The sequence below is a fragment of the Pseudochrobactrum asaccharolyticum genome, from assembly GCF_003314995.1.
Classification (GTDB): domain Bacteria; phylum Pseudomonadota; class Alphaproteobacteria; order Rhizobiales; family Rhizobiaceae; genus Pseudochrobactrum; species Pseudochrobactrum asaccharolyticum.
Map to the genome: position 1 here is coordinate 1 of NZ_QNRH01000003.1, position 57327 is coordinate 57327.

The window sequence follows — 57327 nt, forward strand, 5'->3', positions numbered from 1 at the left end:
GACTTACTCCGTAAGTCACGAAGATTCCCCATGACCAACATCACCTCTTACGGCCAAAAACATCAAAATAGGGCTGGACTGTCAGGATATGTTGCGGAACTTGGCGCTGCCTTCCTTTGCAGCCAGTTAGGCGTTGCACTTGATCCACGCGCGGATCACGCAGCTTATATTGATCACTGGCTGAAAATCCTGAAGGCCGATAGCAAGGCAATATTCCAAGCATCAAGCTTGGCAACCAAGGCCGTTGAATACCTCAAGGGGCTACAAATGTAGCCCTTAGAATAAGCTTTAATTCGCATTGCAGTGGAAACAGATTTCTTTCTGAATGATGCGTTCAGAAAGGGTTCATCTGAATAATTCTAGATTAATATTACTGCTTAGAATTAGTTTATACATCAATTGCAGTTCCATGTGATTGTTGAGGCAAATTGATTTATTGCAGCAAAAAATCAAAATGGGAGGAAACATCATGAATATGAAGATAATTATGGGAGCGGCAGGTCTTCTTGCATTAACCGCTACAAATGCTTTCGCTCTATGCCAGAGCAATATTAATGGCGGCACAACTATGAATGAAGGGGACTGTTATATGCATTCAGCAGGTGTCGCTGTTGGTTGCCATGGTGGGGTCCTGAATCCAGTCGGGGGAACAACCAATAAATGCAAAGCTTGGATCAAGGTTGAGCGATTGCCTAATACCAATCAGAGTGGAAAAACTGCTGACCCGATCAAGGCAGGCAAAGGCTCTGCGCTATCATCATCAATAGGAATTGATGGTAAGCCTATACAGAAAAAGGCGGTTAAAAATTAAGTGATAGTTTCAGTTTATGTAAATGAAACAGCCCCGCAATTACGCGAGGCTGTTTCGTGTTAGAAACCAGATTTTCAACGTCTCGTCAGTTGTGTGGCTGTAAGCGGTAGCTTTCAAGCCAAGCCTGAAATGCCACGCGATCAATATAGACCCGATTGGAAATCTTAATAATCGCACTGGCAAGCCCATTCGTCTTCGCATTGAAGATATACCAACGGAGCGATTGCTCGGTTAGGAAGGGTGCTTCTTTGACAAGCTGTTTGACGGTTCTTAGATCCTCGTAATTTACCAACACGGTTTGTTCCTGATAGAATTTCTCCTTAAGGGTGACAAACTGGGTTTATTGTAGGTCAAATAGCTGAAAGGGCAAGAATGATAGGCTTTTAGGGTTTTGATCTATCAATCAAAACATTTTGTCATTCAGCTTTTCTGCTAAGCCTCTTTTGTGATCCCCCGACAAGTGGGCATAACGCTTTACCATTTGTAGCGTTTTATGGCCGAGCATATCGGCTATCTCTAAAAGGCCAGCACCTTGCATGGCTAGGTAACTCGCAGTGCTATGCCGTAAATCGTGGAAACGAAAGTCACGAACACCAGAAGTGGCGAGTGCATTTTCCCATGATGTGCGAATATCAATGGCAGCGCGTAAATCGCGGCGGGGAAAGAGCCAGCGACTATCCGCATTTGGCGCATATTGATCGTAGCTTTCATTGACCCATTGTATTTGCTCTGTGAGCAGTTCGTGTAAATGGCCGACGATGGGAACTGAACGCGTTTCACCGTTTTTGGTGTCACGCAAAATGGCAAGGCCGCGCGCCATATCAAGATCGCGCAATGTTAAGCCCAAAATTTCACTACGCCTTGCACCAGTTGAAAGGGCAAAAATAACGATTGGATAGAGTTGCAGGTTTGGGCTGTTTCGGCAGGCTTCAAATAACACCTTGCGTTCACTATCTTCAAGATAGCGATCACGCTGATCACGGATGCCTGTTATTTTGTTAACACCATCAAGTGGATTGCTTCCAATCCACCCCCATTGTTGCGCATACTTAAACAAAACCGCCAATGTATCGCGATAATGTTTTAAGGTTTTTCTGGATTTTGGTTTGATGGCGACCTGTTCATCGGCATTCTTTATAAATTTAGGATTAGAGCGGCCATCGGGTGTGGCTGCCAATTTATTCATTTGGTCTGAAATTAACTCAGGGGTGACAAATGATAAAGCGTGAGCACCTAGTTCCCGCTGCCAATATCCTAAATACGTCTGGGCGGCGCGCTGTGTCGTTTTTGCGAGGTTGGGCAGGACTTCTTCCTCATAGCGGGTAATAACGTCTGAAAGTGTTTTACGTTTCGCTGTGCGGACGATATTTTTAATTTCTCCGTTGCGAATTGCCGTTTCAGTCTTTGCTGCCCATATTTTGGCGTCTGTTAAACGCTGGAATGTTTTCTTTTGGCGAGGAAAACCCGCAATACGAATATCAACTAAATAAACGGTGCCGCTTTTGCGCGTTCGTTTTTCTATTGTAGCCATACCACCTCCGCGATGCCCCCGCGTTTCATTAGGATTCGATGACCTGAAGTTGTAAAAAATACTAAACAGGGGCACTTTAGGGGCATATAGACACATGGAATGGTCGCATATGTCAATAGAAGGCAACAAGTGATTGTTTTATAACTATCTGAAAATATTGATTTTTATATTGATGTTTATTGGCTGTAATTGAATTCCGTCAGGCTCATAACCTGAAGGGTAAGGAGGAAATGCAAACGATTAAGTATCGTTTGCCCGACGAACGGTTCAAAGTCTGCCCCGTAACCAAAAAAACGACACTAAGATGAGATCATTTCTTCTTGCGATTTCAGGAGATTATGGCCGAATGTGGGGTAGATGCTGAACATGCTACATTGTACAGGTGGGTGGTTCGCTGCTCGTTACAGATTACTGCTCAAGCCTAATGACGTAAAAGCAATCGTCAGTTCTTGGCGTGTTGTCGGGGGTTAAATAAAGGCACAAAGGCTCGGCTTTATCTGACAGTTGAGTGTAACTGTCAGGCTCTTGATCACATGATATCTAAGCGCAGAAATATCAGTGCTGTAAGATGTTTCTTTTAGAAAGCAAAGGCAAGTAATGATGTCCCGAACAAAACAGTCATAGGTTTCTTATTATGTTTTTGTACCATTCATTAATCTGCTCTCTCACCTGTTCAGGTGTAAGGCTGTAACGTTCTTGTATCTTCTTTTCTAAGGCGTGCTTTTCTCCGGCTATTTCGTCTATTTCTTCAGTAGTTAAATTGCCCCACTGTTCACGGATATTAACTTTATAACGCCGCCAGTCCGCTTTGATTTCATTCCAGTCCATTCTTCTCTCCCAAGCTGTTTTGCAAAAAGTGCTGAACAAGACATATGGCTGCTCCCGAAACTTTAATCGGGCATGCTTTGTTTAGTGTTTGTATTTGAATCCATGATGTTTTCACTTTCAGAAATATGGCTTCCATAAATTTCTGCACCAAGCCAAACCAAAGCAACAATAATCAGGCTTGAGATTAAGACGATGAGAACAGGCCGACCTTTTTTACCCTGACGGGCTTTTTGCGGTGGAATTTCTTTCACTGCACACTCCTTTCGTTCGTTCCTTTGATGAGTTAACTAACGTGAGGAGGGTTCTGTTCCCAAAAAAGATAACTGGAAACTACTATTATGAAGCATTCTGCTGCATATAATTGTTAAAGCAGCTTAAGTTGGCCGCATAACCCGAGTATGAAAATTGCGAAGAGTTAAGCCTAGGCACATCGCAATTCGTCAAGATAATTCGCGCACCAATGATTGATATCATTTTCGTGCAAGTGCTTGATCATAGAAGAATAACGATATTGTCGTTCGTTCAGCGGCATGTTCAATGCATGACGAATAGCCTGCGAAACGGACTCTTTGTCGTAAGGGTTGACCAGCAGAGCGCCGTCCAGTTCGCGTGATGCGCCTGCAAATCGAGAAAGCACTAATACACCAGGGTCGTTTTTATCTTGTGCTGCAACATATTCTTTCGCAACCAAATTCATACCATCCCGAAGCGGTGTTACTAATCCGACCTTTGCGTGACGATAGAGGCCTGCGAGAATATTGCGATTTAATGAGCGGGTAATGTAACGGATAGGCGTCCAATCTACAGAAGCAAGTGCGCCATTGACGCGACCCGCATGTTCAGCCACCATACTTTGCATTTCAGCATATTCCGGCACTTCTGAACGTGATTTTGGTGTCACCTGCAGAAAAGTTACTTTGCTCTTATACTCCGGATTGTTCTGTACGAAATGCTCAAATGCTTCTATTCGGTTCGTGATGCCCTTTGAATAATCAAGGCGGTCGACCCCGATAATGAGGTCTCGTCCTGTCATGCTTTCGCGCATACGCCGGACGAGGGCACTCTTTTCTGACCGTTGGGCAGTGTCGGTGAATTTATCTGTTTCAATACCAATCCCGAATTTTCCGGTTTTAAACTCATGACTGCCGGTTTTGAACCGGTTTTCGCCTAAGGGAATAGCAATATTTTCCCGCGAGATGCAGCCAGTGAAGTTTTCAAGGTCATAATCTGTTTGAAAGCCAATCAAATCGTAGGACACTAACCCACGCATAATGGTTTCATGAACAGGGAGTGTGAAGACGATATCTGCCGAAGGCCAAGGGATATGGAGGAAAAAACCGATCCGGTTTTTAACACCTAAACGGCGTAGTTCCGCAGCCAGAGGGATGAGATGGTAGTCGTGAACCCAAATGATATCATCAGGCTGAATAAGTGATTGTAACTGTTCAGCAAAAAGACGATTAACGCGGAAATAACCAGCCATATCTTTTCGCTCATAATCAATGAGATCCAGCCGGTAATGACACAGAGGCCATAGCATACGGTTAGCGAAACCGGCATAATACTCATCAACATCGGTGCTGGCTAAATCCAACAGCGCATATTCAATATTATCGTGTTTTTGAATGTTTAGATGAGGTTGCTGTAGGTTGTCGGATATTACCTTCCCGGACCACCCCATCCAGAGGCCGCCCTTTTCCTCCAGTGCAGCTTGCAGAGCAACAGCAAGACCTCCGGCCGGCACATTCCCATGTTTATCCGGCAAAGGAACCCGGTTGGATATGATAATTAGTTTTCCCATTTTAATGGCCCTGACTGTTTATACTTTATTTGTAGGATGATTTATGGCGGGGTCGGGAACTCTCAAGGTTCCTTGTGCTGCAATGACTTCGGTGAGCCAGTTTCTGAGCGCGGAAGGCGACGATATAAGGCTCATTGCGCAACTTTGTTGGAGTGAGGCGCCGATTTTCGCAGATGCGCCTGAATATTTGTGCGCTGCAGCAAACATAGCTTCATCGGTTAAATCATCACCAAAAGCGATTGGTATGCGAGACTGGAAAGCCGGTTTAGCCATGAAGTGATCTAAAGCTGAACCCTTGTCAGAACCGGCAGGCCGTAATTCAGCAACCATTTTTCCATGTTGCACAGTCCAGTTGTCGCCTGTTATTGAAGCTGCTTTATTGATTATATCCTTGGTCGTTTTCTGCAGACGGGGATTGCTTCGATAATGCAACGCCAGAGCGACTTCTTTATCTTCCAGTTTTATATCCGGATAATCAGTAAGCGTATCTTCGATATAGCGTTTCGCCGCGCGAAAACGATCGTCTATTTTAAGCGCTCTTATACTCCCGTCGCTGTTACGAATTTGAGCGCCATGCAGGCCTGCAATTTCAAAGCTATGGGAGGGAAATATTGTATCAACAAAGCTGACCGGACGTCCCGTTATGAGTGCTAACGCGCCGTCCAGATGCCAGTGCAAGTGAGATAGAATGTCATATAATTGTTGCGGAAGTTGTATTTTATCCGGTGCTGAGGCGATATCCAGCAGCGTTCCGTCTAAGTCAAAGAAAAATGCATGTTTTGATAGTGAGCCTTTATCATTTTTCAAATGGCTTAACTCAGGGATTAAACCTTGATTGTATTCAATGTTTTCCCTTGTCAGGGTGGTACTCATTGTCTGTGTTACCTTACTAAAAAAGAAACAGCGGCCAATTTTATAAATAGATCAGTTTTTGCTCATCCAAAGGACGATGGAGCAGCTTGGCAGTGTCCCAAGGAGCCGTCATCCAGACATCCAGCTCATCTGTGTTAGTCAGTATAACCGGTAGCGAAACGGGAGTGTCTTGATCTCTGAGAGAAGATGCCTCTGTCGTAAGAAAAGCAAACAAACTATGGCTTTTCTCACCCTCTTGCGGGTCGCGGGTGCCAATCCATTCTGTCCATATGCCGGCAAAGAAAAGCAGGTTTCCGGTCGTGTGTAGTGACAGCCATCGGGCATTATTGCCGGATAAAGGGGCGGGTTTATGTGTTTGTATGCCAAAGGCTATGGCCGGTATCAGGCAGCGATGGGCAACGGTCTGCCATTCCTGCCAGTGAGCTGCGTTACTATGCCGGATGTGTGTGATCCCTTTATCATTTTTATGTTTTACGGCTTTGTCGGGAGAGGGCATGCCCCAGCGACTAATTCCGAGTTCAGGACCGTCTAAATTATTACGCAAAACAGGGGCAGGAAAATCCGGATAAATAACTTCGTTAAAGGATCTTCCGTCTGTCAGATCAATATAAAAGCCTACAGACTTTTTTAAATCTGCAGGAATGAACCGGGTAGCATAAATATCAGACATAACTCCTCCTCTCAGAGATGTTTGATGATATGTTGCGATGCAGGAGAAAAAGCTTCGGCATAAATGAAAAAGCTCCCTGACGGGAGCTTTTGCGAGTTACCACGTCTGTCGGTTGTACCAATCATCAATATCTTTTTTGACGCGGTCTTTCTCAATGCCATATCGTTCCTGAATTTTCCCTTCAAGCTGATCACGGCGACCGTTCACTTGATCCAGATCATCGTCTGTGAGTTTACCCCACTGCTCTTTGACCTTTCCTTTGAACTGTTTCCAATTACCTTCAACTCTGTTCCAATCCATGGGATTTCTCCTTCGTTTATGGTTCTTGTACAGTTAGCTAACGATACAAAATCAAAATAGTTCAAAAATAATTTGAAACATTTCTCTGATCTTTTACCGTGGACTTTTCTGCGTGCCCTTGTCGGTTGACTGAAAGAAGTCAGAACAATTCGCGGAACAAAGGGCTTTCTCTGCCATTCCTTTAAGGAGCGGTGATCGTGTCAACCGAACGTGATGGCAGCGGAAAACACTATGATTTTTTCGGTTTCTCATAGTGGCCAACGAAATGGCAGACGAGTTTCTACCCCATTCGGTCACTGCTCACTCCACCACACCATAGATACTTTTGGGAGAAAGCCGTGACACAGTTCTTTGATAAATTACAACAAGCAAATGATACTGCTGAAAGACAACGAAAGCTGCAGAAAGAAAACCCGGATTCTGCAAATGATCGGTCATATGCCTCACAAACAGGAGCGCGAGATTATCCTGTTCCGCCATTTCCGAAGCAACATATTCCCAAACCCGGTGAGGAGACCGCCCTCACACCGGCACCAATGTATGATGCGCCTTACTATAAAGGCTCAGAGAAACTGAAAGATAAGGTTGCACTGATTACCGGTGGGGATTCTGGTATCGGCAGAGCTGTTGCAGTTCTCTACGCCCGTGAAGGGGCTTCCGTAATTGTGCTCTATCTTGAAGAAGAAAATGATGCTGCTTACACGCAAAAACTGGTTGAGCAGGAAGGGCGCAAATGTCTGCTTATCAAAGGAGATGTTCGTGATCTGCAATTTTGCAAGGACGCAATCGAGCAGGCTATGACAAGTTTTGGGCAGCTGGATATTCTCGTTAATAATGCCGCGTTTCAGCTCCATACGGATCATTTCAGAGATCTGTCTGCAGAGCATTTCGATGAGACCATCAAAACCAACCTTTATGGCTACTTCAATATGACAATGGCTGTTCTGCCTCATCTGAAAAAAGGCGCATCTATTATCAATACCGGATCTGTAACCGGTTTAAGAGGTAGCAAAAATCTGGTTGATTACTCAATGACAAAGGGCGGGATCCATGCTTATACGCGGGCTTTAGCCGGTAACCTGTTGCCTGAGGGCATTAGGGTAAATGCTGTGGCACCAGGGCCTGTCTGGACGCCGCTCAATCCTGCAGATCAGGCAGCTTCGGATGTTGCACATTTTGGGTCCGACACGCCGATGAAACGGCCTGCGCAACCAGAAGAACTTGCCCCTGCTTATGTATTTTTGGCCTCTGAGCAAACCGCAAGTTATATCACGGGTGAAATTCTCCCCGTTATTGGCGGCTACTGAATATGAATATCAATGGTCACAAGCCGCATATGCAGCCGGAAATTATCAATTTTTCGGCTGTGTTTGTAGTGAATGTGGCGCTTCTTGTGGTGATGGGTTTTGCGAAGTGGGGCTGTTATTCATCCAAACCAGAAACAAAATCAGCAAGATTACTAAAATCAGATAAGCACTTTTCATATCCTTCACTCCTTGGGTTGAGTTGCGCTCACTGCATTCGGTTAGCGCATGCAAACGTATAGCTGTAAACGCAGCCGGAGCGGACGGAACAATTGCTTATTAAACACGCCGTATCCGGCAAGCCGTATAATTTTCTAACTAATGGAAGTCAGAATGGTTCCGTAAGCTGTTTTAATGCTCTCCGGAGTGCGCTTTATGGGCAGCATGTTCTTCAATTTTTTCTTTCAACTTCTGTAGTTTTTCTAAAGGCATATGCTCAATGCCTATGAAATCTTTATCTGCATTTTTCACAACATCGATGAGTTCATCTATTTTTGTGTGTAGCGCGCAGGAATCTCTGTTCTGAGAGTTTTGAATAATAAACACCATCAAAAATGTAATAATAGTTGTGCTGGTATTAATAACCAATTGCCAAGTATCTGAAAATTGGAATATAGGACCTGATAAAGCCCATATAATAATAAATAAAAATGCTATTATAAATGCTGAGTAATGGCCTGTTATTTCAGAAAATTTTTCGCTTAATTTTGAAAAATAGGTTCCCATGATTTTCTCCCTTTAGATACACAATGTTTTAAATTCGTAATTGTTCGTTACCTCGGAAAATATTTGGAACAATCCAATTTTCCCTCCGTTAGTTAAGTACCAACAGGAGGAAATATGATGAAAACGAAACTCTTAATTTTGATCTCTGCGGGTATGTTTGCAACGGCAGGTGCCTATGCACAAACAACCCCACCAGCCCAAAATCCACCGGAAACCACTGGCGAAACACCGATGGTTGCGCCGCCGGCTGCTCCAAGCCCACAGGCACCGGTAGAGGGTGAAAATAGTTTTACTGAATCTCAGACGAAAGAGCGAATTGAAGCTGCAGGCTATGCTGATGTTCAGGCTTTGAACCTTGGTTCTGATGGAATTTGGCAAGCCAAAGCTAAAAAAGATGGTGCCGATGTGAAGGTCCGCATGGACTACCAGGGCAACATTACCAGTGAACTGCAGTAATTGAAAAAGGAGATGACAATGAAAAATGTAACAGGACTTTTTGATAATTACTCTACGGCAAAACAGGTGGTCACAGATTTAGAGGCTATTGGAATTCCGTCCGACGACATCAGTATTGTTACACATGATGCTAATCGGGAAACGGATGCTGCGGGCGGTGCAACTGCCGGTGCGGGCATCGGTGCTATGATTGGTGGTGCAGGCGGCTTGCTTGCAGGTTTGGGTATTCTTGCTATTCCGGGCGTTGGTCCGGTTGTTGCAGCTGGCTGGCTGGCGGCAACTGCTGCCGGTGCGGCTGGTGGTGCTGTTGTCGGTGCCGCGACGGGTGGCTTGATCGGCGCACTGATGAATGAAGGCGTATCTGAAGAAGATGCTCATCTTTATGCCGAAGGTGTGCGCCGCGGCGGAACATTGGTCAGCGCGAAAGTCCCAGACAATAAACATGCACAAGCGCAGCAGATTCTGACACGTGCAAGTATGGTCAATGTTGATGACCGGCGTCGCCGTTATACTGATGAAGGCTGGCAGCGATTTGATCCGGACGCAAAACCCTACAGTGTAGATGAGATTGAAAGCGAACGGTTACGCTATCGCTAAATAAAATACCCAATTAAAGGCAGATTATTCTGCCTTTAATTTTGCATGATTTAGAGACTAATGCAGGGAGTTATGCTTTGAAAACTTTAGCGGATATTTTTAAGCACAGTTTGAAGGAAATGTACTACGCGGAGAATATGCTGGTGCCGGCTTTGCGAAGGATTGCGGATGCTGCAACAAATGATCAGTTAAAGGTTGTGATAGAGGAACATATTGAGGAAACCACCGAGCATATTGAGCTGCTGAGGCGTATTTTCCCTTTAATAGGAACCATCGCAGATGGTGAGAAGTGCTTGGCGATCGAAGGATTGATCGAGCAAGCAGACGTTCTGTTCAAAGATGCAAGTGAAGTCGCTTTGAATGCTGGTTTGTTAGCCGCATGCCAATCAATTGAGCATTATGAAATTTCCCGTTACGGAACTTTGCGCGAATGGGCGCGGATACTCGGTTATGAAGAAGCGCATTCTGTGCTTACTAGAATTTTAGACGAGGAAAGAGCGGCAAACAGTAAACTAACAAACTTAGCAATCCGAACGATCAATATGCTTTGACGTGCTTTATGCTGATTGAGTGCCACCGATATCTGGCGTCTCATGTGTCAAAAAGCTATGTGCTCTGATCATTTTGTCAGATATTTTTCAGCCTGTATAATGTTGCCGGCCATATATTTGGGATCTGTATTCCCTTGTTCAAACATACTGATTATTGCGCGTGCAAGCTGTTCTTTATTCGTGTCTGTTGTCGGGCAACGACCTAATATTCTGCAAACTTCATCATATGTTGATTGCAGAATGGTGACTTGCCCGGGCGTAAATGTTCCGCTGTACTTATTGCCTGAAAATGCCATGATTTTACCTCGCTGACTTGAAATTTATTCTGTCAGTCTGGCCATGCAAACCGGATAAGTCATATCAAGTTTTATATCTGGTCAATACTATTCTTTGATTTAATTATTTGATTTTTCTTTATTTTTCCCGCGTGTTTCAGCAGCTTTTTTCGCAGAGGCAGAGCGTTGCTCGGGTGTTCTGGAGGCACTTGCCTGTCCGCCCTTTTCACCGCCTTTATGCGCAGCGGGATTTCCGGTCTTTTTACCGTATCCTGAGCCGCCTGGCTTGTTTCCACCACCATCGTCTTTATTCACCGTTGCCCAGGCGAGTGCTTCCGCTTCTTTTTCAGGGACGCCGCGTTTTTCGTAGCTCTCAGCAATATGCTCAGCTTTGCGTTTTTGTTTGTCCGTATATTTTGATTTATCTCCTTGGGACATAGCACTCTCCGTTGATGTGTAATTAAAGCAGGAAGTTTCTATTCATGCGATTTTCATGATCTTTAACCTTCCGCTTTGAATTTTAGTGCTTCTTTTAGAAGAACTTCTCTGTCACGGCCGTATTTCTTGATAAGTTCCAATGCTTGTAATGGAGAAATGTCTGAATTTTCGGCCAGGAATTTGACGTCTTCATCTTCCGTAAGTGGCTCAGTACTATTGTCTTTTGTCATGTCGGATCCGTTTCTAAATTTCTGAGATTGCCTGCCTGTAAAATGAGTTCTGATAATGAAAAAAGACTGCCCGCATATTTTGCAGGCAGTCGATTTCTGTTTCCTGAAACTATGGTGTTGTATTTGTTTGAGGAGCAGCCGGGGGTGTTGATGCAGGCATTTCAGGATTGGCTTCTTTCGCTGCTGCTGCTGGATCAGCGACACCTTCCGAGAAAAGTGATGACCGGTCAAAAGAAGGGGCAGCGCTCAACTCGTCTTTGGTTGCTTTGATAACGAGCCATTTCTTCCCATCACTACGCATTGCGAGTTGCAGCTGATCAGGGCTAACCGCCACATCTTTTTCACCAACCCCCAGAAAACCACCGACGCCAATAACCGCGGCATCAATCTGGCCATCTGGGCTTGTAATGAGATCATTTAGTTTGCCAACGGATTTAGCGTCGTTTGCATCGCTCTCATAAACACTTTGCCCAATAAAGGATGATACCAGCAGCTGCCCGGGTTTTGCTTCTAAAAAACCGACCTTATTGGTTTCCGTTGCAGTGTCTGATGACTGGCTTCCGAACATATTTTCGGTTTTAACGGAAGTCTGTGGTTGTTGTTCCATGGGCGCACTTGGTGCGGTAGTGGTGTCGCTTGTCTGAGCATAGGCCGCACTACCAATAAATAAGGCACACGACGTTGCCAGAAGTGTAGCTTTCAACATAACTATCTCCTTTGCACGTATGTTACATATTGCTAACATTCTTGCGCCGGAATGGTTCCTTAAAAATATGTCAGCTAAAGCGCAGTCGGAAGGGATATTGTCAGTCTCATGCCCGCTTTTAATGGAGCTGTTTTAAGAAAAGAAGCTTCTCGTTTTTCAATGGTCGCTGCAGCCATTTGGATATTTTCCAAGCTGTGGTGTCCATATATTGAACTTCTCTGTGCTGGCAGGATTCTCAGTGTTGCTTTTAGATGTACAGGCTCAATACAGGCCGGATTTTATAAGGCGTCTTTAGTGGATGAAGGCGATCTCAAAGCGCCTTCATCCTAGATGGCAGTATATTATTTCGTCGTATATCCGCCATTTACAAGGATCGTCTGGCCGGTCATCCACCAGCCCTCCGTCACTAAAAAGCGAATGTAGGGTACAATATCCTCAATATCGGTCAAACCTGTTTTGGAGAAGCTTGACAGGGCTGCCGCTGTTTTGTGGTAGGCTTGAGCGGCTTCGGTTTCTTGACCATAAAAGAAGGGAGTATCCATTGGTCCCGGGCCGATTGCTGTCACAGAAATACCCCGTTCACCGAATTCTTTTGAGGCTGCGCGGGTAAAATGCTCGACTGGTGCCTTCGTTCCTGCATAGCTCGAGTAGAAAGGTGTGAATGCACCGAGTAACGAGGTTACAAGCGTTACGATTGCTCCGTTTTCATTCAAATGTTTGCCGGCTTCTTTCAGAAAAAAGAAGGCGGACTTGGCATTTACCGCACTCATTTCATCATAGTCAGCTTCAGAAATATCTAGAATTGGTTTCTTGAGCACTTTGCCAACAGTATTAATGGCGAAATCTGGTTTGCCTATAGCAGCAACCACATTGTTAAATAACTGCTCTACCGCTCCGGCGGTTGTGAGATCCGCTTGAAAGGCGACGGCCTCGGCGCCGGCAGATTTAATCGCCGCGACCGTTGCGTCTGCTTCGGCCTTTGAGGCGGCGCTATTATAATGGATGGCGATCGCCTTTGCGCCTTGATTGGCGAAGTCGCGGGCAATTAATCCGCCCAGGTTCTTCCCGCCGCCGGCGATGATTACTGTTTTACCGGTGATTGTACGACTTGTCATAGATCGGGTGTCCTTTGAAAGCGTTTACAGCGTTGTAGCGTTCTGCTTTCAAATAATTTATCGTCTGGAACCCGCCTATAAAGAGTGTTATTTTGCCATCATATGTCAGAAATCACGAACAATAGGTTGAACTAAGCTTGGACCGTATCGATCTGTTCCGCATATTTACCCGTGTAGTCGATGCGGCAAGTTTCACTCGTGCTGCCGATCTGCTGGGCTTGCCACGTTCTTCTGTGTCGGCTGCAATTGCTGAGTTGGAGGGCAGGGTTGGTGCCCGTCTTCTGTATCGCACAACAAGAAGGGTTTCTCCTACACACGACGGGCTTGCTTTTTACGATCGTTGTCTGCGTATCATCGCTGATGTTGAGGAGACTGAGGGTATCTTCCGGCAGAATGTCAGGCCGACAGGATCTCTGCGGGTCGATGTGCCGGGGCGGATTGGACGCCTGATTGTTTCGCCGGCTTTGCCGTGTTTTTTTGAAGAATATCCGGGTATTGATGTGACACTTGGTGTGACGGATCGTGCCGTGGATCTTATTGGTGAGGGCGTTGATTGTGTGCTGCGCGTCGGGCCTTTGTCCGATTCCGGTTTAATCGCACGTAATGTTGGCAAGCTGCCCCTTATTAATGTTGCTGGTTCTGGCTATCTGTCCCGACATGGTACCCCGAATACTGTGGAGGACTTAAAAGAGCACTGGGCAGTGAATTATGCTTCGCCATCCACTGGACGGGTTGAGCAGTGGGAGTGGATGGACGGCGATGTCTTACGTAATCTGCCGATGCGTAGTCGTGTAACGGTTAATGGAGCTGAAGCATATATTGCGTGTTGTCTTGCAGATCTCGGCCTTATTCAGATACCGGCTTATGATGTTCGCGATCATATCAGGGCAGGTGAGCTGATTGAAGTTTTGCCGAACCATCGTGCGGAACCGCTGCCAATGACACTACTTTATTCACATCGCCGGCATCTCCCGCGTCGTGTTCAAGTTTTTGCAGATTGGCTGATAGCACTGCTTGAGCGTGAAATACTATAGAGGGTGTTGTTGCGTTAAGTGTGAATGGTGAGCCTGATGCGGGCTTCTGCCTTTTCAGACGATACAAGCTGCAATTCTCAATACCTCGAACGCTGCGGAAGATCGGTAACCTTGTATGGTTCGCTCCCGTTTACGAAACGCCAGGGGGCTATTCTCAGTTCTGTTATTGAGGCGTTTGTGAGGCCAATGTACGAGGCGGAAGTGAATAGCCCCTAGATTTGTAGACACCTTGTGACTTAAAAAACAGGCAGGGAGCTTACGATGGCTAAAGCTAATTTCACCGACAAATTCAAACTTGATGCTATTCAACAAATTACTGAGCGGGGCTATTCAGGGATAGCGATGCTGTCGCGGCGGCATCCAAGTGGTTGACGAAGAACATATCGCCCCACGCTTTTTCCTATCGTACCAGCAGTCTCATACCAGCTCATGGCGGTGAAAGCGGGTTTGGGGGGGGGCGTGCTTCCGCCTTGCTATCTTGGCGATCAGGAATTCGATATCGAGCGAATTCTGAAGACGCTTAATGAGCTGACCAGAGAATTGTGGCTAATTACACATAAGGATTTGCGTAACACGTCACGCGTGCGGGCTTTCTTTCTGATCGTGTCGGCGGTGGGTTGCTGGCACAGCGGTCGCTCTGCTGAAAGAAAAACTCAACTGTATCGCCATTACTATTAATGGCATAGTAGAGATAAAACTATTTGCCTTTGACCTTCATATAGGTCTCGTCCGGGTTCCATTTGCTAGCGACCGATCTGCTTTTTCTGATCTGGTTAGAACTATGGTGGTGGCTAATACATATGTATAAAATGCGTATGTAGGTCAGATAGAATTGAAGATAGATGCAGTAATTTTGGTGTAAGCCGCTGTTGATACTAAAGGCTACAAATCAAGATTACGCAGCCAGTTTTCGAAACTGATCTGTTTATTGTCCGAGGTCGTTGCCACTGTATTTTCTGAAGGGAAACACGCTAAGCTTTTGCGCACTTTGCTTGGGCTTATGCCGAATTCACTGGTGAAGGCGCGGGTGAAATTTGCTGCAACTTCAAATCCGGCTGTTTGAGCAATGTCGAGTACCCTGTCCTGATTGGCAGGATCTTGCAGCTTTTCATATGCGGCTTGCAAACGCTGTTTACGGATATAATTCAAGACGCCTCCACGACCCTCAAAAAGCTGATAAAGACGGGTACGGGACATTCCCACAGACCGGCAGATTTTATCTGCTGTCAGCTGCGGATCGTGCAGATTATGATGAATGTAGTGATGCACCCGTTCCATCGTGCCAAAGGCGGAGTGTTCTGTATGCTCGGGGTCTGAGCGGAGGCAGGGTTCAAGACCGTTTGCAATCATATTTCTGATGGTTTGCACAATACCAGGTAAGTCATTCAGCGTCAGAGACGATAAATGTGCTTCTACTTGCCCCAGATAACTGGCCAGTAATTCTGCGAGTGTTCCCGAAAGAATGCAATTATTGACTGATTTAAAGAGGCCTGCTTCGCTGGAAAACAGGCTATAGGGCATATAAAGTAATATGATCTCAGACTGGGTACAGCGCCCCCTGTATGGATGACCGAGTGTGCGGAAGGCAACGCGCCCGTAACCGGTTTTAATGACTTTGCCGTCAACCTCTGTCCATGCCTCACCACTGCGGCGAAGTCCCAGATACCAATGATCAATCGGACTATAGCGCAATTGAGCTGTTGTACGGGCATAGCTATAAGCGTCGCTCTGTTGCCGGACAAGTAACATTCGGCCTAAATGCCATACTGTATGTGACACGATGAAACCGTCTTCAAGGGTAACATTGTCGGGCAGCTGCACATCAATAATCGGCTGCATATAGGCACGCCAGGCTTTAAATTGTTCTGCTGGCGGCAGGCCTTGGGTGGAAAAATGTAAAGATGGCACGGGTGGTGCTGCAGAGGGAAGGGCAACCGGTTTCGTGATGCCGTCACCATTGCGCGGATAACGGCGGCGCTCAATCTGCGGCCATGTTGCTTCTGCGGACAGTGAGCCGTTGGTTTCTGTCGGAGTGTCAGACTGCTTATGCATCCGGTTTCTCCTGTTCACTGTCGATCAGGCAGTGAGAACCTGTGAAGTCTTTTCACAGGATGATCAGCTATTATTTTATCATATTATATAAGAAATGCACAAAATGATAATTTTCAGGATGCTGTGATAACGACATCCCAATGTTGCACCGTTATATAGTATATAAAATTATTACTCTTAAAATACAGTTTATAACTTGAGTAATTTGATTAAATTTTTCTGAATTTATGAATATCTGATTTTCACATAAGCAAACATAGAACATTATCTTGACGGAGATGAAGATGGGTGAGGTTAATTCTCTCGTCTGCAGTCTGTCCGAGAGAGCATCTGCACGGATGTTGTATGCTGTTCATCGGGATATATTGCAGAGAAAAATTATCGTTACAGGCGGAGCCGGTTTCCTCGGTTCGCACCTCTGTGAACGTCTGCTCCGCTCAGGGCATCGGGTTGTCTGTATTGATAACTTCTCGACCGGAAATATGCAGAATATTCTGCATCTGCTGAGCTTTGATACGTTTCGTGTTATCTCGCATGACATTGTCACGCCATTCGATCTGGAAGCGGATGAGATCTATAATCTGGCCTGTCCGGCATCACCGCCGCATTATCAGGCTGATCCGGTTCACACCACGCTAACGAGCGTTTTGGGCGCACATGGTCTGCTGACACTGGCCAGAAAATACAACGCCCGTATTTTTCAGGCCTCTACATCGGAGGTCTATGGCGACCCGTATGTCCATCCTCAGGTCGAAACCTATTGGGGGAATGTTAATCCGTTTGGCCCGCGCTCTTGTTATGACGAGGGTAAGCGTTGTGCGGAAACCTTATTTTTTGATTTTCATAAGGCCTATGGCACAGAAATCAAAATCGTTCGTATTTTCAATACTTATGGTCCGCGTATGCGACCGGATGACGGACGGGTGGTTTCCAACTTCATTGTGCAGGCGTTGAAGGGTGAAGACATCACGATTTACGGGGATGGTACGCAGACCCGCTCTTTTTGCTATGTAGATGATCTGATTGACGGTTTTGTCCGTATGATGGCTGCAGATACATCCGTGACAGGGCCGGTTAATCTGGGTAATCCGGCGGAATTTATGATCGGTGATCTGGCAAAAACGGTGATAGAACTGACTGGCTCGCGCTCCCGTATTGTTCATCACCCGCTTCCCATTGATGATCCGCGTCAGCGTCGCCCTGATATTGCGCTTGCAAAACACGAGCTGGATTGGCAGCCACAGGTTCAGTTGACCGAAGGTTTGAGGAAGACGATTGCTTATTTTGAAAGCCGCCTCAGTCTTTCTGCTCCCGAATTACGGGAGATGGTCAAATGACAGCAAAGCGCATTTTGATTACAGGCGGAGCCGGATATATCGGCAGTCATACAGCAAAGCTTCTGAAGGCGCGGGGTATTGAGCCGGTTGTCTATGATAATCTGTCAACAGGACATCGGTCTTCTGTGCGCTATGGGCCACTCGTTCAGGCGGATATTCTGGACACGATGTTACTGACGGAAACAATCCTGCGTTATATGCCGGTTGCGGTTATTCATTTTGCTGCTTCCGCCTATGTCGGGGAATCCGTTGAAGATCCGGCAAAATATTATCGTAACAATGTTTGCGGGACTTTATCCTTACTGGATGCTTGTCGTGAGACGGGGCTGGATAAAGTCATATTCTCTTCGAGTTGTGCCACCTATGGAGTGCCGGTCACGCTTCCGGTTGCGGAAACTGCGATCCAATTACCTGTCAGCCCCTATGGTCAGACCAAGCTGACTGCCGAGCATATGCTGGCAGATTATGCTGTTGCCTATGGCCTGCATTATGTGGCTCTGCGTTATTTTAATGCGGCCGGAGCGGATCCGGAGGGAGAGCTGGGAGAATGGCATGATCCGGAGACCCATCTCATTCCCCGTGCGCTGCTGGCAGCTGCAGGAAAAATCAGAGAGCTTGAGATTTTCGGAGATGATTACGATACGCAAGACGGTACTTGTGTGCGGGACTATATCCACGTCACCGACCTCGCACAGGCGCATGTGCTGGCTTATGACTATCTTGCCGGAGGTGGTGATAATCTTGCCGTCAATCTCGGAACAGGGCATGGCTCATCTGTTCTTGAGATACTGAGTGTCATTGACAAAGTAACCGGTCATAAAGTGCCTGTTATTATTCGTCCACGCCGCGCAGGCGATCCGCCGGCTCTTTATGCCGATCCCGCTCTTGCACGCCATATGCTTGATTTTGAGCCGCATTATTCGGATATGGCTACGATTGTCCGTACCGCGGCGCCTTTCTTCGGACTGGAGGCACGATTATGAACCCTCCTGTCAGAAACGGAAAAAAATCTTTCATACTCAATGGTGAGCCGCTGCTGGTATCCGTTTTTCAGGGATATATGCGGGTAGAATACATTATCGGCGTTATTCTCTGGCTGGCTGCTTTTATCTATTTCTGGGTTTGGTGGCTGCAACCGGCACATCATGTCAGTGTTTTCGGCAGTATCATAGCAACCTCTGTTCTGGCATGGCTCACATTACTGCCGGCCTATTTTCTGGGGATGTTTTACTATGCAGTAAGGCCTGTCGGGGCTTTGCGCATACCGGAGAACAGCCGGATTGCGATGGTTGTCACGAAAGCACCGTCAGAGCCGTTTTCCATTGTCGCTGAAACTTTGCTGGCGATGCTTGCGCAGACACAGGCGCATGATACTTGGCTTGCGGATGAGGACCCATCACCAGAAACACTGGCATGGTGCCGCACGCACGGGGTTTTCGTGTCGACACGCAAAGGCCGCGCTGATTATCACCGGCAGACATGGCCACGCCGTACGCGTTGTAAAGAAGGCAATCTCGCATTTTTCTATGATCATTACGGTTATGCGCGCTATGATTTTGTTGCGCAGCTTGATGCCGATCATGTGCCTGAACCGGATTATCTCTGGCAGATGTTACGACCATTCGCCGATCCGGCTGTGGGTTATGTTTCCGCACCCAGTATCTGCGACCGCAATGCTGCGGAAAGCTGGTCGGCACGGGGCAGGCTCTATGCCGAAGCCAATGTTCACGGCTCTTTGCAGGCAGGCTATAGCGGTGGCTTTGCACCAATGTGTATCGGTTCCCATTACGCTGTGCGCACGATAGCGCTCAGGGAAATTGGCGGGCTTGGGCCCGAACTGGCTGAAGATCATTCCACAACGCTGATGATGAATGCTTTTGGCTGGCGCGGTGTTCACGCGATTGATGCCATTGCACATGGTGATGGCCCCCGCACTTTCGGCGATCTGATTACGCAGGAATTTCAATGGGCACGCAGCATTGTAATGATCCTGCTGCAGTATTCTCCGGATCTGATCCCGCGTCTGCCAGCACGACTGCGTTTTCAGTTTTTGTTTTCGCAACTCTGGTATCCGCTGTTTTCTCTGCTTACAGCAACACTTTTTGCGATGCCGGTTATTGCACTTATTCGCGGCGAGAATTTCGTGGCTGTTACATATCCTGATTTTCTCTCGCATTTTGTGCCGCTGTCGCTGATCCTGCTGGTCTTCGCCTATCGCTGGCGGGCAACCGGAACATTCCGGCCTGAGAATGGTAAAATTTTGAGCTGGGAAAGCGCGCTCTTTTTGCTCGCCCGCTGGCCTTGGGCACTGGCCGGATCGGTTGCGGCATTGCGTGACTGGATGACCGGATCTTTCGTGGATTTCCGCGTGACCCCGAAGGGTACATCCGAGGTTGATCCGCTGCCGTTCAGAGTTCTGGTTCCCTATGCCTTTGTTGCGCTCGGTTCCGTATTAGCGGTGTTTCTTGTGCCGGATGCCGGAGAAAGCCGTGGCTTCTACCTGTTCGCCATTCTCAACAGCGTGACCTATGCGGTGCTGCTGATTGTGGTGCTGGTGCGGCACAGTATGGAAAACAAAGTGCGTATGACCACGCGCTATTACCGTCCGGCGGTGTTGGCGACCGTTTTGTCTCTCATCCTTCTGCCCGGAATTGCGACTTTTGAACGGGGAGGTGAAAGCCTCGAAGTGCTTGCCTGGGGGGCAAAACATGTCCGGCTTTTTGATGAGCGCTATTCGGCAGCCGGTGCCGGTGTCGGCGGACAATCGCTGCGCATAACCACATTCAGACCGCATTGGCGCTCCGGCGCATCAACAAACATATCGGAAGATTAGAGCGTATTCCGAAAAGTGGGAACCGGTTTTCGGATAAGATATGCGCAAAAACAAAGAGATAGAGCATTTCATCGGATTTAATAAAAACTGAAATGCTCTAGGAAATTATAACAGGGAGGCGCCTCAGGGCGTTGCAGATCATGAAAATCACGATGATAGGAACCGGATATGTCGGCCTCGTCAGCGGCACCTGTTTTGCACATTGGGGCAATGACGTTATCTGTGTCGATAAGAACGCTGCAAAAATAGCCGGACTTAATCAGGGCATCCTGCCGATCTATGAACCGGAACTGGACGGGCTGGTCAGTAAATATCATCAGGCGGGACGTTTGTCTTTCACCTGTGATCTGGCCGCAGCAGTCAAAGATGCGGATATTGTGTTTATCGCTGTCGGCACACCGGCGCGTGCAGGACACGGCGATGCGGACCTGTCATTCGTCTATATGGCAGCTAAAGAGATTGCGCCGCATCTTGCCGAGGGAGCTGTGGTTGTCGTTAAGTCGACTGTGCCGGTCGGCACCGGTGATGCTGTTGATAAGATTATCGGCTCGGTGCGCCGCCGCGGCAGTTATTCGGTTGCTTCCAATCCGGAATTCCTGCGTGAAGGCGCAGCTATTCCGGATTTTCTGAAGCCGGATCGCGTGGTGATCGGTGTTGAGGATATGCATGCACAGACCGTGCTGATGCAGCTTTATCGCGATGTCTTTGCACCGCATGATGTACCGGTTGTGGTTACCAGACGGCGTACATCCGAGCTGATTAAATATGCAGCCAATGCATTTCTCGCGACCAAGATTACCTTCATGAATGAACTGGCCGACCTGTGCGAACTGGCAGGCAGTGATATCAGCGATCTGGCACTGGGCATCGGTCTTGACCGGCGTATCGGTTCCTGCTTCCTGAATGCAGGACCCGGTTATGGCGGTTCCTGCTTCCCGAAAGATACGCTGGCTTTGTTGCGTACCGCTCAGGATTACGGGGTTGCCCTGCGGGTAGTCGAGGAAACCGTGACAGCGAATGAAGCACGCAAGCGCAAAATGGCGCTGAAGGTGCTTGATGCTGTCGGCGGTGATGTGGACGGGCTGACCATTGCGGTTCTTGGCCTGACATTCAAGCCGGATACGGATGATATGCGTGAGGCACCGTCCGTTCCTCTGATTGAGACTTTGCAGCGTTTCGGGGCAACGATACGCGCTTTTGATCCGGTGGGAATGCCGAATGCCGCGCAGATGCTGGATGATGTGGCTTTGATTGATGATCCTTATGAATGTGCACGCAATGCGGATGCCGTTGTTATCGTGACAGAATGGGATTGTATCCGCAGGCTGGATCTGACCCGCTTAAGAAAACGCATGAATGCACCCGTTCTTGTTGATCTGCGTAATGCTGTTTCTCAGGAGAGTGCAGAGGCAGCGGGCTTCCGTATCACGATGATTGGTAAACCTACCCGAAATCACAAGGAAACACAGCCTGTCCTTCAGGGACGGGGCGCAAGAGGCAGGCTTCACACCGGCAATGATGAAAAAGCCGGAACAGCAGGGAGAAGCAGGCTATGAGCAGAGATAACAACAAGATCAGAATTCAGAAATATGGTGCAGGCGTACACCGGTTTGGTGTTGTGCTGGCCGCACTGACAATGTTGGGTGTGCCCGTAATACCGGCCGGTGCCGCAGAACCGGTCAAAGTGCCCGCGCAGGCAAGAGCAATGACCGCTGTAGAGCTCTATGTGCTTTACCGGGATAAAACCTGGCAATGGCCGGACGGCGCAGGCCGCATGCAGGATAAAGGCCGTGCCTTTATCGGCTGGTCGGGTTCAGGGGATGATACCCGCTGGGCTGAAGGGCGCTGGGTACTCAGTGATACAGGGCTGATGTGCCTGAAAGCCGACTGGTATGGCATTCAGGCAAAGCAGGGCAAAGAAGCCGGTAAAAGCTGCTTCCGCCACCGCATTTATGAAAACACGATTTATCAGAAGAAAGAACCTTCCGGCAGTTGGTATGTTTTTAAACATGCCAAAGCCGCAGACAGTGATGAGTTCAAAAAACTTGTTGCTGAGGACACTGTGAGCGCACAGCTGGCAAAGCTGCAGCCGCTCACACAACAGGCAGATGCCAAACAGCAACCGTTCTCTGCACAGGCTTCGAACGGTGCAAATTAAGGCAGGAGAAAGGCAATGGGTAAGATATCCAAAATCGTTGCATTGTCATTCGTCGGGGTCATGTTATCCGGTACTGCTTACGCCGCAAGCAGCACTCCGCTCGGTATCCCTAACGAGATGTCAGCAACCAAAGATCAGCCATCCACGAAGCGTCCGGTGATTACGCAGGCATCGGTCGGTTTCGGTGCGTATGATCCGCACGGGGACTTCGGGGATGATAAAAATTCAAAAATCGAACATCTGTTTCTGCCGTGGGAAGATGTCGAGCTGGGATCATTGACGCTTGCTGATGATTACGCGCTCAAACGCGGCCGCACGCTGCTGATTTCGGTCGAGCCATGGTCGTGGTCGCCGGACTGGCGTATTTCCTCACCGCAACTTTTGCAGAGTATTCTGAACGGGGAGCGGGATGTCTATATGGCTAAAGTCTGCACGGAAGCTGCAAAACTGAAAAGTCCGGTCATCATCCGTTGGGCGCAGGAAATGGATGAAACAGACAACCAGTTTACCTGGGCGCATTGGCAGCCTGACGAATATGTAAAGGCGTATCAGCGTATGGTGCGTGTGTGCAGGGAAAGCCTGCCAAATGCCAAATATATGTGGTCACCAAAAGGCAATGAGGGGCTTCAGGCCTTTTATCCCGGCGATGACTATGTTGATATTATTGGTCTTTCCGTCTTCGGTTACCAAAAATATGATCGTGCAACCAAGGGCGGGGATCAGACTTTCTCGGAACGTCTGGCACCGGGCTATGACCGTGTAAAAGGTTTTGGCAAACCGATCTGGGTCGCTGAGCTGGGTTATGACGGTGACGCCTCATATATCCGGAATTGGGCTGAGAATGTTGCCAGGACCCATCCGGAATTTCCTGAACTAAAAACCGTGGTCTATTTCAATGACCGTGAAGTTTATCCGTGGCCGGACGGTTTCGGAAAGCCTGAATGGCGCGTTGTGAACACACCCACGAATTGAGCCACGCCGTCTGAGCGTGATGGAGGCAATTATGTCAGTGTTTCGTTCAATAACACTTATAACAGCGATAATTTGCGGGGTGGGGTTGAGCACGTCTGCGGGTGTGACAGCTCAGGCAGCATCTGGTGCAGATACGGCTAAACCGCTCAGCAATTCTGAGATCTACCGGATTTACAGCCATAATTCATGGATATGGAAAGATGGTGCCGGTTATTTTGCCGTATCAAAACGGCAATTCAAGGCATGGTCCGGCAAAGGCCGCAATGCTTCTGTGGGGCAGGGCATCTGGTTTATCACGGATCCCGGAAAATTATGTTTCCGTGCGACATGGTATGAAAAAGGTACCAGTTTTCCGGCAACAACCTGTTTCAGCCATCGCGAAAAGAACGGCGTGATTTATCAGCGAAAAGAGCCGGACGGTGACTGGTATATTTTCAAACACGCACCGGCGAGAAAAGGTGATGAAATTACTAAATTCCGCCGGGGTGATTATGTGAGCCGACAGTTGGAGCGTATGATGCCGGCTATGGCCTCTAACTGACTATGAGCTGACGCCAGAGAGTTCTTCTGGCGTCAGCTTCTGTTAAAGCAGCGGGTTTTGCTGCCAAAACCGCTTGGTGTGCAGATATAAGGTGCACGTCCCAGATAATTTTCTGAAGCAACTTTGGCTGGCTTCGGAGCGGTTACAGTTTTGGAAACTGCAGGACGTGTCGTTGGTTGCCTACGCGGCGTTTTAATATCATCCGCCTTTGTAATAATTGCGGTTTGGGTCGGCACACCATAACCGACTTTAGTCACTGAGGTGGCTGTGGTCTGAGCAGTGTTATAACCTGTACTACAGCCACTCATTGCGAGGCTGCCAGCAAGTACTGCTGTAATTGTGAAAGTCGTTGATTTGATAGGCATGCGATACAACAGACCTGTAACGGTCTTTACGGAGAAGAGCTGCATTCTGTGAACCTTTGTTCCGATGCCGTGACGCGGAACTTATAAACTGAATAAATTAATACGAAATGATAGTGATCGGAAACAATTAGCAATTGAAGCAATATCTAATTGAGCTAGATCAAAAGTTGTAGGGGTTTCTATAGCACCAGCCATAAAAATCCAACTTTATTTAACGCGTCTTTCAATGGATTCAGGCTGGAGCGGTTTACGTTCAGATTGGATCATGGCGCTCGTTCTAGCTTTTTAGTTGTCGCATTATTACGACGTCAAGTTAATCCAGCTTGAGGGTAAAATGCTCTAAGATTGCAGCGCTGTGTCTGCATAAGCCGCTATTGTAGTTTTTGAAATTTCAGCGGAACAACGTGTTTGCTAAGGTTGGCTCTTCCTTGGCATTCGTGCAGCAGCAGATCTTGAGATCTGCGAATTCATGATCTGTGGTTCAATTTTTGGGCTTGGCAGGTTCCTCCGGGTAAAGTCTGTACTTGGCTCCAGAAATTCTCAATCCCATTGATGTAATTAATGTCCTCGGCGAACAGTTCCGAATGGTTAATCCGGACGTGATGAAACTCGGAAAAATCAAGAATGTCATAGGCACTGAAACTGTCGGTGTAGACAATGGAGTCCGGTCTTACCTTGTCCCTGATGATTGGAAAAGCGTGTCTGTGCGGGCATTTGGGATGATAACGACATGAACCTTACCACCTCGCTTCAAAAGCCGAAGGCCGGAACCTTGTCCGCTGCGCCACGCCCGCGCTTACCTTTCCTGCGTCCGCCGAAATAGTTTTCATCGACTTCGATCTCGCCGCCCATCAAACCCTGTTCTGATGCAGTCAATTTCTCGAAATTTACTTCGCGCAGCTTATGGAAGAACAGGATCGTCGTATTGCGATTGACGCCTGTCAATTCCACGGCTGAGCGGGCCGTGATGCTTGCGCAAAATACTTTAAAAGCTCAAGTTGAATACTTTTCCGAATCTTGCTTCGCCGCCTTGCTCTAATCATCTGACAAAAATAACCTTTCTCAGCTATCTATGTCAGCCCCATTTTATATTAAGACGCGTAGAAGAGCACGTTCGGTAAATGAAATTCTATTTTATTTTTAATAAATATGGATGTAATTGTTGATAGTTACATTTTTAAAGAAGGATAACTCATGGCAAATCGCTATTTTGCCATGAGTTATTTCGTGGTATATTTTATTATATTAATGAATGTTTATAATTCGATGAATAATATTTATGGTCATAACCTATAATATTGCAATAAGCTATTTCATTAGAATTTTGCAGTCATATTGAAACGGAAAGTTCTGCCAGGCGCTGGCATAAGCGATGCATTGAGTGCGTCCATATAATAACGGTCAGTCAAGTTATCGATACCAGCATTGAATTCCAGATTTTCTGCGTGCTTATAGTTCATATATAAGTCGACAATTGTGTGTGGGTTCCATTTAGATGCATGGAGTTGTCCACCCATATAGGTATCTTCGCTGCCATCTCCGATACCCTCAACCATGCGTTTGCCGACATGTATGATACGACTGCCAACGGTCAGTTTTTCATCGAAGAAACGTGCTCCCAGATGTACCGTTACCGTATCTTTGGGCGGCACCTGCTGCAGCGTGTAACTATTATATAAACCGCCTTCAGCACATTGAGTGCGCTTGGCCAGCAATGTGCCGTCTTTGGCGCAATACATGGTTTTTAGATAATGGTTCCATGAAATACCGCCAAAGTATTTTCCGGTATCATAATCCGCTGTCATTTCGATGCCGCTCATTTTAGCATAATCGAGATTAACAAGCGTCAGATATTCATAATAGAAACCAGGGAACATTTCTTTTGGTACGCCGGTGCGTGTCAGGAAATTTTTGACATTGTTATTGAAATAGGCCCCATGAAGACGCAGCGTATCCTCCGGTAGAAAGATGCCGTTGGTTAGATAGCTTGTACCGATTTCGTAGGATTTGTTGCGTTCGGGAGAAACGTTCACAGTGTCACCAAAATCGGCAAAAGAGAAACCTTTCAACGCTTCAAAGGCGCTCGGAGAGCGTAAAGCACTGCCTGCTTTGCCATAAATGCGCCAGCCGTCAAGCGGCTCCACAGTCAAGGTTGCCATAGGTGACCAGCCGCCGTCAGAATTTCTGATCGGATCGCCATGAGTATAAGCCAGACCGGACGGGGAATTTGTCAGTCCCGGATTAAAGTCGAGTGATTTATAATGAGAATAGCGTATGCTCGGGCTGAAGGTCAGCCAGTCCGTCGGTTTCCATTCTGCAGAGGTAACGGCATTCCATTCATCGCGATGTCCTTCGCGGCCGGGCCCAAGGTCCATATTATCGGAAGGCTTATAGGTATAACCATCTGGATAGCCGAGATCTTCGCGCGAGAAGCCGATGCCGTAGCTCAGTGACAAGTCACCAAAAGCGGTTTCAAAACGGGATGTATTATCTGCGTTAATGCCTTTACGTTTGGTTGCATTATACCAGAGTACCGGCGTGATTTGGGTTCCGTTATTCATAGCCGAATTAATTTTCAGCTGCATATCTGTGTAATAAGCATTGATCTTCAGATCAATAAGATCATTGTCATCGGGTTTCCAGTTGTAGCGCGCTGTATAAGTATCAAGTTCAACATCATTCAGATAGCCTTGATATGGGCCGCTTCCGAAAGTGTTCCAGATTTGCGATGGCATGATCTCGCCATAGGTACTGGAATATTTCATGTAACCAAGCTCAAGCGCATGGCCGTTATCGGATATATATTTGCCCTTAAGCAACCAGCTTTCATTGTCGAGAGATGTGTTGAGAACTTCTTCTCCGGCGCGGTACTGGCTTAGCCCACCATAGCTGACAGATGTTCTGTTGTTCGTGTCAGTAATAATTGGATAGGCGGCATCATCTCCCTGTTTGCCGGCATAGTAATTGCCGTTTTTACGCCGTGCATAGGCGCCGATAACTTCAAAATTATCAGTTCTGCCGGCAATGGCCACACTGCCGGAGCCACCACTTGGCGTGAGAAAGGCCGGACGATCCATACCCTGCTGACTGCCGAATTCATCCGGCACTGGGGAACCGCCATAATTACCTGCACCGCGAATACCGCCAGGCGTGCCGAGTGCAGGCGCTGAAGTGCTGTTTGTGTTGAAGCCGCCTTTGAGCCGGATACCGATATTGTTTTCCGGCAGCAAAATATCTTTTGCGCCGATCGTATCCATACGCACAATGCCGCCAACGGCACCATTGGCATCCAGACCTGTGCTTTGGCCTTTTTCAATGGACACAGAGCCAATAAAGTCCGGATCAATATAAGAGCGGGACTGAGCGCCATTATAGCCGCGATAGACGGTGGTTTCCTGCATGGAGCCGTCAACAACTACAGGCGCACGGCCTTGCCCCTGAAGGCCGCGGATATTCACATCAACCGAACCGGAATTGCGGTTTTCGCCATTCATTACACCGGCAATACCTGTGAAAAGATCACCGGGGGAGGTGCCTTTGACATTTTCAATCTGTTCGGCTGACAGGTAAACACTTGAACCGGATGTTTCAAAAGGGACATTGGCCGGATTGATGCCGATACCAATGGTGATTGTATTCAGTTGTATTGAACCTGCAGGTGTTGCTCCGCCGCTAGCGGAAATATCTTGTTTTTCCAAGATAATAGAACGCGCGCCGGTCACGCGATAGCGTATATCCGTGCCACTCAGCAAACGGTCAATAGCCTGTTCCGCGGTCATAGTACCGGATAAAGATATCGATTTGACCGTGGAAGGCAGGCTGAAAGCATAAGCAATGCGCCAGCCACTGACGGCGCCGATCTCTGCTAGCGCCACAGACATGGATTTGGCAGGAATATTGAACTGATAGCTTTGCGGTGCAGCCGTTGTTTGTGCCTGTGCAGTTCCGGCCATGAAGGGAAGCTGACTGAATAATGCTGTGCTGCACAACAGGGTGATAAACAGAGTGTTGTTGCGTTTTCTATGCAATGGCCGCGCCATAAACTCATTCTCCGAACTGAACGGGATGATACTTGTCCCTATTCATGAAACGAATGAGCGGTAGTCAAACCTCAGCACCGCCTTTAAAAATATGATAAAAACATGCAAGTTTAATAAAGAATAGTCAAAAACGGGATATTACGGTTAATTTTTGCATTCAGTGCCGCTGCAATTGTCTCGAGCGAACCGTCAATATCTTCAAGTGAGAAAGTACCGGAAATCATTTGTTCCTTAAGCTTGCCCCTGACATATAATTTTGCAGAAGTGTGACGTGCCAATGTGGCAATCACATCGCCTACTGGTGTTTGGTCCACCACTAAGCGACCTGACATCCATGCCATGGAACTGTCAATGTTACCGCTGCGGATTGCACCGGCTGTGCCGGAGGCCAGTGTAATTTCCTGACCTTGGGTAATTTTTTCAGGCGCGGTATCTTGTGCACCTTGAACCGATACAATGCCTTCAGATACCAGGACGGTGGTTTTGTCAGCAATACGATCGACATTAAAATGTGTACCGATCACCCGAACCGTATCACCGTCAATATCAATGCTAAAATCTGGTGCACTGCCGGGTGTTACTTCAAAAAAAGCCTCGCCGCGCAGTAGCCGGACATGACGTTGTCGCTGGTTAAATTCGAAAGCAATGGCAGTGTTTGCCGCGAGTTGCACACGGGAGCCGTCGGGCAGGATGACGGGAGTAACAATCTCACGCCCTGACACAATATCAGCCTGAATATCGTTAATAAAGTGCGGATTGATTATCAGCACGATTAGCGTGGTGGCAACTAGACCTCCGGTCAGCTTTAACCAGCTGTGCCATCTTGAAAAATACTGGGTCAGGCCGCTGCGGGGTGGTGTTGCCTGCGCTATTCGCTCTGCCGGTTGTTCCAGATGAGCCCAGAGAACCCTCATTTCATCCCAAGCAAGACGGTTGAGACGGTTTTCATTCAGCCATGTCTCAAATTCAAGTTCTTCTACCGGGGACAAGGCGCTGCCGGTACGTTTGGCGAACCAAAGCGCTGCGGCCTCCCGCTGTTCTTCCGATGGCAGATGATTATGTGACATTGGTCCCCGATGAATGGCTGACAGAACTGCCGGACAGTGGCAAATGAGAAGAAGGCACCGCTCCGGCTGTTGGCCGGAAGTTACGGCTCATGCTGTTACTTTATATTCTTCACTCGGACAAATCAGACATTCTTTTCTGACAATGCCTCATCGCACGGGCAATATGTTTTTCGACCGCGCTGACCGATATGCCATATCTTTTGGCAATATCTGCATTGGGCATGTCATGCACACGCCGCAGCAGAAAAATGTCGCGTGTCATTTTACCGAGTTCCAGTAATATGTCTTCAAAACTCTGCAGTGATTGTCTGCCTTCAACAATTGTCTCAGGTGATAGAACATTTCCCACTATCTGCTCAGGTGCCATGCATTCCAGAAGTTCCTGCTGCCTGCGGGATCTCCGTACATGGTCGATCGCTGCATTGCGTGTGGCGGTATAGAGGATTTTCACCGTTTCATCGTTGCTACGCTCGGCTCCGCTATTCAGCACCCGCGAAAAAACATCCTGCACAATATCTGCAGCTATCTCTTTATCATGGACACTGCGTATGGCTCTATTTTCCAGGCGTTTGCGGTGATTATAAAACATAAGCGCTAGACGTTGGCCCCAGTCACTCATGATAAAACTCTCCAAAAATCAACGCGAAGCGAGGAATATTATATGTTCAACGGATATATGATTTAAACTTGCTCTTTTAAATCATATTTAAGGTGCCTGAGCAAGTTTATAGCTTTAATTTCCAGAATACCGAATTTGTGGAGGTTAAAAATTATTGGTGGAGCTGGGTTGTGTAAGAGATGTAATAATCCCTTTTGATGACAACGTAAATAACGTTGTTATTCAATTATTCAATATAGATTTTATTTATTTTCCATTATTCCAATTAGTACATTAATTTTATAGTCGTATATCCATATATATTTTAAACCATCAACGTGGTGAAAGGAAATATTGTTCATGTAAATAAAATCGAAAAAAGATTTCATTTTGTTTCTGTGTGGTTGAGGAAGATCGCAATCCTCATCTGCATTTTTCATTATAAGGCCAACCGTCGATGTAGAGATGTCTATATAATTAATTATGGGGCCTCTTTGGAAGTTAATACTCCTAATTTGATCGGGGAAAATTCAAATGTTGCAACAATACAGGTAAAATACTGAAGACATATGGAGTAAATTTGTTTCAGAGGTGTTATATGGGATTATATTTTTTGCGGTTTCTATATCCGTACAACCTGTTAATGATATTATTATTAATTTTAATTAATTAATTTATTTTATTAAATATAAATCTTATGGCATGATAGTTAAAAATATGATTAAAATAATCAAATTATTTTTTTGATACAAAATATACACTCTATGTGAATTTCAATTTCAACTTTAAGAAAGTACGGAGATTTATAACCCGATTGTAAAAGGGGATAGAATTTCGGATAAGTGAACAATCTTCAGGCACATAGAATTGGTTTGTAAGGCAGGGTGATCTCAGTCTGACCATTGTAACCTGGATGTGCGGCTATATGAATAGCCCCTAGATTTGTAAACACCTTGTGACTTAAAAAGAGGCAGGGAGCTTACGATGGGTAAAGCTAATTTCACCGACGAATTCAAACTCGATGCTATTCAACAAATTACTGAGCGGGGTTATTCCGTAGCAGATGTTTCACGTCGCTTGGGCGTAAGCACACATTCACTTTATAGCTGGATGAAGCGTTATAACGCCCCTGAAAAAGCAGCAGCGCAGGATGATCAGTTGTCAGAGATCAGGCGCTTGAAGCAAGAGCTTGCTCGTGTCACGGAGGAGCGTGACATACTAAATTGAAGCCGGATTAGTAATCGATCCAGTGAATCGATTACCCGGCGGAACGCCACCGCGTACTTCGCCCAGGATGCAAAATGAAGTACGCGTTTATCAAGGCGCATCGTGTTCGTTTCAATGTGGTGCCATGTGCCGTATGCTTTGTGTCCATCCAAGCGGATTTTACGCATGGATGAAGCAGCCTTTCAGTCACCGAGCAAGTGAAGATATCCGGCAGATAGAACTGCTCAAAGATGCATGGCATGACAGTGGCAAGGTCTATGGATACCGCAAGTTACACGATGATCTGCGAGATCATGGTGAAACCTGCTGTCCAAACCGTGTGGCGAGACTGGCCAAGCTGGCAGGTATCAAAGCTCAGATTGGTTATAAGCGCCGCTCAGGTAAATATGGTGGCAAGCCTTCTATCGTCATAGACAATACCCTGGATCGCCAGTTCGACGTGGACATGCCTGATAAGGTTTGGGTCCCAGATATTACCTATATCAAGACATATGAAGGGTTTTCTTATCTGACTGTTGTCATAGACCTGTTTTCTCGACGCGTTGTCGGATGGTCAATGCAATCGCGCCAAACCACAGACCTGGTCTTACAGGCTTTGTTGATGGCTGTGTGGCGACGAAAACCAAAAGAGTAGGTAATGATACGTTCAGATCAGGGCTCCCAGTTTACAAGTATGGACTGGGCTTCATTCCTGAAACAGCACAATCTTGAGCACAGCATGGGCCGCCGTGGGAATTGTCATGATAACGCTGTGGCTGAGAGCTTTTATAATCTGCTGAAGCGAAAGCGTGTTCGGCGCAAAACATACAGAACTCGAGCTGAAGCAAGGCAAGACGTATTTGATTATATTGAGATGTTTTATAACCCGCAACGCAAACACGTTAGAAATGGTATGTTGTCACCAGTATACTTTGAACAGAACCACAAAATGAAGACAAAGAGTGTCTAATAAAATCGGGGCTATTTAAAAGGATTAAGCAGAGTTTTCAGTCCAGTGACCGTACTTATGGTGCCAGACGAGTCCGGCACGATGTTCTGGTGGAAGGGGTGTGCTGTGGTCTTCATCGTATCGAGCGGCTGTTGCGCTTGAATGCGCTGAGAGCCAGGCCGAGGCGGCGTGGTTGCCAAAAGATATCGGTGAATCATGTTTTCATCATACCAAATGTGCTGAACCACCAGTTCACGGCAAATCGTCCGAACCAGAAATGGGTAGCCGACTTCACCTATATTTGGACAGCAGAGGGCTGGCTGTATGTCGCAGCAGTCATCGATCTGTTCTCACGTCGTTTTGTTGGCTGATCAATGAATGCCAGTATGACGGCTCAGCTCGTCACAGATGCACTGATTATGGCGATCTGGCGTCGGGGAAAACCAGATGCGCTCCTGCATCATTCTGATCAAGGAAGCCAATATACGAGGGAGTAGTTCCAGCGTCTCATAGAAGATCCCGGAATTATATGCTCAATGAGTCGATCTGGAAATGTCTGGGACAACGCCGCAATGGAGAGCTTCTTCTCATCATTAAAAATGGAAAGAACAGCACGGAAGGTATATAGGACGAGGAATGATGCCAAAGCGGATGTGTTCGATTACATTGAGCGCTTCTGCAATCCTAAGCCTCGCCACTCGACACTGGGTCATCTAAGCCCCAATGACTTTGAAGCCAAGGTGGGATTAGCTTAACCTAGTGTCCGAAAAACCGGCAGCAGGCCGGATGCCTGTAACCTGACATGAAGCTTTTTTATTGTGATACCAGTAAGAAATTGTTCGGTCAGGTTGTCTTCAGAAAATCGTGTGTTGCATGTGTCTGGATATTGAATAACGAAAATTCAGTTGCCGGCACTAGACGGTACAGGAATTTTATCGGTTATCGGAAATCCGTGCGCATAGAAAAAATCCCTTACAACCTGAATGAAATAGTGGGTATATTCTGGCTTTTTCGCGCTCAAATCCTCCACTACAATAAGTGCTGGTTGTGGCAGGGTATCGATCAACGGGCGGCGTATTACACTGTTATGATCACTCTTGGTTCCTAATAGTGGGCGCATATTCAGAACTGAGACACCGAAACCGGCTGCAACAGCCCGGCACAAAGTAGAGTAAGAACGCGTGCGGAAACCGACTTTAGGGCGCAGCGCCAATGTGTCGAACAACGCAAGAAGATAAGTTACCGTATGTGGAAGATCCAGCAGAACCAACGGGCGATCTGCCACTTCGCTGAGTGACAATATATCCCGCTTCTCCAAGTCATCGCCGCAAGCAATCATAACATGTGGCGGTACCTGGCAGATTTGCGTGACATTGCCATTGAAGCTTGGGCCCAAGTCATAAGTAATGACAAAATCGACCATTTTTGAGCTTAGCCAACGTTGCAATTGGATTTGATCGCCCTCGAAAAGAGAAACGTTAATTGTACCCACACGATTAGAGAAGGCACGGATCAAATCTGGCATGAACAGAGAGCCAAATGGTTCAAAACAGCCGATTTTAATCTCTGGAAGTTGTTTACCACTGAGTGATAATAGCGACTGGTCGAAGTTTTCCTCGGCAACAAGCAGTGTTTGAGCCGCACTGATAAAGCGGTCACCGACGGACGTCGTTGTCACGTCACGCGACGGCCGCCGTTCGAACAATAGTGCATTCATATCTCCTTCAGCCAGCTTAATAGCAGCAATGATCGAAGACTGAGAAACGTTAAGAGTTTGTCCCGCTGCCAGAATACTACCTAATCGAGCTACTTCGGTGATGTATCTTACTTGTCGCAAAGAGAGTTTCATCGGAAGCCCGCTTTCAGGAAATGAACAAACCAATGACAAAAAATGTATTATGTGACCCGCACCTGCACAATGTAAACATTGGGGTGAGATTTCAAATGATTGGGATATTCGTTTCCTGGGCTTCGCCGACGGAGTATTTTTATCCTGCCGGTGTTTATACCGCATAATCCAGACAGCGCTTTGCCCTTGAGCAACAATGTCTGTAAATCAAGGAGATTAACGGCTCATGTCATCCGGGACTACTGTTTCGGGATGTGCGCCTACGGACGTCTTTTCTCAAAGACCTGGTTTCGTTCGCCGATCCGCAAAGCCCGCATTTATATGTGAGTTTTCTGAATATTTATCATGGGTTGCTCGGCGGTTTCCTAATCTCTGTTTTGGTCGGCACGTTGAGGATATGCACTATCGCGAGGGACAATTGATCGTGCGTATTCAGCTCAATTTTGAGATCTGCAGCAAACATATTGTGGTTGGTTTCGGGCGTCGTCACTGCGGCCTACATAAATCCAAATTTCGCGCGGAGAAATAATCGCGGCTATTGCTGCATAAAGGAGCATAAAACATGAGTTTTTCAGTTCATACTGCTTCGCCTTCCCATACGACCTCGCGCATACTCGTTTATCTTGCATGCCTATGCATTGCGACTGCTTATGGCTTGTTCTTTACGTTACCGCTTTATGTCAAAGCGCTCGGGGGCAACGAAGCAATTATTGGTAACATTTTGTTTTCTGGTGCTTTCGGTACTCTGCTTTGTGTTGGTTTTGCTAATCAGATCATGGAGTTGTGTAAGCCGCATATTGTCGTTACAGGCGGTTCACTGTTTTACGCGCTCGGCGCCGCAGTCTTTGCTTTCAGTCAGGATATGTCAGCGCTGTATTATGTTGCCGGTTTTCTGCTAGGTGCAGGATGGGGACTGACATTCACGATCGGTCCGATTATGCTGTCGGAGTTGGTTACCGATGCCAATCGTGCAGTGTTATTCAGCGTTTTATCAGCATTCAATGCACTTGGTATGGGTCTTGCTCCGGTCGCAGCGCGTGAGTTTCTAGCGTATGGGGTACCACATTGGCTTGTCTTTACGGCTGCTGTGGTTTTGGCACTTATAAGCGCGATGCTTTTCTATAGTGCCGGACGAACACTCCCCCATATGGTCGCACTGCAACGCAGATCATTGCCTGGCGGAGAAACTGATGCGTTACATCGCATTACTCGCTCGCCTGCCAAATACCCATTGATCATGGTCTTTCTCGGAGCATGTATTTTCAGCTCGATGGTCAATTTTCAGACGACATTTGCAGCTTCTAAAGAGTTAAATTATTCGATTTTCTACGTCTCCTATACTGCTGCAGTAATAGGCGCTCGTTTCCTGATTAGTGGCTTCGTTAATCGAAAAGAGCCGATGAAAACGACGGTCGTCCTATTGGGATTAATGTGCGTGTCATTGATCATGTTCGCAACAATGTCCGCAAGTCCTGCGCTCTATGCTGCGAGCTCTATGCTCCTTGGTCTCAGCTATGGCTTGGCCTATCCGCTTATCCAGGCTCAGGCGGTTAACGCCACGCATGAAAGTTTGCGCTCCCGCGTATTGGTATATTTTTCACTCTGTTATTTTGTTGGTGTTTTTGGTTTCCCGTTGCTCGGGGGGCAAATTATCGTCGAAGGCGGTTATCGGGCGCTGCTATATACTTTGCTGATTATGGGAGTAATGGAGCTGCTGGTGGCGGTATGGCGCTATTTGGTAGCTCCGCGAGCAGATGCTGTGTCGGATAATTCAGCGTAAAACGGGGAACATTGAGCTGTAAGAATATGAAAATTGATAAATCTAAACAGGACACTTTACGGGGAATAACTTTTAGGCGCCCCCCCTTTAAAGTAGGGAGGAACAAATGAGCAATCCAACTGTTCTGGTGCCGGAAGTTCAAATTTCAACTTCAGTTATTGGAAGTCGGCGAGCACCAATTGTAGCAGCAACCATAGGTAATATGTTTGAGTGCTTTGATATTTATATTTTTGGCATTATGGCGGGTACAATCGCCAGACTGTATTTTCCTGCAAAGAATGATGCCGTGTCACTGCTGTTATTCTTCGGTACTTTCGGTGTAACATACTTCGCTCGCCCACTTGGCGAAATTATACTTGGAAATCTTGGTGATAAGATCGGCCGCAAGAGAGTGACGAGTCTTTCGTTACCTTAATCAAATTATGAAATGGCGCGGCCTACCGTGAGTAAGTCATGTGGATAATGGACCTGAATACGTCAGTGGTAAACTGTTGGAATGGGCGGGCAAATCAGGCGTTACGATCAATCACATCTAAGCTGAAAAGCCGCAGTAAAACGTATAGGATGAACGCTATAACCGAACGGTTCGACACGAATGGCTCGACCAGCACATCATTGAAACTATCGAAGAAGCCCAGGAATTTTCTACGCAGTGGTTCCGGGCGTATGGAACAGATGGGCATCGGCGGCATAATACCCGCACAGAAACTGAAAACGGCTGCTTAAATTCCACCCCAAAGTCCCGTTGAAAAACGCAGGATTACTTAACTGGGCGCGTCCAATTAGTCTTCAAAGTCGCATTGAGTGTGTAGCAGTTGCAGCCAAAAGAGTGAGTTGCACCTCAAGCTCCCTGATTGCAGAATTAATTGTCACAAGCGGTTGGAGGCTTGGAACTGCTGTTATTTATGAGCATAGGGATTACCTGAGACTAATAACTAGCATCGCCAGCTATTCTGGCTCGGAAGGCATTTTAAAACAATATATTTATGAAGCAAAAACGTCTGAACTTCCAAATTAGCATAATAAATACGCTCGACTATACAAAGCGCCGTGGATTAAGCGAAATATAAAGAAAACGCCAATGCAGAGTGCCTTGAAGCACTAGATACTGCTCCAATACATTTCATTCTATAGGGCTTTAATCTGGGTGTATAATGGCACCGTACACAGGAATGATGTCGGTAGTAAAGTATAAGGGATGATAACACTGAGCGAGATTCAATCATAGCTCATAACCGCAGATACTTGCTTCAAAGTTTTGAACACAATGTCTTCTTGGCTATACGGTGATTGCAGATTTCAACCTTGCTATAAAATAATTCGTATGTGAATATTACATTCAAATACGAATTATATGGGAGGGTATAATAAAATGACAGAGAGTGAGCTGCCACTTAGCGGGCTTGTGGTTCTGGATATGAGCCAGTTTTTATCTGGGCCTTATTGCTCACTGAGACTGATGGATCTGGGAGCCCGTGTTATCAAAATTGAGCGCCCTGACGGTGGAGATCTGTCTCGCGGCCTTTATTTGAGCGATACGGAAATTGGCGGAGACTCCACGATCTTCCACGCCATTAATCGCGGCAAAGAGAGCATTGCTCTTGATCTAAAAAGCCCTGACGATCTGGCCTCATTGCGGAAACTGATTGCTCAGGCGGATGTCGTTATTCAAAACTTCAGACCCGGTGTTATCCAGCGGTTGAACCTCGATTACGAAGCGGTAAAAGCGCTCAATCCGTGCATCGTCTATGCGTCCATCAGCGGTTATGGCGAAGAAGGCCCGTGGGTCTCACGACCGGGGCAGGACTTGCTGGCACAGGCACGTTCAGGTTTAATGTGGCTCAATGGCGATGAGGGACAGGGACCAGTGCCTTTTGGTCTTGCCGTTGCCGATATGCTGGCCGGCGCTGCAGCGGCACAGGGTATCCTCGCAGCACTTGTGCGTCGCGGCATTACCAATAAAGGCTCGCATGTCGAAACCAGTCTTCTGGAAGCGCTGGTCGATTTTCAGTTCGAAGTTCTGACAACCTATCTCAATGATGGCCGCCGCCTGCCGAAACGGTCAGATTTCCGCAGTGCCCATGCTTATTTGTCTGCACCTTATGGGGTTTATCAGGCTGCAGACGGTTTTCTCGCAATTGCCATGATGCCGATACCCAAGCTCGCCGCGCATCTGGACATGCCCGAACTGGCACCATTTGCAGAGGACAGCGCGAGTTGGTTCACAAAGCGCGATACCATCAAACGACTGATTGCCACCCGAATTGCACAAAAAACGGTCGGTGAATGGCTCGCAATTTTGGAACCTGCCGATATCTGGTGCGCCCATGTGCTGAACTGGGAAGAGCTTCTCGCAAGCGAAGGTTTTTCTGTGCTTGATATGCTGCAAACCGTCACCCGTGAGGATGATGTTGCAATTACAACCACACGTTCACCACTGCGTATCAACGGATATCGGGCAAAAGCAGCCCACGCCGCGCCCCGTATCGGTCAGCATAGCCAAAACATCAGAGAGGAGTTCGGCCTGTGAGTTCTGTCCGTCTGAGAGGTATGACATGGAGCCATCCCCGCGGGTTTGATCCTTTAGTTGCCGGTGCTGCACAATGGTGCAAGGATCAGGGTGTCGAGGTCACATGGGAAAAACGCTCATTACAGGATTTCGAGACATTTCCGGTCGAGGAACTGGCGCGTAATTTCGATTTGATCGTCATTGATCATCCGCATGTCGGGCAAATTACTAAAGAAAAATGCCTGCTCCCGCTTGATATTGCCGGTCGAGAGACGGAACTGCGTGCGCTTGCTGACGGTTCTGTCGGGCAGTCTTTTCCGAGTTATCACTGGCAAGGGCACCAATGGGCTTTTCCGCTGGATGCGGCAACGCAGGTACAGGCATGGCGCCCCGATTTAATAACGCATGCGGCAGCTTCGTGGGATGAGGTTCTGCACCTTGCCCGCGCAGGCAAAGTATTATTACCGTTACTCCCGCCGCACTCCCTTATGAGTTTTTATACGCTGGCGGCCAATAATGGCACCCCATGCGCGGCACAGGGCGAGCTGATTGCTTTGCAAGACGGTTGCGAAGCCTTTGAAAAATTAAGAGCACTCGCAGCTTTGGTAAAACCGGAATGTTTCCTGATGGACCCGATTGCCGTGTTTGAGGCAATGGCTGAGCCGCAATCCGGTATCGCCTGTTCACCACTGATCTATGGCTATGTGAATTACGCGATGCCAGAGTTTCGGGAACATCTGATCCACTTTGCCGATATTCCGGCAGGTGCGGCGGGCGTCGCAGGGTCTGCTCTCGGCGGCACCGGCATTGCTGTTTCCGCATTCACGCAGTATCCTCAAGCCGCCATTGATTTTGCCTATTGGATCGCAAGCGGGGACATACAAAAAGGACTCTACGCAGGTTCTAACGGGCAGCCCGGCCACGCAGCGGCATGGGCTGACGAGAGCGTTAATCAGGCTGCATCTGATTTTTATCGCCAGACACGGGCAACGCTGGAAGGTGCATGGGTGCGACCAAGGCACGACGGATATATGCCGTTTCAGGATGCTGCATCTAAGCGAATTAACAAGGCTTTGCAGGATAATGAGGCTTCAAAAACGGTCATAACCGATCTTAACCGCCTCTTTCGGGAAAGCTTTTAATAAGATCAAAGAGACAATCGACAGGGCGTTTCTGCTTTGAAAGAAACGCTCTGTCGCTGTTGTCGCATGTCTTTTCAGACTGCAACTGAGATTTACAGTTTCCAGATCCGGCGTGCATTCTCTGACAAAAGCCGCGCTTTTTCAGTTTCGCTGCACCCTTCGAGCAAAGCATGAGTTGCGGCAACCCATGCGGATAATCCGCCACCAGCCGGACTTGCCAAAGTACAAACCGGCCAGTCACTTCCCCACACGACGCGATCCCAGCCGAATGCCGCAATAACATGTTCAACATAAGGACGCAGGGTCCCGACATTCCAGCTGTCGGCATCACAATAAGCGACAACACCGGAAATTTTTGCCACAACATTGCTACGCTTTGACAGTTCGGTAATTCCCTCTTTCCAGCTCTCCGGCGCTCCGGATTTAATATCCGGTATGCCACAATGATCCAGAATAAAAGTTACATCAGGCGCGACATCTGCAAGGGCTGCCGCCTTGCTGGTCTGATGTGGTAAGATACAGAGGTCAAATGTCAGTCCTGTGCCCTGGATTCGCTTGATGTTCTCTCTGAAGAGAGGATTTTCCGACAGGTCATCGGGCATAACATGCAGAACGCGGCGGAATCCTTTTACAAACCCGTTCTTTTGCTGCTGTTGCAGATAATCCGGAAAATCCTCATCCTCAGGGCGGCAGGAAACCATCGCCCCCTTGATAAAGTGACCGGATTGCTGTGCTGTTTTTTGGATATAATCCGTTTCTGCGTGCATCAGATCAGGCGCAGCATCGGCTTCCATATGCAGGGCAGCGCTTATTCCGCAGCGCTCGGCCTCCTGCCTGTAAGTGGCAAATAAATAATCCCTGTCCAATGGGGGGAAGCTGGCAAGCCACGGATAGTTTAGTGCCTTTTTATCAATGAGATGCAGGTGGGTATCGATCAACATGACAGTTCCTCCTCCGGCCAGTTTTTCTCTGAATTTATTCTGTGCCCGCGATATCTGCACCAACGAGTTTCGAAAGATCTTTAACTGTCTTTTGCAACAGAGTGATCGTCTGAGTAATATCGGGTCCTGATGATGAATTAACCAGCGTCACATATGGAATAGTCAGAGCTGCGATGCAGGTACCGTCAGAGCCGAGAATGGGTGCGGAAAGATTATAAACACCGGCCATTTGTGCGCTCGGCATCATTTCATAGCCGCGCTCGCGTATCTGATCGAGACGGTCATAAAAACTCTGCCCCAGCTGCACTTTTTCATCATTTTTTATATGGGCGGCAATCATCATTTCGCGCTCTTCCGGTGAACTGAAGGCCAGAAGAATATGGCCGGAGCCGGTATCAAACATACTGATATGTGAGCCCACCCGAATAGAGATGCCCCAATAATCCGGCGCTTCCTGCTGGGCAATCACCACGACAGAACCACGATCAAACACTGCAAGCTGGTTCGCCTGTTTTGATCCCTGCGCAAGATCCCGCATATAGGGCATGGCAAATGATGCAAGACGCCGGACGGGCGCATGCAGCTGCCCCAGCCCGAACAGTTTTAGCGTTAAACTATAGCGGTCGCCATCGAGCTTGGTCACATAACCGCGTTTCACCAGACGATCGAGCATCCGGTAAAAAGAATTCGGATTACGGTCTAAATGCTTTGAGATTTCTGCCTGCGTCAGACCGCCGTCAACCGTGGCGAGCAGCTCTAAAATATCAAGCCCTTTATCGAGTGCGGGGGCACGGTAACGATCGTCAATATCCATAACAATCTCCTCAATGAAATCCGGCTTTCATATATGAAGGCGAAAACTTGTTAAAGTTAGTATTACACTTAAACCAGCTTGACCACTGCTGAATATTATGTTTGCATATAAATATTAACTTCACAAATGGGGAATGGCAGAAAACTGCCGGAAGTTAGGAGGAAACGAAATGAGAAAAGCATCATGGATGCTGGCAGGCACCGCTATACTTGCCCTATTGGCTACCCAGACATCTGCAGCGGAACTTCCGGGGAAATTTGAAGGCGTCACCATCAATGCCAAGCTCATTGGCGGTCAGCAGTATGAAGCGCTGTATTCGCGCATTGCTGAATGGGAAAAGGCGACCGGTGCCAAGGTCAACATCCTGTCCAAGAAGAACCACTTTGAACTGGACAAGGAAATTAAGTCGGACATCGCTTCGGGTTCGATCAACTGGTGTGTCGGCTCCAACCACTCGTCTTTTTCGCCGCAATATCCTGACCTTTATGCCGATCTGAATGGTTTGCTTCCTGCAGGTGAAATCGAAGGTTTCGTGCCATCGGTGATCAAGGCTTCGACGCTTAACGATAAACTGGTCATGCTGCCACGCGCGCAGTTCGACGTCTCAGCGCTCTACTATCAGAAGAGCCTTTACGAAGACGACGCCAAGAAGACCGCATTCAAGGAAAAATACGGTTACGATCTGGCACCGCCTAGGACATGGAAAGAAGTTTCCGATCAGGCTGTGTTCTTTGCCGATCCGCCGAATTTCTACGGCACGCAGTTTGCGGGCAAGGAAGAAGCCATCAACGGCCGCTTCTACGAAATGCTGGTCGCAGAGGGCGGCGAATATCTCAAGGACGGCAAGCCAGCTTTCAATTCTGAAGCCGGTGTCCGTGCGCTTGATTGGTTCGTCAATCTTTACAAGGCCAAGGCCGTTCCTGCAGGCACCACCAATTATCTCTGGGATGAGCTGGGCGCTGGCTTTGCATCCGGCACCATTGCACTCAATCTGGATTGGCCAGGCTGGGCGACCTATTTCAACGATCCAAAGTCGTCGAAGGTCGCAGGCAATGTCGGTATCGTTCCTCCGCCGGCAGGTTCTTCCGGCAAGCGCACCGGCTGGTCGGGTCATCACGGCTTCTCGGTCACTGAATCCTGCGGCACCAAGGAAGCTGCTGCTTCGCTCGTCTGGTTCCTGACCAACGAGGATTCGCAGAAGCAGGAATCGGCTGCCGGCACGCTGCCAACCCGTACCGCTGTCTGGGATTATGTCATCGAACAGGCTGCTTCCGATCCGTACAAGAAGGAAGTGCTCTCGGTGTTCCAGGAAACAGCAAAGACCGCTTTCCCGGTCCCGCAGACCCCGTCATGGATCGAAATTTCCAATGCTGTCTATCCTGAGCTTCAGGCTGCAATCCTTGGCGACAAGACCTCGCAGCAGGCGCTTGACGATGCAGCCAAGAAGGCAACGCAGATCCTTGAGGATGCTGGCGAACTCTAATTTTGCCTTGTGATTTAAACCTGTGACTTCATGGCCCGCTCTGAACAGGGGCGGGCCATTCCAAACGCATCCCAAAAAGTGTGTAGCGGTTTTGGGACAAGATGCGCGCGCTTTGATGCTGGCTTAATCACTTCGGAAGAACAATGTTTAAACGAATTTCCCCGCCGGTTTTGCTTTTGCTTCCGGCCTTCATCATCCTCGCTGCGGTGGTTCTGTTTCCCCTCGCGCTTTCGCTTTATTCAAGCTTCACGCCATTCCGGCTGACGCGTCCCGACAGCCTGTTCAACTTCATCGGTCTGCGAAATTATCAGCGCATCATGGGTGATTGGGTGTTCTGGGCTGCATTCATTCGCACGGTGATCTTCCTTACCATCGCGCTCAATCTGGAAATGCTGCTCGGGCTTGGTCTGGCGCTGCTCATCAATAAGGCCACCCACGGCCAGCGCGTTTTGCGCACGCTGATGATGTTCCCGATGATGTTTTCGCCGGTTTTGGTTGGCTTCCAGTTCAAATTCATGTTCAACGACAATATCGGTCTTGTGAACAATGCGCTGCAATCGCTGGGTATCACCGACACCGCCATTCCATGGCTGATCGACGGCAATCTGGCGCTGTTTGCCATTCTGATGGCAGAAGTCTGGATGTCGACCTCGGTGTTTGCAATCCTCATTCTGGGTGGTCTTCTGTCCATGCCGCAGGATCCGGTTGAAGCCGCGCGCGTTGATGGTTGCACGCCATGGCAGACATTCCGCTATGTCATCTGGCCTTATCTGATGCCATTTGCCTTCATCGCGATGACCATTCGTTCGCTCGATGTGGCGCGTGCCTATGACATTGTGAAGATCATGACCGATGGTGGTCCGGCACGGCGAACCGAGCTGATCTGGACGCTGGTCGGGCGCACCGCCTATTCGGATGCGCAGATGGGACTGGCCAATGCAATGGCCTATATCGCGATCCTGCTCTCGATCCTCTTCACCGTAATGTTCTTCCGTAAGCTTGCAGCCGCACGCGCGCAAATCGGAGCGGAGTGGTAATCATGGCTTCCAAAACCCTCTCTAATGATCAGCATCGCCTGCTGCGCCGCGTCAAGAAAGTCGCCTACCTCATCGGCCTGTTTCTTGCGATGACGATCATCTGCCTGCCCGGTCTGTGGATCGTGCTGTCCTCGCTGCGTCCGCCGGTTGAAATCATGGCAAAGCCGCCGGTCTGGATACCGCAGGAAATCACGCTCGACGCTTATTATGCAATGTTCTCTGGTGCTGGCGGCGGCGGCATTCCGGTCTGGGATTATTTCCGCAACTCGCTGATTATTTCGGTCACATCCACCATCATCGCGCTGATCGTCGGCATTTCAGGTGGCTATGCCTTTGCGCGCTTCCGTTTCTGGGGCAAGTCGACGACATTCCTCGGCCTCATGCTGACACGTTCGGTGCCGGGCATTGCCTTGTCGCTGCCGCTCTTCATGCTCTATTCGCGCATTGGCATTATCGACACGCATTTCGGTCTGATTGTCACTTATGTGGCGCTCAATGTGCCATTCACGATCTGGCTGATCGACGGCTTCTTCCGTCAGGTGCCGAAGGATCTGGCTGAAGCAGCCCAGATTGACGGCTGCACGCGCTGGCAGGCTTTCTGGCAGGTGGAATTTCCGCTGGCTGGTCCCGGTATTGCGACTGCTGGCATCTTCGCCTTCCTCACCTCATGGAACGAATATGCGCTGGCTTCCCAGCTCACCCGTTCGGTCAATTCCAAGACCCTTCCTGTCGGTCTTCTCGATTACACCGCTGAATTCACCATCGACTGGCGTGGCATGTGCGCGCTGGCGGTCGTGATGATTATTCCGGCGCTGACCCTCACATTCATCGTTCAGAAGCATCTTGTTGCTGGTCTGACGTTCGGCGCGGTTAAAGGTTGATATTACAATGGCTCAGCTTTCCATTAAAAATCTCGTCAAGCGCTATGGCACAATCGAAGTGGTGCATGGCATCAATCTCGAAATCGCCGACAAGGAATTTGTAGCGCTTGTTGGCCCGTCCGGCTGTGGCAAGTCCACAACGCTGCGCATGATCGCAGGTCTTGAAAGCATTTCCGACGGCGCGCTGGAAATCGGCGGCAAGGTGGTCAACGATCTCCCGCCGCGTGATCGCAATATCTCCATGGTGTTCCAGTCCTATGCGCTTTATCCGCATATGTCGGTGCGCGAAAACATGGGTTTCTCGCTCAAAATCGCCAAACAGCCACAGGCGGAAATTGACCGTCGCGTCAATGAAGCATCAGCTATTCTTGGCCTTGAAGCGCTGATGGAACGCCGTCCGGCACAGCTTTCAGGCGGCCAGCGCCAGCGCGTTGCTATGGGCCGCGCCATCGTGCGCAATCCGGAAGTGTTTCTGTTCGACGAACCACTGTCCAACCTCGATGCGAAACTGCGTACGCAGATGCGCACGGAGATCAAGAAGCTCCACGCCAAAGTGCAGTCCACCGTCGTGTATGTGACGCATGATCAGGTTGAGGCCATGACGCTGGCCGACCGCATTGTCATCATGCGCGATGGCCATATTGAACAGGTCGGAACACCGGATGAAGTGTTCAAGCGTCCGGCCACCCAGTTCGTTGCGGGTTTTATCGGCTCACCGCCGATGAATATGGCAGAGGCTACCGTGCAGGGTTCGGAACTGGTCTTCGCCAGCGGCGACCGTCTGCCAGTGCCTGCACAGTTCAAGGCCAAGGTTACGGATGGAGCCAAGGTGACGTTCGGTCTGCGTCCGGATGATCTTTTCCCGACCGGCCACGGTCTGTCGTCGGGTGGTGCCAGTACATCGCATGAGCAGGATCTGCGCGTTTCGATCACCGAGCCGCTTGGCAATGAAACGCTGGTTTTTGTCGAGTTCGCGGCTAAGGAATGGGTGGCGCGTATGCTCAACCCGCGCCTTCTCAATTCCGGTGAAGCAATCTCCATGCATTTTGATCTGTCGCAGGCGCATCTGTTTGATGCGGCAAGCGGCAAGAGTTTGGCGGTATAGATATGGCACGCATTGAAAAAGTTGAACTGCGCATGGTCGACCTTCCGCCGAAGGTCAAGCGCACCGATGCGATCCAGAGCTTCGTCAGTCAGGAAACACCAATCGTTACCATCACCGACAGTGATGGGGCGGTGGGGACGGGCTACAGCTACACCATCGGCACCGGCGGCTCGTCCGTCATGCGGCTGTTGAACGACCATTTGGTGCCGCTTATCCTGAATGAGGATGCGGATTGCATTGAGGCGATCTGGCGTAAGCTCGAATTTGCGACCCACGCCACAACCATCGGCGCGATTACCGCTTTGGCGCTTGCTGCCATTGACACGGCCCTCTGGGATTTGCGTGCAAAGAAACAGAACCTGCCGCTGTGGAAGCTTGCAGGCGGTGCCAAGGATCGCTGTCCGCTTTACACGACTGAAGGCGGTTGGCTGCATATCGAGAAAGAAGCACTGGTTGAGGATGCACTCGCCGCCAAAGCGAAGGGGTTCTCTGGTTCCAAAGTGAAAATCGGCAAGCCGCATGGTTCGGAAGACTATGCGCGTCTTTCTGCTGTTCGCGCAGCCGTGGGCGATGGCTTTGAAATCATGACCGATTGCAATCAGGGTTTTACGGTGGACGAAGCGATCCGTCGTGCCGAGCGGCTGAAAGAGCTTGATCTGGCGTGGATCGAAGAACCGCTTCCGGCTGATGATCTTGACGGCCATATTCGCCTGACCCGCTCCACCCCGACACCGATTGCAGTTGGTGAATCGATCTATTCGATCCGCCATTTCCGTGAATATATGCAGAAGGGCGCTTGCTCTATCGTGCAGGTGGATGTGGCGCGTATCGGCGGTATCACACCGTGGCTGAAAGTGGCACATGCCGCAGAAGCCTTCGACATTCCGGTTTGCCCGCACTTCCTGATGGAACTGCATGTCAGCCTCACCTGTGCCGTGCAGAACGGACGCTATGTCGAATATATTCCGCAGCTTGATGAACTGACCACCAAGGGTATGGAAATTCGTGATGGCCACGCCATTGCGCCATCGGAAGCTGGTATTGGCATTTCGTGGGATTGGGATGCCGTCCGCAGTCGGTCGGTTTCCGAATTCACCCGCGAGATTGTGAGGTCGTAATGGCGCAGCGCCAGAAACAAAGAATGGGCATGGTGATCGGGCTGAAGCCTGAAAAGATCACAGAATACAAGAAGCTGCACGCGAGCGTGTGGCCGGAAATTCTGGCGCTCATTTCCGAGTGCAACATCACCAATTATACGATTTTTCTCAAAGAGCCGGAAAACCTGCTGTTTGGCACATGGGACTATGTCGGCACCGACTTTGAAGCTGACATGAAGAAGATGGCCGATAACCCGAAAAATCAGGAATGGTGGTCGGTCTGTATGCCATGTCAGAAGCCGTTGGAAACCCGAAAAGAGGGTGAATGGTGGGCGATGATGGAGGAGGTTTTTCATCATGACTGAGGCTTTTGATCCGAAAAGCCTGCGCCAGTGGTGTGCGAAGCCCACGCAGCCAAAGCCGATTGTCATTTTCGGTGCGGGCAGCATTGTCGGCGACGCACATCTGCCTGCCTACAAGAAGGGCGGTTTTCCTGTTGCAGGTATTTTCGATCCTAATCTGGAAAAAGCATCGGCACTTGCCAACCAATGGGGCGTGAAGGCTTTTGCCAGCATTGAAGAGGCGCTAGCCGTTGGAAGTGCGATCTTCGATCTGGCCACGCCGCCCTCAGCCCATGTTTCGATCCTTGCGCAATTGCCCGAAAGCGCTGCGGTTCTGATCCAGAAGCCGATGGGCAGTGACTTGGATAGCGCAACGGAAATTCTGAAAACCTGCCGCGCGCGCAATCTCAAAGCCGCGGTGAATTTCCAGCTGCGTTTCGCACCGATGATGCTCGCTCTTTACGATGCGGTCGATAAGGGCTTGCTTGGTGAAGTCGTGGATTTTGACGCATGGCTGGCGCTTGCAACCCCTTGGGGTCTGTGGCCGTTCCTCAAAGGCCTGCCGCGCATCGAGATCGCCATGCATTCGATCCATTATCTGGATTTCGTGCGCGGTCTGCTCGGCAATCCGCAAGGCGTTCACGCCAAGACGCTTGGGCATCCAAACCACGAAGTCGCACAGACCCGCACCGCTGCAATCCTCGACTATGGCAACCGCGTGCGCTGTGCGCTGTCGATCAATCACGATCATGACTTTGGCCGCAAGTTTCAGGCCTGCGAGTTCCGTATTTGCGGGACTGAGGGTGCTGCTTACGTGAAACTCGGCGTCAATCTCGACTATCCGCGCGGCGAACCGGACGAGCTTTGGATTAAGCCAAAGGGTGGCGACGACTGGGTGCAGGTCGCGCTTGAAGGTGCATGGTTTCCGGATGCGTTCCTCAATCGTATGGCGCAGTTACAGCGTTTCGCCTGTGGCGAAGACGCTGAATTGATCGGCTCGGTTGAAGATGCATGGCACACCATTGCGCTGGTCGAAGCGGCCTATCAGTCAAGCGCTGCGCCCGCCACGCCGCTTGCCGCAAAACCGGAGTTTTGATCATGTCTGAACAGGTAATCTATTTTGAAGATTATGAACTTGAGGCTCAGCGCATAACCTATGGCCGCACGATCACCGAAACGGATTTTGTGGTTCACGCTGGTCATACGGGCGATTTCTTTCCGCACCATATGGATGCGGAATTTGCAAAAACCCTGCCGGGTGGTCAGCGCATTGCACATGGCACGATGATCTTTGCAATCGGTGTCGGCCTGACTGCGACGCTGATTAACCCTGTAGCGTTTTCCTATGGCTATGACCGTCTTCGGTTCGTGCGTCCGGTGCATATCGGCGATACGATCCGCACGCACGTGACGATCAGCGCAAAAGAAGACGACCCGAAACGGAAAAATCTGGGCCGCGTTACCGAGCGGTGTGAAGTGCTTAATCAGCGGAACGAAGTGGTGCTTGCTTGTGACCACATCCTGCTTGTTGAACGGAAGGCATGACTATGACGATACGATTTGATGGAAAAACCGCATTGGTGACAGCTGCCGCTCAAGGCATTGGCCGTGCGAGTGCGCTGGCTTTTGCGGAAGCAGGCGCCAAGGTTTATGCGACCGATATCAACGAAGCAGCGCTGAAGGAACTCAACGGTGTTTCGGGTATCATCACCCGCAAACTCAACGTGCTTGACGAGGCGGCAGTGAAGGCACTCGTTGCCGAGATCGGTCAGGTCGATATCCTGTTCAACTGCGCGGGCGTTGTCCATGGCGGTTCGATTTTGGAAATGAAGGACGAAGACCTCGACTTCGCCGTCAATCTCAACGTCAAGGCGATGATCCGCACCATTCAGGCTGTGCTGCCGGGTATGCTGGAGCGCAAGGATGGTGCCATCGTCAACATGGCATCCGTCGCTTCAAGCGTCAAAGGCGTACCGAACCGCTTTGCTTATGGCGTCACCAAGGCGGCTGTCATCGGTCTGACCAAGGCTGTTGCTGCCGACTATGTTGCCAAGGGCATCCGCTGTAATGCCATCTGCCCGGGGACTGTTGAAAGCCCGTCGCTGCAGGACCGTCTGCGCGCACAGGGCGATTATGAAGAGCAGCGTGCAGCCTTCATCGCGCGCCAGCCAATTGGCCGCATCGGCCAGCCGGAAGAAATTGCCGATCTCGCGGTCTATCTCGCGGGTGCAACTTACACGACCGGTCAGGCATATAACATCGACGGCGGCTGGACCATATAAGTTCGCCACTTCAAATCCCCAAAAGGAGTAATCTCATGAAATTTCTTCGCTATGGCGAAACCGGTCAGGAAAAGCCGGGCCTTCTCGATGCCGACGGCAATATCCGTGATCTCTCTGCCCATGTCAGTGATCTGTCGGGTGCCGTTCTCAACCCTGAAGCACTCGCCAAGCTCGGTTCGCTGGACGTCAATGCGCTGCCAAAGGTCGAAGGCAACCCACGCCTTGGCCCATGCGTTGCAGGCACCGGCAAGTTCATCTGCATCGGTCTCAACTATGCCGATCACGCAGCAGAATCCGGCATGGCTGTACCACCAGAGCCAGTTATCTTCATGAAGGCAACCTCGGCTATCGTAGGTCCGAATGATGATCTGCTGATCCCGCGCGGTTCGGAAAAGACCGACTGGGAAGTCGAACTCGGCATCGTCATCGGCAAGACAGCGAAATACGTTTCGGAAGAGGATGCGCTTGATTATGTTGCTGGCTACTGCACGCTGCATGACGTCTCGGAACGCGCTTTCCAGATCGAACGTGCCGGCCAGTGGACCAAGGGCAAATCTTGCGACACATTCGGCCCGACCGGACCATGGCTGGTGACGAAGGACGAAGTTGCTGATCCGCAGGATCTCACAATGTGGCTCACCGTTAATGGCGAAACCATGCAGGACGGCTCGACCAAGACCATGGTCTATGGCGTGCGTCATCTGGTTTCCTATCTCTCGCAGTTCATGTCTCTGCAGCCGGGCGATATCATCTCCACCGGCACGCCTCCGGGCGTTGGCATGGGCATGAAACCACCGCGCTACCTCAAGGCTGGCGATGTTGTCGAGCTCGGCATTGAAGGTCTCGGTTCGCAGAAGCAGAACGTGCGCGCGGACGTTTAATTTTCTTGAGCATGATCTCTAAAACCGATCTCCATTTTTGGGGATCATGCTCAGATCACGGAATCAATCATGACGAAAATTACTGATCTGCGCGTCTTCGATCTGCGCTTCCCGACTTCACAAAGTCTGGACGGTTCCGACGCGATGAATCCGGACCCGGACTACTCGGCAGCTTATGTCATTCTCGATACGGATGACGAAGCGCTGAAGGGCCATGGCCTCACCTTCACCATTGGTCGCGGTAACAATATTTGCTGTCAGGCCATTCTCGCCATGCGCCATCTGGTTGTCGGCTCCTCGATGGATGATTTCCTCGCGGCTCCCGGCAAGTTCTGGCGTTACCTGACCGGCGACAGCCAGCTGCGCTGGATCGGCCCGGACAAGGGCGCGATGCATCTCGCCACCGGTGCGGTCGTCAACGCCTTCTGGGACCTGGCTGCAAAGCAGGCGGGCAAGCCGGTATGGCGGCTCGTGGCCGATATGTCGCCGGAAGAAATCGCGGACATCGTCGATTACCGCTATCTGTCCGATGTGCTGACCCGCGATGAAGCTTTAGAAATTCTGCGTAAAGCGGAAAACGGCAAAGCCGAGCGTATAGCTTCGCTCGAAGCCACCGGCTATCCTTGCTACACGACTTCGGCTGGCTGGCTCGGCTATGGCGACGACAAGCTGCGTCGTCTTTGTCAGGAAGCGATTGATGAAGGCTTCAATCACATCAAGATGAAGGTTGGTCGTGATCTTGAAGACGATATTCGTCGTCTCACTATCGCGCGAGAAGTGATCGGTCCGGATCGTTATCTGATGATCGACGCCAATCAGGTGTGGGAAGTCGATCAGGCGATCGAGTGGGTCAACAAGCTTGCTTTCTCCAAGCCGTTCTTCATCGAAGAACCGACCAGCCCGGATGATGTTGCAGGTCATCGCAAAATTCGCGAAGCCATTGGCGACGTGAAGGTTGCGACCGGCGAAATGTGCCAGAACCGCATCATGTTCAAGCAGTTCATCGCGGAAGGCGCTATCGACATTGTTCAGATCGACAGCTGCCGTATGGGTGGCCTGAATGAAGTTCTGGCCGTGCTGCTGATTGCTGCGAAATACAACAAGCCGGTCTGGCCACATGCAGGCGGCGTTGGCCTTTGTGAATATGTGCAGCATCTTTCAATGATCGATTATGTTGCTGTTTCTGGCACCATGGACGGTCGTGTGATCGAATATGTCGATCATCTGCACGAGCATTTCATCGAGCCATGCATCATCAAAGATGCGGCCTATATGCCGCCATCGCTGCCGGGCTTCTCGATTGAAATGAAGCCACAGTCGATTGCGGACTATATTTTCCGCGGCTGAGAATAGAACACTCTCATTCCGTTAGCTGACCGCTGCATTTTACGATGCAGCGGTTGACTCATGGTAATGAGGAAGTGCCAGCGAGTTTATGGCGGCGCACACGCAAAAGCAGACTTACCTGATTATAAACAACAAGGAACCTTTGCGTTGGACTATGTCCGTCTTCAAACCAATGTTCAGTCATTTATGGGATGTTGGTGTGCTTCTGATATAGGCGCCCGAAATGGTTAATAGCTGCACAGTTTGTCTGTTATAAAAAAACGTGGCCTGCCATAGCGTGCCATCAGAGCGCGTAAGAAATGTCTGATTTGAGTAACTTTAGCACAGATATGCGAATTGATGACTAGTATTATCAAGTGCACAATGATGCGCTATTTTATTTTGAAACGATATTTTCAATCATAATAAAAAAGGCCAGACGAATAGTCTGACCTTCATCGGTATTAAGCTCTCCAAAGTGCCAGTACATCCGTGGTCACTGAAGAAGTTATACCTAATTAGAGAGCCTGCAGGTTTGTAGCAGACATTTTGCCCGAGCGGTTGTCACGCTCCAGATCGTAACCGATCTTCTGATTGTCAGCGAGGTCACGCATACCTGCGCGTTCAACTGCGGAGATGTGTACAAACACGTCTGCGCCGCCTTCATCAGGCTGAATGAAGCCGAAACCTTTTGTGGAATTAAACCATTTAACTGTGCCAGTGGCCATAACGAACCCTTTCATAGCAATAAGAGAATACCCACAACTTAAATACGTTGTGAAAGTGATAGCGATTTTTTGAAAGGAAGGTTCGTCAAAGGCGCGTTGTGCGCACTGAAAGCAAAGCTAAACAAGCAAATATCGATTTCAAAAAATATAGGTTGCAACTTACGCTATGTCAACTCATGGTTTGACTGGTGTTGATGGACTACTTTTAATTGAGGTTATACTGGTACCTGAAATTATAATTCACGGTGGCATGGATGGTTTGTAAAAGCGTTGTAATCAAAAGTATTTCGGGCACATGGCTAGGCACCATGCGCCCGTAAAAATGCTGTCTCTCTAAGCTAAGGTCGTGCGACTGCCTATCGTGTCATCATCATGGCTGCGATTAAACCTGTTGCTGCGGTGATCAATAAATACTGGTCATCGACTTTTACCCAATGCTGTCCACGCCCCGGCTTGCGCAATCCATACCGTTTGTAATCACGTACTTCCTGATGGCGGCGCCAGTCATTATATCGCTGACCTTTAGCCCAGCGTTTATTGTAGTGGCTGTTCTTAGGTGTGTTGTAATGCTTGCCATAACTAGGACGGTTTGGCTCATAGCGATGCTGTTCGGCTTTATGAGGAGAATGGAAATCGCGGGCTTGGGCTAATGGTGCACCAAAAAAAGTAAGCGCTATAGCTACTAGGATAGATTTCTTAAACATATTGCTCTCCTGTGTTATTGCTCACAGGTTAGAAGCTTGCGGATGAACCATAGATGAATGAATTCAAAGCATTGTATTACATATTCTTAATGTTGTATTTTCCATCGCCACAGTTGCTGTATTCGTTGAGATGAGTACGTTTCACTTTTAGATTACAGATATTGCACTAAGTTCTGCCATTTTAGATAAAGACATTATTGATTTAAAATGCGTTCGATCTTTTTCTTAGTGCAGGTCGAAATACCATGTTTGCCACGGTTGGTTTGTTCTGCAGTTCAATATGCGCGTGGGATCAGTCAAGAAAGAGCTATCTCCCGATGATCTGTTTGGTCAGGTATTGGATTTATAATCAGAACTCATCTTTGAGGCAGTCTTTGAGCAAATCAATATGATGTTGAATGATGTCACCTTTCATATTTTCCAGTGGAATATTGAAAGAAATAGCAACATTGACACGAAACGGATTGGGGCTTGGCAATGGTAAACCTAATCCGCCTACGCCTGGCAGATAATAACCCATATTAACGGCATAACCACGTTCAATGGTTTCATCAACTTGTTGTTTAACCACATCAACATCTACGTGACGCACTGCAGGATATTGACTGTAACGTTCTGAATTAGCCTGTAAAATTGCGTCGCGCTCATTCTCTGGCAAAGTGGCCATGAGTGCAACGCTGCCTGCGGCAATTCCTAATGGCATTCTTTCGCCGATACCGAATTGCTGTTGTGGCAGAATTGAGCGGCTTATCATTTCAGCACAAACTGCATCAAAGCCCGATTGTGCAATGATATAGGTCGTATATCCGGTTTTTTTTGTGAATTCTGTCATACCGGGCTGCAGCTTTTGAATTTGCGGTGTGAGGCGTTGCTGACGTTGTGCCAGCAGAAAAATGGCAGAACCCAGCCGGTAATGACCATAGCGTTCAGCAGGTTCCGCAAAGCCCTGTTCTGTCAGTGCCATCAGGGTTCTGTGGGCTGCCGATTTGGCGACATCCAGCGTTCTGGCAATATCTGCCAGCGCAGCACCATCTTCACCATAATCGCCTAGCAACAGCAAAATGTCCAAAGCCCGTGAGGCATTTGAGGATGAATTATTTGTTGTCATAAAGAATCTCATATTCCAATAATCAGAATAATTATAAATAATAATTCCATTAAAAGAAATATATTGACACAAACAAATTTTTTAGCTGTCATTAGAGACAGGAGAACACATAAATCGTGACCATGAATTGACAGGCATAACCCGCGGCTGAAACAGCCGGATGGGAACAGAAAAATATTGCTGCTTTCACGGTGACGGGAATCTCGGAGGGGAGATGCTGTCTTTTGTGATGAGGAGACTTGGCTTTGCCGCCATAACTCTTTTCAGCGTTTTAACGCTGGTATTTTTACTTGTAAGGATATTGCCCGGAGATCCTGCCCTGGTGCTGCTCGGAGATCAGGCGAGCCCTGCCAGTATTGCAGCGGTACATCAGAAGCTCGGACTGGATAAGCCGGTTCTGGTGCAATATGGAAGTTTTCTCCGGGATGCTTTGCAAGGCGATCTGGGGAATTCCATGATTACCGGCAGACCGGTCTCAGCGGAAATTCTCAATGTTTTGCCTTACACGTTGGAACTGACCATTGCGGCATTGGCACTGGGTCTCATCCTCGGGGTTCCGGCCGGTGTATGGGCGGCTGTAAAGCGCAATAAAATGCCGGATTACATTATCCGGTTCATCTCGCTACTTGGCCTGTCCCTGCCTGCTTTTGTGGCCGCCATTTTGCTGCTTATGGTGTTTGCTATTCAGCTGAAATGGTTTCCGGTTATCAGTGCCGGCGGCTCAGGAGATGTTCTGGAGCGCTTGCGTCAGATGGCACTGCCGACATTATCTCTTGCCCTGATTATGATGACTTACATAACCCGTGTGACACGTTCTGCCATGCTGGAAGTCCTGAGTCAGGACTATGTGCGTACCGCCCGCGCTAAAGGTGCATCGCAATATAGCGTGGTCTGGAAACATGCGCTTGGTAATTGCCTTGTGCCGATTGCAACGGTTGTGGGGCTATATCTCGGCATTCTGATTGGCAATTCAGTTCTGACAGAAATCGTGTTTTCCCGTCCGGGGCTGGGCAAGCTGATTTTGTCTGCCCTGACCCAGCGAGACTACACACTGCTGCAGGGCATGATTGTGGTCTACACCTTTATGGTTGTCATCGTGAACCTTCTGACAGACCTGACCTATGGCCTGCTTGATCCGAGGATTCAGTACAAATGAGCACGATTTCCACATCTTACGAAAAAAGAGCTTTCAGCTCAGTCATGCCGTTTCTGTGCAGGCTGGGGATATCAACATGGATTGGGATTCTTGTCGTTGTGCTGCTGATCAGTGCCGCAATATTTGCGCTGTTTCTTGCACCTTACGATCCGGCTGAGCAGGATATCTTCAAACAGTTGATGCCGCCGAGTTCTGAAAACTGGTTTGGCACAGATAATTTCGGACGGGATATTTTCTCCCGTTTGCTTTGGGGTGCCCGTTACAGCCTGACCATCGGCCTGCTGGCAATTGCTGCGGCAACGATAATCGGCTCGTTGATCGGTATGCTTGCAGGATATCTTGGCGGACGTACAGATATTATTTGCATGCAGATTATGGATGTAGTGCTGGCCTTTCCTTCACTTATTCTTGGGTTGGCGCTGGTGGCACTGATGGGGGCCACACTGACCAATATTATTATTGCGATTGCGTTTACTGCCATCCCCGCCTTTGCTCGAATTGCACGCGCTGCGGTGCTGACACAGCGCGACCGTGAATATGTGCAGGCCGGTCGTTCGATGGGGTTTTCAGGGCCGCGCATTCTGTTCCGGCATATTCTTCCGGCCATTCTTCCCGAAGTGATGGTGATGACATCACTCTGGATGGCAACGGCTGTGCGTACGGAAGCATCGCTGGCTTTTATTGGGTTGGGGCTTGCCCCGCCAACGCCGACATGGGGTGGCATGGTGCGTGAAGGTTTCGACAATATTCTTAATGCTTTCCATCTGGCTTTGTTTCCAAGTCTGGCAATTCTGCTGCTGGTACTTGCGTTTAATTTGATCGGTGACGGGCTGCGTGATGCGATTGATCCCCGTTTGAAGGATGCATCGTGATGAAGAATAATTCCATTCTGTCTATCAGGGATTTGCATATCTCTTTTGGTGCTGTTCCCGTTGTCCATGGCCTTAATCTTGAGATTGAAGCAGGAAAAACACTGGCGCTTGTCGGTGAATCCGGCTCCGGCAAGAGCGTGACCTCGCTTGCGGTTATGGGGCTTTTGCCGGAAGCAACCGGTCACGCAACCGGTTCGGTCCGGCTCGGGGATACGGAATTGCTTGGTCTTTCAGAAAACCGGATGCGCAGTATTCGCGGCAGTCAGATCAGCATGATTTTTCAGGAGCCGATGACATCGCTTAATCCGGTGCAAAGGATCGGTGATCAGCTGGCAGAGGTTATCCGGTTGCATCGTGGGCTGAAAGGAACAGCTTTGCGTGAAGCTGTGCTGGAGATGCTGCGTAAGGTGCGCATACCTGACCCCGAAACACGGATGAAACAATATCCGCATACTTTCTCCGGCGGCATGCGCCAGCGTGTTATGATTGCCATGGCACTGGCCTGCAATCCGAAACTGATTATTGCTGACGAGCCGACAACGGCTCTGGACGTGACCGTTCAGGCGCAAATTCTGGATTTATTACGTGAATTGCAGCGTGAAACAGGCACAGCCATTTTGTTCATTACCCATGACATGGGTGTGGTGGCCGAAATGGCGGATCATGTGCTGGTGATGCAAAAGGGGCGCGAGATTGAACGGGGCGAAGTTCACGAGATATTTTCGAATCCGAAAGATGACTATACCCGCACGCTGATTGCAGCAGCGCCAAGCCTTGTTGGACTATCGGTGAAACGTGTCGTGCCGCTGGAAGTTTTGCAGGAACTGCCGCTGACTGAAGGCTCAAGCGACACAAAAGATGCTCCGGTGATTACGGTCAATGATCTTTGCGTGCGCTTTCCGGTGCGCTCGGGGTTGCTCAGCAGAC

57 protein-coding genes and 5 pseudogenes (1 of these 62 only partly in view) are annotated in these 57327 nt (G+C 48.9%); 36 read left to right on the forward strand and 26 right to left on the reverse strand.

Annotation, left to right across the window (positions count from 1 at the left end):
• Both DFR47_RS08505 and DFR47_RS08510 read left to right on the forward strand, forming a co-directional pair.
• Positions 1–273, forward strand: a 273-nt coding sequence (locus tag DFR47_RS08505; protein WP_245416509.1) for a zincin-like metallopeptidase domain-containing protein, incomplete at its 5' end; no start/stop codon positions are given.
• Between the two features lie 196 nt (positions 274–469).
• Positions 470–811 (forward strand): hypothetical protein, encoded by a 342-nt coding sequence (locus tag DFR47_RS08510; protein WP_147245522.1) that lies wholly within the window; start codon positions 470–472, stop codon positions 809–811.
• 403 nt (positions 812–1214) lie between these two features.
• On the opposite strand, the gene DFR47_RS08520 is transcribed toward DFR47_RS08510, so the two are convergent.
• The 7 genes from DFR47_RS08520 to DFR47_RS08550 all read right to left on the reverse strand — a co-directional run bounded on the left by DFR47_RS08520 (position 1215) and on the right by DFR47_RS08550 (position 6814).
• Positions 1215–2342, reverse strand: coding sequence for a tyrosine-type recombinase/integrase (locus DFR47_RS08520; RefSeq protein ID WP_113944011.1), 1128 nt, complete (start codon positions 2340–2342; stop codon positions 1215–1217).
• A 618-nt stretch (positions 2343–2960) separates the two neighbouring features.
• Complete coding sequence (locus DFR47_RS08525; protein ID WP_113944012.1) at positions 2961–3170, reverse strand: CsbD family protein; 210 nt, start codon at positions 3168–3170, stop codon at positions 2961–2963.
• A 62-nt stretch (positions 3171–3232) separates the two neighbouring features.
• Positions 3233–3421 (reverse strand): hypothetical protein, encoded by a 189-nt coding sequence (locus tag DFR47_RS08530; RefSeq protein WP_113944013.1) that lies wholly within the window; start codon positions 3419–3421, stop codon positions 3233–3235.
• 170 nt (positions 3422–3591) lie between these two features.
• Complete coding sequence (otsA, locus tag DFR47_RS08535) at positions 3592–4971, reverse strand: alpha,alpha-trehalose-phosphate synthase (UDP-forming) (RefSeq protein WP_113944014.1); 1380 nt, start codon at positions 4969–4971, stop codon at positions 3592–3594.
• An 18-nt stretch (positions 4972–4989) separates the two neighbouring features.
• Entirely contained in the window at positions 4990–5844 is an 855-nt protein-coding gene (gene otsB / locus DFR47_RS08540) for a trehalose-phosphatase (RefSeq protein WP_113944015.1), read from the reverse strand.
• Positions 5845–5884: 40 nt separating this feature from the next.
• Positions 5885–6514 (reverse strand): SOS response-associated peptidase family protein, encoded by a 630-nt coding sequence (locus tag DFR47_RS08545; protein ID WP_113944016.1) that lies wholly within the window; start codon positions 6512–6514, stop codon positions 5885–5887.
• 96 nt (positions 6515–6610) lie between these two features.
• Complete coding sequence (locus tag DFR47_RS08550; protein ID WP_113944017.1) at positions 6611–6814, reverse strand: CsbD family protein; 204 nt, start codon at positions 6812–6814, stop codon at positions 6611–6613.
• A 338-nt stretch (positions 6815–7152) separates the two neighbouring features.
• Here DFR47_RS08550 and DFR47_RS08555 point away from each other — a divergent pair, with 338 nt between their 5' ends.
• A complete protein-coding gene (locus DFR47_RS08555; protein WP_113944018.1) occupies positions 7153–8121 on the forward strand; it encodes an SDR family oxidoreductase in 969 nt (322 codons plus the stop codon).
• Positions 8122–8166: 45 nt separating this feature from the next.
• Here DFR47_RS08555 and DFR47_RS22225 read toward each other — a convergent pair whose 3' ends face one another.
• Positions 8167–8298 (reverse strand): hypothetical protein, encoded by a 132-nt coding sequence (locus DFR47_RS22225; protein ID WP_281011586.1) that lies wholly within the window; start codon positions 8296–8298, stop codon positions 8167–8169.
• 171 nt (positions 8299–8469) lie between these two features.
• A complete protein-coding gene (locus DFR47_RS08560; RefSeq protein WP_113944019.1) occupies positions 8470–8844 on the reverse strand; it encodes a low affinity iron permease family protein in 375 nt (124 codons plus the stop codon).
• 114 nt (positions 8845–8958) lie between these two features.
• Between DFR47_RS08560 and DFR47_RS08565 the strand changes: the two genes are divergently transcribed.
• From DFR47_RS08565 to DFR47_RS08575, 3 genes are all read left to right on the forward strand, one after another.
• Positions 8959–9300, forward strand: coding sequence for a PepSY domain-containing protein (locus DFR47_RS08565; protein ID WP_374788410.1), 342 nt, complete (start codon positions 8959–8961; stop codon positions 9298–9300).
• A gap of 18 nt (positions 9301–9318) precedes the next feature.
• Positions 9319–9897 (forward strand): general stress protein, encoded by a 579-nt coding sequence (locus tag DFR47_RS08570; RefSeq protein ID WP_113944020.1) that lies wholly within the window; start codon positions 9319–9321, stop codon positions 9895–9897.
• Between the two features lie 77 nt (positions 9898–9974).
• A complete protein-coding gene (locus tag DFR47_RS08575; protein ID WP_113944478.1) occupies positions 9975–10448 on the forward strand; it encodes a DUF892 family protein in 474 nt (157 codons plus the stop codon).
• 68 nt (positions 10449–10516) lie between these two features.
• Here DFR47_RS08575 and DFR47_RS08580 read toward each other — a convergent pair whose 3' ends face one another.
• The 5 genes from DFR47_RS08580 to DFR47_RS08595 form a co-directional block, all read right to left on the reverse strand.
• Positions 10517–10744: a hypothetical protein gene (locus tag DFR47_RS08580; protein ID WP_113944021.1), complete on the reverse strand. Its 228-nt coding sequence runs from the start codon at positions 10742–10744 to the stop codon at positions 10517–10519.
• A gap of 99 nt (positions 10745–10843) precedes the next feature.
• Positions 10844–11161 carry a plasmid stabilization protein gene (locus tag DFR47_RS08585; RefSeq protein WP_113944022.1) on the reverse strand — a complete coding sequence of 106 codons (318 nt, stop codon included), beginning with the start codon at positions 11159–11161 and terminating at the stop codon, positions 10844–10846.
• A 62-nt stretch (positions 11162–11223) separates the two neighbouring features.
• Positions 11224–11391, reverse strand: a complete 168-nt coding sequence (locus tag DFR47_RS21735; protein ID WP_170137462.1) for a hypothetical protein — start codon at positions 11389–11391, stop codon at positions 11224–11226.
• Between the two features lie 109 nt (positions 11392–11500).
• A complete protein-coding gene (locus DFR47_RS08590) occupies positions 11501–12097 on the reverse strand; it encodes a PRC-barrel domain-containing protein (protein ID WP_113944023.1) in 597 nt (198 codons plus the stop codon).
• A gap of 341 nt (positions 12098–12438) precedes the next feature.
• Entirely contained in the window at positions 12439–13212 is a 774-nt protein-coding gene (locus tag DFR47_RS08595; RefSeq protein WP_113944024.1) for an SDR family oxidoreductase, read from the reverse strand.
• A 137-nt stretch (positions 13213–13349) separates the two neighbouring features.
• Here DFR47_RS08595 and DFR47_RS08600 point away from each other — a divergent pair, with 137 nt between their 5' ends.
• Positions 13350–14246, forward strand: coding sequence for a LysR family transcriptional regulator (locus DFR47_RS08600; protein ID WP_113944025.1), 897 nt, complete (start codon positions 13350–13352; stop codon positions 14244–14246).
• An 882-nt stretch (positions 14247–15128) separates the two neighbouring features.
• Here the strand turns inward: DFR47_RS08600 and DFR47_RS08610 are convergent.
• Complete coding sequence (locus DFR47_RS08610) at positions 15129–16298, reverse strand: helix-turn-helix transcriptional regulator (protein WP_113944026.1); 1170 nt, start codon at positions 16296–16298, stop codon at positions 15129–15131.
• Between the two features lie 338 nt (positions 16299–16636).
• Between DFR47_RS08610 and DFR47_RS08615 the strand changes: the two genes are divergently transcribed.
• The 7 genes from DFR47_RS08615 (at position 16637) to DFR47_RS08645 (ending at position 24139) form a co-directional block, all read left to right on the forward strand.
• Positions 16637–17635 carry a UDP-glucuronic acid decarboxylase family protein gene (locus tag DFR47_RS08615; RefSeq protein ID WP_113944027.1) on the forward strand — a complete coding sequence of 333 codons (999 nt, stop codon included), beginning with the start codon at positions 16637–16639 and terminating at the stop codon, positions 17633–17635.
• A complete protein-coding gene (gene galE / locus DFR47_RS08620) occupies positions 17632–18618 on the forward strand; it encodes a UDP-glucose 4-epimerase GalE (protein WP_113944028.1) in 987 nt (328 codons plus the stop codon). The genes DFR47_RS08615 and galE overlap by 4 nt, the downstream gene beginning before the upstream one ends.
• Positions 18615–20468, forward strand: a complete 1854-nt coding sequence (locus tag DFR47_RS08625) for a glycosyltransferase family 2 protein (RefSeq protein ID WP_113944029.1) — start codon at positions 18615–18617, stop codon at positions 20466–20468. Before galE ends, DFR47_RS08625 begins: the two co-directional genes overlap by 4 nt.
• Before the next feature lie 140 nt (positions 20469–20608).
• On the forward strand, positions 20609–22024 hold the full coding sequence (locus DFR47_RS08630) for a UDP-glucose dehydrogenase family protein (protein WP_113944030.1): 1416 nt from the start codon (positions 20609–20611) through the stop codon (positions 22022–22024).
• Positions 22021–22626, forward strand: coding sequence for a DUF995 domain-containing protein (locus tag DFR47_RS08635; RefSeq protein ID WP_245416510.1), 606 nt, complete (start codon positions 22021–22023; stop codon positions 22624–22626). Before DFR47_RS08630 ends, DFR47_RS08635 begins: the two co-directional genes overlap by 4 nt.
• A gap of 15 nt (positions 22627–22641) precedes the next feature.
• Entirely contained in the window at positions 22642–23598 is a 957-nt protein-coding gene (locus DFR47_RS08640) for a glycoside hydrolase family 26 protein (RefSeq protein WP_113944031.1), read from the forward strand.
• A 31-nt stretch (positions 23599–23629) separates the two neighbouring features.
• A complete protein-coding gene (locus DFR47_RS08645) occupies positions 23630–24139 on the forward strand; it encodes a DUF995 domain-containing protein (protein WP_113944480.1) in 510 nt (169 codons plus the stop codon).
• A gap of 32 nt (positions 24140–24171) precedes the next feature.
• On the opposite strand, the gene DFR47_RS08650 is transcribed toward DFR47_RS08645, so the two are convergent.
• The 5 genes and pseudogenes from DFR47_RS08650 to DFR47_RS08670 form a co-directional block, all read right to left on the reverse strand.
• Complete coding sequence (locus DFR47_RS08650) at positions 24172–24549, reverse strand: hypothetical protein (RefSeq protein ID WP_245416511.1); 378 nt, start codon at positions 24547–24549, stop codon at positions 24172–24174.
• A gap of 473 nt (positions 24550–25022) precedes the next feature.
• A pseudogene (locus DFR47_RS08655) lies at positions 25023–25473 on the reverse strand (IS1595 family transposase); the annotation flags it as partial.
• A gap of 347 nt (positions 25474–25820) precedes the next feature.
• Positions 25821–28544, reverse strand: a complete 2724-nt coding sequence (locus tag DFR47_RS08660) for a TonB-dependent receptor (RefSeq protein WP_113944032.1) — start codon at positions 28542–28544, stop codon at positions 25821–25823.
• A 110-nt stretch (positions 28545–28654) separates the two neighbouring features.
• Entirely contained in the window at positions 28655–29611 is a 957-nt protein-coding gene (locus DFR47_RS08665; RefSeq protein WP_113944033.1) for a FecR family protein, read from the reverse strand.
• A 109-nt stretch (positions 29612–29720) separates the two neighbouring features.
• Complete coding sequence (locus tag DFR47_RS08670; protein ID WP_113944034.1) at positions 29721–30230, reverse strand: RNA polymerase sigma factor; 510 nt, start codon at positions 30228–30230, stop codon at positions 29721–29723.
• Between the two features lie 963 nt (positions 30231–31193).
• Between DFR47_RS08670 and DFR47_RS08675 the strand changes: the two are divergent.
• Both DFR47_RS08675 and DFR47_RS08680 read left to right on the forward strand, forming a co-directional pair.
• A pseudogene (locus DFR47_RS08675) lies at positions 31194–32385 on the forward strand (IS3 family transposase).
• An 11-nt stretch (positions 32386–32396) separates the two neighbouring features.
• Positions 32397–33119: pseudogene (locus DFR47_RS08680) on the forward strand (IS3 family transposase); the annotation flags it as partial.
• A 146-nt stretch (positions 33120–33265) separates the two neighbouring features.
• Here DFR47_RS08680 and DFR47_RS08685 read toward each other — a convergent pair.
• On the reverse strand, positions 33266–34213 hold the full coding sequence (locus DFR47_RS08685) for a LysR family transcriptional regulator (protein WP_170137464.1): 948 nt from the start codon (positions 34211–34213) through the stop codon (positions 33266–33268).
• Positions 34214–34455: 242 nt separating this feature from the next.
• Between DFR47_RS08685 and DFR47_RS22330 the strand changes: the two are divergent.
• The 6 genes and pseudogenes from DFR47_RS22330 (at position 34456) to DFR47_RS08720 (ending at position 39644) form a co-directional block, all read left to right on the forward strand.
• Positions 34456–34742, forward strand: a pseudogene (locus DFR47_RS22330) (SidA/IucD/PvdA family monooxygenase).
• A 33-nt stretch (positions 34743–34775) separates the two neighbouring features.
• A complete protein-coding gene (locus DFR47_RS08700) occupies positions 34776–35993 on the forward strand; it encodes an MFS transporter (protein WP_113944038.1) in 1218 nt (405 codons plus the stop codon).
• A 106-nt stretch (positions 35994–36099) separates the two neighbouring features.
• The gene (locus tag DFR47_RS08705; protein WP_147245526.1) at positions 36100–36408 is read left to right on the forward strand and encodes an MHS family MFS transporter; all 309 of its coding nucleotides are present in this window, start codon (positions 36100–36102) and stop codon (positions 36406–36408) included.
• Positions 36389–36719, forward strand: a pseudogene (locus DFR47_RS22090) (integrase core domain-containing protein); the annotation flags it as partial. The gene DFR47_RS08705 and the pseudogene DFR47_RS22090, both read left to right, overlap by 20 nt.
• 646 nt (positions 36720–37365) lie before the next feature.
• Positions 37366–38523, forward strand: coding sequence for a CaiB/BaiF CoA transferase family protein (locus DFR47_RS08715; protein WP_113944040.1), 1158 nt, complete (start codon positions 37366–37368; stop codon positions 38521–38523).
• 20 nt (positions 38524–38543) lie between these two features.
• On the forward strand, positions 38544–39644 hold the full coding sequence (locus DFR47_RS08720; RefSeq protein ID WP_210207297.1) for an extracellular solute-binding protein: 1101 nt from the start codon (positions 38544–38546) through the stop codon (positions 39642–39644).
• A gap of 92 nt (positions 39645–39736) precedes the next feature.
• On the opposite strand, the gene DFR47_RS08725 is transcribed toward DFR47_RS08720, so the two are convergent.
• On the reverse strand, positions 39737–40585 hold the full coding sequence (locus DFR47_RS08725; protein WP_113944042.1) for an amidohydrolase family protein: 849 nt from the start codon (positions 40583–40585) through the stop codon (positions 39737–39739).
• A gap of 34 nt (positions 40586–40619) precedes the next feature.
• Entirely contained in the window at positions 40620–41399 is a 780-nt protein-coding gene (locus tag DFR47_RS08730) for an IclR family transcriptional regulator (RefSeq protein WP_113944043.1), read from the reverse strand.
• 169 nt (positions 41400–41568) lie between these two features.
• Here DFR47_RS08730 and DFR47_RS08735 point away from each other — a divergent pair, with 169 nt between their 5' ends.
• The 11 genes from DFR47_RS08735 (at position 41569) to DFR47_RS08785 (ending at position 51853) form a co-directional block, all read left to right on the forward strand.
• Positions 41569–42882 carry an ABC transporter substrate-binding protein gene (locus DFR47_RS08735; protein ID WP_113944044.1) on the forward strand — a complete coding sequence of 438 codons (1314 nt, stop codon included), beginning with the start codon at positions 41569–41571 and terminating at the stop codon, positions 42880–42882.
• Positions 42883–43025: 143 nt separating this feature from the next.
• Positions 43026–43919: a carbohydrate ABC transporter permease gene (locus DFR47_RS08740; protein ID WP_064320111.1), complete on the forward strand. Its 894-nt coding sequence runs from the start codon at positions 43026–43028 to the stop codon at positions 43917–43919.
• Positions 43920–43921: 2 nt separating this feature from the next.
• The gene (locus DFR47_RS08745) at positions 43922–44800 is read left to right on the forward strand and encodes a carbohydrate ABC transporter permease (protein WP_064320112.1); all 879 of its coding nucleotides are present in this window, start codon (positions 43922–43924) and stop codon (positions 44798–44800) included.
• 7 nt (positions 44801–44807) lie between these two features.
• On the forward strand, positions 44808–45905 hold the full coding sequence (locus tag DFR47_RS08750) for an ABC transporter ATP-binding protein (protein WP_113944045.1): 1098 nt from the start codon (positions 44808–44810) through the stop codon (positions 45903–45905).
• A gap of 2 nt (positions 45906–45907) precedes the next feature.
• Complete coding sequence (locus DFR47_RS08755) at positions 45908–47023, forward strand: mandelate racemase/muconate lactonizing enzyme family protein (protein ID WP_113944046.1); 1116 nt, start codon at positions 45908–45910, stop codon at positions 47021–47023.
• The gene (locus DFR47_RS08760; RefSeq protein ID WP_113944047.1) at positions 47023–47367 is read left to right on the forward strand and encodes an L-rhamnose mutarotase; all 345 of its coding nucleotides are present in this window, start codon (positions 47023–47025) and stop codon (positions 47365–47367) included. The genes DFR47_RS08755 and DFR47_RS08760 overlap by 1 nt, the downstream gene beginning before the upstream one ends.
• Positions 47360–48439: a Gfo/Idh/MocA family protein gene (locus tag DFR47_RS08765; protein ID WP_113944048.1), complete on the forward strand. Its 1080-nt coding sequence runs from the start codon at positions 47360–47362 to the stop codon at positions 48437–48439. Before DFR47_RS08760 ends, DFR47_RS08765 begins: the two co-directional genes overlap by 8 nt.
• 2 nt (positions 48440–48441) lie before the next feature.
• Complete coding sequence (locus DFR47_RS08770) at positions 48442–48888, forward strand: MaoC/PaaZ C-terminal domain-containing protein (RefSeq protein WP_113944049.1); 447 nt, start codon at positions 48442–48444, stop codon at positions 48886–48888.
• Positions 48889–48890: 2 nt separating this feature from the next.
• The gene (locus DFR47_RS08775) at positions 48891–49625 is read left to right on the forward strand and encodes an SDR family oxidoreductase (protein ID WP_113944050.1); all 735 of its coding nucleotides are present in this window, start codon (positions 48891–48893) and stop codon (positions 49623–49625) included.
• A 35-nt stretch (positions 49626–49660) separates the two neighbouring features.
• Entirely contained in the window at positions 49661–50506 is an 846-nt protein-coding gene (locus DFR47_RS08780) for a fumarylacetoacetate hydrolase family protein (RefSeq protein ID WP_113944051.1), read from the forward strand.
• Between the two features lie 69 nt (positions 50507–50575).
• Positions 50576–51853, forward strand: coding sequence for an L-fuconate dehydratase (locus tag DFR47_RS08785; protein ID WP_113944052.1), 1278 nt, complete (start codon positions 50576–50578; stop codon positions 51851–51853).
• A 497-nt stretch (positions 51854–52350) separates the two neighbouring features.
• Here the strand turns inward: DFR47_RS08785 and DFR47_RS08790 are convergent, their stop codons facing one another.
• The 3 genes from DFR47_RS08790 to DFR47_RS08800 form a co-directional block, all read right to left on the reverse strand.
• Positions 52351–52560 (reverse strand): cold-shock protein, encoded by a 210-nt coding sequence (locus tag DFR47_RS08790; protein WP_170137466.1) that lies wholly within the window; start codon positions 52558–52560, stop codon positions 52351–52353.
• A gap of 356 nt (positions 52561–52916) precedes the next feature.
• Positions 52917–53264: an RcnB family protein gene (locus DFR47_RS08795; RefSeq protein WP_113944054.1), complete on the reverse strand. Its 348-nt coding sequence runs from the start codon at positions 53262–53264 to the stop codon at positions 52917–52919.
• A 349-nt stretch (positions 53265–53613) separates the two neighbouring features.
• Positions 53614–54444, reverse strand: a complete 831-nt coding sequence (locus DFR47_RS08800) for an IclR family transcriptional regulator (protein WP_245416512.1) — start codon at positions 54442–54444, stop codon at positions 53614–53616.
• A gap of 142 nt (positions 54445–54586) precedes the next feature.
• On the opposite strand from DFR47_RS08800, the gene DFR47_RS08805 reads away from it, so the two are divergent.
• The 3 genes in view from DFR47_RS08805 to DFR47_RS08815 are tightly spaced (at most 44 nt apart) and all read left to right on the forward strand, a layout consistent with a single transcriptional unit that may run on beyond the window.
• Positions 54587–55528, forward strand: coding sequence for an ABC transporter permease (locus tag DFR47_RS08805; protein ID WP_113944055.1), 942 nt, complete (start codon positions 54587–54589; stop codon positions 55526–55528).
• 44 nt (positions 55529–55572) lie between these two features.
• Positions 55573–56400: an ABC transporter permease gene (locus DFR47_RS08810; RefSeq protein ID WP_374788413.1), complete on the forward strand. Its 828-nt coding sequence runs from the start codon at positions 55573–55575 to the stop codon at positions 56398–56400.
• On the forward strand, positions 56400–57327 hold the 5' portion of the coding sequence (locus DFR47_RS08815) for an ABC transporter ATP-binding protein (RefSeq protein WP_113944057.1). It continues 857 nt past the right edge of the window; 928 of the gene's 1785 nt are visible here — the first part of the coding sequence; it begins with the start codon at positions 56400–56402; its stop codon lies beyond the right edge, outside the window. The genes DFR47_RS08810 and DFR47_RS08815 overlap by 1 nt, the downstream gene beginning before the upstream one ends.

Coding starts and splice junctions, on each gene's coding strand:
- DFR47_RS08510 (WP_147245522.1), top strand. CDS start 470: ATGAATATGAAGATAATTATGGGAGCGGCAGGTCTTCTTGCATTAACC.
- DFR47_RS08520 (WP_113944011.1), bottom strand. CDS start 2,342: ATGGCTACAATAGAAAAACGAACGCGCAAAAGCGGCACCGTTTATTTA.
- DFR47_RS08525 (WP_113944012.1), bottom strand. CDS start 3,170: ATGGACTGGAATGAAATCAAAGCGGACTGGCGGCGTTATAAAGTTAAT.
- otsA (WP_113944014.1), bottom strand. CDS start 4,971: ATGGGAAAACTAATTATCATATCCAACCGGGTTCCTTTGCCGGATAAA.
- otsB (WP_113944015.1), bottom strand. CDS start 5,844: ATGAGTACCACCCTGACAAGGGAAAACATTGAATACAATCAAGGTTTA.
- DFR47_RS08545 (WP_113944016.1), bottom strand. CDS start 6,514: ATGTCTGATATTTATGCTACCCGGTTCATTCCTGCAGATTTAAAAAAG.
- DFR47_RS08550 (WP_113944017.1), bottom strand. CDS start 6,814: ATGGATTGGAACAGAGTTGAAGGTAATTGGAAACAGTTCAAAGGAAAG.
- DFR47_RS22225 (WP_281011586.1), bottom strand. CDS start 8,298: ATGAAAAGTGCTTATCTGATTTTAGTAATCTTGCTGATTTTGTTTCTG.
- DFR47_RS08560 (WP_113944019.1), bottom strand. CDS start 8,844: ATGGGAACCTATTTTTCAAAATTAAGCGAAAAATTTTCTGAAATAACA.
- DFR47_RS08565 (WP_374788410.1), top strand. CDS start 8,959: ATGATGAAAACGAAACTCTTAATTTTGATCTCTGCGGGTATGTTTGCA.
- DFR47_RS08570 (WP_113944020.1), top strand. CDS start 9,319: ATGAAAAATGTAACAGGACTTTTTGATAATTACTCTACGGCAAAACAG.
- DFR47_RS08580 (WP_113944021.1), bottom strand. CDS start 10,744: ATGGCATTTTCAGGCAATAAGTACAGCGGAACATTTACGCCCGGGCAA.
- DFR47_RS08585 (WP_113944022.1), bottom strand. CDS start 11,161: ATGTCCCAAGGAGATAAATCAAAATATACGGACAAACAAAAACGCAAA.
- DFR47_RS21735 (WP_170137462.1), bottom strand. CDS start 11,391: ATGACAAAAGACAATAGTACTGAGCCACTTACGGAAGATGAAGACGTC.
- DFR47_RS08590 (WP_113944023.1), bottom strand. CDS start 12,097: ATGTTGAAAGCTACACTTCTGGCAACGTCGTGTGCCTTATTTATTGGT.
- DFR47_RS08595 (WP_113944024.1), bottom strand. CDS start 13,212: ATGACAAGTCGTACAATCACCGGTAAAACAGTAATCATCGCCGGCGGC.
- DFR47_RS08610 (WP_113944026.1), bottom strand. CDS start 16,298: ATGCATAAGCAGTCTGACACTCCGACAGAAACCAACGGCTCACTGTCC.
- DFR47_RS08615 (WP_113944027.1), top strand. CDS start 16,637: ATGTTGTATGCTGTTCATCGGGATATATTGCAGAGAAAAATTATCGTT.
- galE (WP_113944028.1), top strand. CDS start 17,632: ATGACAGCAAAGCGCATTTTGATTACAGGCGGAGCCGGATATATCGGC.
- DFR47_RS08625 (WP_113944029.1), top strand. CDS start 18,615: ATGAACCCTCCTGTCAGAAACGGAAAAAAATCTTTCATACTCAATGGT.
- DFR47_RS08630 (WP_113944030.1), top strand. CDS start 20,609: ATGAAAATCACGATGATAGGAACCGGATATGTCGGCCTCGTCAGCGGC.
- DFR47_RS08635 (WP_245416510.1), top strand. CDS start 22,021: ATGAGCAGAGATAACAACAAGATCAGAATTCAGAAATATGGTGCAGGC.
- DFR47_RS08640 (WP_113944031.1), top strand. CDS start 22,642: ATGGGTAAGATATCCAAAATCGTTGCATTGTCATTCGTCGGGGTCATG.
- DFR47_RS08645 (WP_113944480.1), top strand. CDS start 23,630: ATGTCAGTGTTTCGTTCAATAACACTTATAACAGCGATAATTTGCGGG.
- DFR47_RS08650 (WP_245416511.1), bottom strand. CDS start 24,549: ATGCAGCTCTTCTCCGTAAAGACCGTTACAGGTCTGTTGTATCGCATG.
- DFR47_RS08660 (WP_113944032.1), bottom strand. CDS start 28,544: ATGGCGCGGCCATTGCATAGAAAACGCAACAACACTCTGTTTATCACC.
- DFR47_RS08665 (WP_113944033.1), bottom strand. CDS start 29,611: ATGTCACATAATCATCTGCCATCGGAAGAACAGCGGGAGGCCGCAGCG.
- DFR47_RS08670 (WP_113944034.1), bottom strand. CDS start 30,230: ATGAGTGACTGGGGCCAACGTCTAGCGCTTATGTTTTATAATCACCGC.
- DFR47_RS08685 (WP_170137464.1), bottom strand. CDS start 34,213: ATGAAACTCTCTTTGCGACAAGTAAGATACATCACCGAAGTAGCTCGA.
- DFR47_RS08700 (WP_113944038.1), top strand. CDS start 34,776: ATGAGTTTTTCAGTTCATACTGCTTCGCCTTCCCATACGACCTCGCGC.
- DFR47_RS08705 (WP_147245526.1), top strand. CDS start 36,100: ATGAGCAATCCAACTGTTCTGGTGCCGGAAGTTCAAATTTCAACTTCA.
- DFR47_RS08715 (WP_113944040.1), top strand. CDS start 37,366: ATGACAGAGAGTGAGCTGCCACTTAGCGGGCTTGTGGTTCTGGATATG.
- DFR47_RS08720 (WP_210207297.1), top strand. CDS start 38,544: ATGACATGGAGCCATCCCCGCGGGTTTGATCCTTTAGTTGCCGGTGCT.
- DFR47_RS08725 (WP_113944042.1), bottom strand. CDS start 40,585: ATGTTGATCGATACCCACCTGCATCTCATTGATAAAAAGGCACTAAAC.
- DFR47_RS08730 (WP_113944043.1), bottom strand. CDS start 41,399: ATGGATATTGACGATCGTTACCGTGCCCCCGCACTCGATAAAGGGCTT.
- DFR47_RS08735 (WP_113944044.1), top strand. CDS start 41,569: ATGAGAAAAGCATCATGGATGCTGGCAGGCACCGCTATACTTGCCCTA.
- DFR47_RS08740 (WP_064320111.1), top strand. CDS start 43,026: ATGTTTAAACGAATTTCCCCGCCGGTTTTGCTTTTGCTTCCGGCCTTC.
- DFR47_RS08745 (WP_064320112.1), top strand. CDS start 43,922: ATGGCTTCCAAAACCCTCTCTAATGATCAGCATCGCCTGCTGCGCCGC.
- DFR47_RS08750 (WP_113944045.1), top strand. CDS start 44,808: ATGGCTCAGCTTTCCATTAAAAATCTCGTCAAGCGCTATGGCACAATC.
- DFR47_RS08755 (WP_113944046.1), top strand. CDS start 45,908: ATGGCACGCATTGAAAAAGTTGAACTGCGCATGGTCGACCTTCCGCCG.
- DFR47_RS08760 (WP_113944047.1), top strand. CDS start 47,023: ATGGCGCAGCGCCAGAAACAAAGAATGGGCATGGTGATCGGGCTGAAG.
- DFR47_RS08765 (WP_113944048.1), top strand. CDS start 47,360: ATGACTGAGGCTTTTGATCCGAAAAGCCTGCGCCAGTGGTGTGCGAAG.
- DFR47_RS08770 (WP_113944049.1), top strand. CDS start 48,442: ATGTCTGAACAGGTAATCTATTTTGAAGATTATGAACTTGAGGCTCAG.
- DFR47_RS08775 (WP_113944050.1), top strand. CDS start 48,891: ATGACGATACGATTTGATGGAAAAACCGCATTGGTGACAGCTGCCGCT.
- DFR47_RS08780 (WP_113944051.1), top strand. CDS start 49,661: ATGAAATTTCTTCGCTATGGCGAAACCGGTCAGGAAAAGCCGGGCCTT.
- DFR47_RS08785 (WP_113944052.1), top strand. CDS start 50,576: ATGACGAAAATTACTGATCTGCGCGTCTTCGATCTGCGCTTCCCGACT.
- DFR47_RS08790 (WP_170137466.1), bottom strand. CDS start 52,560: ATGGCCACTGGCACAGTTAAATGGTTTAATTCCACAAAAGGTTTCGGC.
- DFR47_RS08795 (WP_113944054.1), bottom strand. CDS start 53,264: ATGTTTAAGAAATCTATCCTAGTAGCTATAGCGCTTACTTTTTTTGGT.
- DFR47_RS08805 (WP_113944055.1), top strand. CDS start 54,587: ATGCTGTCTTTTGTGATGAGGAGACTTGGCTTTGCCGCCATAACTCTT.
- DFR47_RS08810 (WP_374788413.1), top strand. CDS start 55,573: ATGCCGTTTCTGTGCAGGCTGGGGATATCAACATGGATTGGGATTCTT.